The organism is Nocardia gamkensis NBRC 108242, assembly GCF_001612985.1.
GTDB classification, from domain to species: domain Bacteria; phylum Actinomycetota; class Actinomycetes; order Mycobacteriales; family Mycobacteriaceae; genus Nocardia; species Nocardia gamkensis.
In genome coordinates this window covers 1-45,116 of the sequence record NZ_BDBM01000062.1, presented here as the reverse complement: position 1 = coordinate 45,116, position 45,116 = coordinate 1, and the positions used below count along the sequence as shown (strand labels likewise).

At 70.0% G+C, this 45,116-nt stretch carries 35 protein-coding genes; 17 read left to right on the top strand and 18 right to left on the bottom strand.

What is annotated here, in order from left to right; all coding sequences use genetic code 11:
• On the top strand, positions 1–409 hold a 409-nt coding region (locus tag NG1_RS31255), incomplete at its 5' end, for a cyclodeaminase/cyclohydrolase family protein (RefSeq protein ID WP_169812353.1).
• Between the two features lie 28 nt (positions 410–437).
• On the opposite strand, the gene NG1_RS31250 is transcribed toward NG1_RS31255, so the two are convergent.
• Positions 438–1,340, bottom strand: coding sequence for an NADP-dependent oxidoreductase (locus NG1_RS31250; RefSeq protein ID WP_062976864.1), 903 nt, complete (start codon positions 1,338–1,340; stop codon positions 438–440).
• Positions 1,341–1,406: 66 nt separating this feature from the next.
• On the opposite strand from NG1_RS31250, the gene NG1_RS31245 reads away from it, so the two are divergent.
• From NG1_RS31245 to NG1_RS31230, 4 genes are all read left to right on the top strand, one after another.
• Positions 1,407–1,841: a winged helix-turn-helix transcriptional regulator gene (locus NG1_RS31245; protein WP_062976863.1), complete on the top strand. Its 435-nt coding sequence runs from the start codon at positions 1,407–1,409 to the stop codon at positions 1,839–1,841.
• Positions 1,842–2,036: 195 nt separating this feature from the next.
• Positions 2,037–2,786: a L,D-transpeptidase gene (locus NG1_RS31240; RefSeq protein WP_062976861.1), complete on the top strand. Its 750-nt coding sequence runs from the start codon at positions 2,037–2,039 to the stop codon at positions 2,784–2,786.
• A 54-nt stretch (positions 2,787–2,840) separates the two neighbouring features.
• A complete protein-coding gene (locus NG1_RS31235; RefSeq protein ID WP_063910487.1) occupies positions 2,841–3,488 on the top strand; it encodes a nucleotidyltransferase domain-containing protein in 648 nt (215 codons plus the stop codon).
• A gap of 161 nt (positions 3,489–3,649) precedes the next feature.
• On the top strand, positions 3,650–4,393 hold the full coding sequence (locus NG1_RS31230; RefSeq protein ID WP_062976857.1) for a DUF8176 domain-containing protein: 744 nt from the start codon (positions 3,650–3,652) through the stop codon (positions 4,391–4,393).
• 9 nt (positions 4,394–4,402) lie between these two features.
• On the opposite strand, the gene NG1_RS31225 is transcribed toward NG1_RS31230, so the two are convergent.
• On the bottom strand, positions 4,403–5,266 hold the full coding sequence (locus NG1_RS31225) for a bifunctional 5,10-methylenetetrahydrofolate dehydrogenase/5,10-methenyltetrahydrofolate cyclohydrolase (protein ID WP_062976855.1): 864 nt from the start codon (positions 5,264–5,266) through the stop codon (positions 4,403–4,405).
• A 484-nt stretch (positions 5,267–5,750) separates the two neighbouring features.
• On the opposite strand from NG1_RS31225, the gene NG1_RS31220 reads away from it, so the two are divergent.
• Entirely contained in the window at positions 5,751–6,620 is an 870-nt protein-coding gene (locus NG1_RS31220) for a YdcF family protein (RefSeq protein WP_084499334.1), read from the top strand.
• A 95-nt stretch (positions 6,621–6,715) separates the two neighbouring features.
• Entirely contained in the window at positions 6,716–7,519 is an 804-nt protein-coding gene (locus NG1_RS31215; protein WP_062976850.1) for a putative protein N(5)-glutamine methyltransferase, read from the top strand.
• Between the two features lie 80 nt (positions 7,520–7,599).
• Here NG1_RS31215 and NG1_RS31210 read toward each other — a convergent pair whose 3' ends face one another.
• Both NG1_RS31210 and NG1_RS31205 read right to left on the bottom strand, forming a co-directional pair.
• Positions 7,600–8,430, bottom strand: coding sequence for an SDR family NAD(P)-dependent oxidoreductase (locus tag NG1_RS31210; protein ID WP_062976848.1), 831 nt, complete (start codon positions 8,428–8,430; stop codon positions 7,600–7,602).
• A gap of 33 nt (positions 8,431–8,463) precedes the next feature.
• Complete coding sequence (locus NG1_RS31205) at positions 8,464–10,035, bottom strand: succinic semialdehyde dehydrogenase (RefSeq protein WP_062976846.1); 1,572 nt, start codon at positions 10,033–10,035, stop codon at positions 8,464–8,466.
• A 152-nt stretch (positions 10,036–10,187) separates the two neighbouring features.
• Here NG1_RS31205 and NG1_RS31200 point away from each other — a divergent pair, with 152 nt between their 5' ends.
• Positions 10,188–10,871, top strand: a complete 684-nt coding sequence (locus tag NG1_RS31200) for a TetR/AcrR family transcriptional regulator (RefSeq protein WP_062976843.1) — start codon at positions 10,188–10,190, stop codon at positions 10,869–10,871.
• 15 nt (positions 10,872–10,886) lie between these two features.
• Here NG1_RS31200 and NG1_RS31195 read toward each other — a convergent pair whose 3' ends face one another.
• From NG1_RS31195 to NG1_RS31180, 4 genes are read right to left on the bottom strand one after another with little or no spacing between them, the layout of a single operon-like run.
• A complete protein-coding gene (locus NG1_RS31195) occupies positions 10,887–11,810 on the bottom strand; it encodes a short-chain dehydrogenase/reductase (protein ID WP_168434028.1) in 924 nt (307 codons plus the stop codon).
• Positions 11,807–13,273 carry a flavin-containing monooxygenase gene (locus NG1_RS31190; protein WP_062976841.1) on the bottom strand — a complete coding sequence of 489 codons (1,467 nt, stop codon included), beginning with the start codon at positions 13,271–13,273 and terminating at the stop codon, positions 11,807–11,809. Before NG1_RS31190 ends, NG1_RS31195 begins: the two co-directional genes overlap by 4 nt.
• A gap of 38 nt (positions 13,274–13,311) precedes the next feature.
• Complete coding sequence (locus tag NG1_RS31185; RefSeq protein ID WP_062976839.1) at positions 13,312–14,382, bottom strand: PDR/VanB family oxidoreductase; 1,071 nt, start codon at positions 14,380–14,382, stop codon at positions 13,312–13,314.
• Positions 14,379–15,254, bottom strand: coding sequence for a metal-dependent hydrolase (locus NG1_RS31180; RefSeq protein ID WP_062976837.1), 876 nt, complete (start codon positions 15,252–15,254; stop codon positions 14,379–14,381). Before NG1_RS31180 ends, NG1_RS31185 begins: the two co-directional genes overlap by 4 nt.
• A gap of 103 nt (positions 15,255–15,357) precedes the next feature.
• On the opposite strand from NG1_RS31180, the gene NG1_RS31175 reads away from it, so the two are divergent.
• The 8 genes from NG1_RS31175 (at position 15,358) to NG1_RS31140 (ending at position 24,812) form a co-directional block, all read left to right on the top strand.
• Positions 15,358–16,020: a TetR/AcrR family transcriptional regulator gene (locus NG1_RS31175; RefSeq protein WP_062976835.1), complete on the top strand. Its 663-nt coding sequence runs from the start codon at positions 15,358–15,360 to the stop codon at positions 16,018–16,020.
• A 479-nt stretch (positions 16,021–16,499) separates the two neighbouring features.
• A complete protein-coding gene (locus NG1_RS31170) occupies positions 16,500–17,552 on the top strand; it encodes a 3-oxoacyl-ACP synthase III family protein (protein WP_245660136.1) in 1,053 nt (350 codons plus the stop codon).
• An 8-nt stretch (positions 17,553–17,560) separates the two neighbouring features.
• Positions 17,561–18,475: a beta-ketoacyl-[acyl-carrier-protein] synthase family protein gene (locus NG1_RS31165; protein ID WP_062976833.1), complete on the top strand. Its 915-nt coding sequence runs from the start codon at positions 17,561–17,563 to the stop codon at positions 18,473–18,475.
• Positions 18,472–20,151 (top strand): fatty acid CoA ligase family protein, encoded by a 1,680-nt coding sequence (locus tag NG1_RS31160; RefSeq protein ID WP_062976831.1) that lies wholly within the window; start codon positions 18,472–18,474, stop codon positions 20,149–20,151. The genes NG1_RS31165 and NG1_RS31160 overlap by 4 nt, the downstream gene beginning before the upstream one ends.
• Before the next feature lie 5 nt (positions 20,152–20,156).
• Positions 20,157–20,429 (top strand): hypothetical protein, encoded by a 273-nt coding sequence (locus tag NG1_RS31155; RefSeq protein ID WP_245660135.1) that lies wholly within the window; start codon positions 20,157–20,159, stop codon positions 20,427–20,429.
• Positions 20,426–21,472, top strand: a complete 1,047-nt coding sequence (locus tag NG1_RS31150; RefSeq protein WP_062976826.1) for an NAD-dependent epimerase/dehydratase family protein — start codon at positions 20,426–20,428, stop codon at positions 21,470–21,472. The genes NG1_RS31155 and NG1_RS31150 overlap by 4 nt, the downstream gene beginning before the upstream one ends.
• A 26-nt stretch (positions 21,473–21,498) precedes the next feature.
• Complete coding sequence (locus NG1_RS31145) at positions 21,499–22,698, top strand: hypothetical protein (protein WP_062976824.1); 1,200 nt, start codon at positions 21,499–21,501, stop codon at positions 22,696–22,698.
• On the top strand, positions 22,695–24,812 hold the full coding sequence (locus NG1_RS31140) for an MMPL family transporter (protein ID WP_062976822.1): 2,118 nt from the start codon (positions 22,695–22,697) through the stop codon (positions 24,810–24,812). Before NG1_RS31145 ends, NG1_RS31140 begins: the two co-directional genes overlap by 4 nt.
• A gap of 50 nt (positions 24,813–24,862) precedes the next feature.
• Here the strand turns inward: NG1_RS31140 and NG1_RS31135 are convergent, their stop codons facing one another.
• The 3 genes from NG1_RS31135 to NG1_RS31125 are packed head-to-tail and all read right to left on the bottom strand — an operon-like array spanning position 24,863 to position 33,401.
• Positions 24,863–25,546, bottom strand: a complete 684-nt coding sequence (locus NG1_RS31135; protein WP_062976821.1) for a hypothetical protein — start codon at positions 25,544–25,546, stop codon at positions 24,863–24,865.
• Between the two features lie 9 nt (positions 25,547–25,555).
• Positions 25,556–26,953 (bottom strand): condensation domain-containing protein, encoded by a 1,398-nt coding sequence (locus NG1_RS31130; RefSeq protein ID WP_062976819.1) that lies wholly within the window; start codon positions 26,951–26,953, stop codon positions 25,556–25,558.
• Between the two features lie 28 nt (positions 26,954–26,981).
• Complete coding sequence (locus NG1_RS31125; protein WP_062976817.1) at positions 26,982–33,401, bottom strand: type I polyketide synthase; 6,420 nt, start codon at positions 33,399–33,401, stop codon at positions 26,982–26,984.
• A 262-nt stretch (positions 33,402–33,663) separates the two neighbouring features.
• On the opposite strand from NG1_RS31125, the gene NG1_RS31120 reads away from it, so the two are divergent.
• Complete coding sequence (locus tag NG1_RS31120) at positions 33,664–35,859, top strand: MMPL family transporter (RefSeq protein ID WP_084499331.1); 2,196 nt, start codon at positions 33,664–33,666, stop codon at positions 35,857–35,859.
• A 146-nt stretch (positions 35,860–36,005) separates the two neighbouring features.
• Here the strand turns inward: NG1_RS31120 and NG1_RS31115 are convergent, their stop codons facing one another.
• The 7 genes from NG1_RS31115 to NG1_RS31085 form a co-directional block, all read right to left on the bottom strand.
• The gene (locus NG1_RS31115) at positions 36,006–37,451 is read right to left on the bottom strand and encodes an MFS transporter (protein ID WP_245660134.1); all 1,446 of its coding nucleotides are present in this window, start codon (positions 37,449–37,451) and stop codon (positions 36,006–36,008) included.
• The gene (locus NG1_RS31110; RefSeq protein WP_062976813.1) at positions 37,421–38,434 is read right to left on the bottom strand and encodes an alpha/beta hydrolase; all 1,014 of its coding nucleotides are present in this window, start codon (positions 38,432–38,434) and stop codon (positions 37,421–37,423) included. The genes NG1_RS31115 and NG1_RS31110 overlap by 31 nt, the downstream gene beginning before the upstream one ends.
• A gap of 160 nt (positions 38,435–38,594) precedes the next feature.
• The gene (locus NG1_RS31105; RefSeq protein ID WP_062976868.1) at positions 38,595–39,260 is read right to left on the bottom strand and encodes a 2OG-Fe(II) oxygenase; all 666 of its coding nucleotides are present in this window, start codon (positions 39,258–39,260) and stop codon (positions 38,595–38,597) included.
• Between the two features lie 122 nt (positions 39,261–39,382).
• Positions 39,383–39,991, bottom strand: coding sequence for a methylated-DNA--[protein]-cysteine S-methyltransferase (locus NG1_RS31100; protein WP_051175156.1), 609 nt, complete (start codon positions 39,989–39,991; stop codon positions 39,383–39,385).
• Positions 39,991–40,464, bottom strand: a complete 474-nt coding sequence (locus tag NG1_RS31095) for an RNA polymerase sigma factor (protein WP_062976866.1) — start codon at positions 40,462–40,464, stop codon at positions 39,991–39,993. The genes NG1_RS31100 and NG1_RS31095 overlap by 1 nt, the downstream gene beginning before the upstream one ends.
• Positions 40,465–40,510: 46 nt before the next feature.
• On the bottom strand, positions 40,511–42,409 hold the full coding sequence (recD, locus tag NG1_RS31090) for an exodeoxyribonuclease V subunit alpha (RefSeq protein WP_062976811.1): 1,899 nt from the start codon (positions 42,407–42,409) through the stop codon (positions 40,511–40,513).
• A partial coding sequence (locus NG1_RS31085) for a UvrD-helicase domain-containing protein (protein WP_062976809.1) occupies positions 42,406–45,116 on the bottom strand: 2,711 nt, incomplete at its 5' end. The genes recD and NG1_RS31085, both read right to left, overlap by 4 nt.

Here is a 45,116-nt window from a genome sequence, read left to right as displayed (position 1 = left end):
GCTCGCGCTGGCCGCCGCCGACGCCGCCGCGTTCACGGCTGTCGGCGCCGCCTACAAGCTGCCCAAGGACACCCCGGAGGACATCGCCGCCCGCACCGCGGCGATCAATGCCGCGCTGATCGAGGCCGCCCGGGTGCCCGCCGAGGTCGTCGACGAGGCCGACGAGGCGCTGTCGCTGGCCGCGGAGCTGTTCCCGATCGGGAATCCGAACGTCGTCACCGATATCGGCGCGGCCGCCGACGCCTGCCGCGCCGCCGCGACCACCTCGCAGCTCAACATCGAGATCAACGTGGCATCGCTGCCCGCTGCCGAGGGTGACCGGTTCGCCGCGGTCCTGATGCGGATCGAGGAGCTGACCGCGCGGGCGGACGCCCTGCACGCCGACGTCGTGCACGCCGTCCGCCGGTAGCCGCGCGATCGCGCGGGGGCCGCCCGGTTCAGGCGGGCGGATTCCAGGCGACCAGTACGATCTTGCCGCGCACCCGTCCCGATTCGCCGAGTTCGTGCGCCTTCGCGGCGTCCGAGAGCGGCAGCACCTGGTCGATCGTCGCACGGAGGTGACCGCGCTCGACCATCGTGGTGATCTCGCGCAGTGATACCGCAGAGGGTTCGACATAGAACCGCTCGTAACGCGGGTCCGCTTCCGCGTCCGAACCCTGGGTGTCGATCAACCTGCCGCCGGGACGCAGCACCTCGAGGGAGCGGGACCCGTACGCACCGCCGACCAGATCCAGCACGAAGTCGACGTCGCGCACCGCGGCGCCGAAATCGACCGCGCTGTAGTCGATCACCTCGTCGGCGCCGAGACCGCGCAGGTACTCGTGGTTGACCGCACGCGCGGTGCCGATAACGTGCGCTCCGCGATGCCTGGCGATCTGCACCGCCAGATGCCCGACGCCTCCCGCGGCCGCGTGCACCAGCACGCGCTCCCCGGCACCGAGCGCGGCCAGCGCCTGCCAGGCCGTCAGCGCCGCCGTCGGCAGTGCCGCCGCGTGTACCAGATCGATGTTCCTCGGCGCCGCTGCCAGCGTGTGCGCCTGCGCCACAACGTATTCCGCGTTCGCTCCGCCGTACACCATGCCGTACACGGGCGCGCCGATCGCGAACCTGTCCACTCCGGCACCGAGTTCCTCGACGACACCCGCCACATCGAGCCCCAGCGTCAGCGGTGGATCGCCGAGCTTTCCGAGCAGTCCGGCGCGCACCTTCCAATCGGCTGCGTTGACGCTGGTCGCGGCGACCCGTACCAGCACCTCCCCCGGGCCGGGCCGCGGCCGATCCACCTCGACCACCTCGAGGACTTCCGGGCCACCGAACGCGTACTGCGTGATTGCGAGCATGTACCGATTCTGTGGCCACCTGGTACCTTTCGGGAAGAAGGCACCTTCTTGATACCGAGGTTCCCCATGGATACTGCATGTGACCGGCCGGAGACCCACAGCCTGGTCGAGAGCTACCTGCATCACTGCCCCGCGCGGGAAGTGCTGACCGTCCTCGCCGACAAGTGGGTGATGCTGGTGCTGAGCGTCCTGCGCTCCCATGCCGGGCCGATCCGCTTCAACGAACTACGCCGCCGCCTCGACGGCATCACGCAGAAGATGCTCACCCGAACCCTGCGCAACTTGGAGCGGGAGGGCCTCGTGCGCCGGGCGGTCTACCCCACGGTGCCGCCCCGGGTGGAGTATTCGCTCACCGAACTCGGCGCGAGCATCGGTGCGATCAGTCACGCCATGGGCGTGTGGGCCGTCGAACACCAGGACCGAATCCTCGCCGCGCGAGCGGAATTCGACACGCGAGCCGCGGCCGAACCGGAACCGCTGCCAGGCGGACTCGCACGCTGACCGCCTCGTCGGACCCCTGCCCCAGGACTCGAGCGACTCACTGCCGTTTCGACCGCACCCGGCGGGGTATGCGGTCATTGGTGGGCCTATCCCCCAGCGCAACCGGACCATGGACCGGTTCTATCCGTGGCCGAGTTGATCATGGGGGCCTAAAATGTTCCTTGCCTACCACACCAGCTCGAAGGGGTGGACGCCATGAGGAGCGCCATTCGGTACCTGTTCCTCGCGACCGTGATCGTGGCACTGGCCGCGTTCGGGTCGGGTGCGGCGGCCGCGACGATGATCGTGCGGCCGACGCCTCCGGTGGCAGCGATCGGACCCTCGAACGGCCAGGTGGTGGGCGTGGCTCATCCCGTGACCATTCGGTTCGCCGCACCTGTCACGGATCGCGCGAAGACGGAACAATCCATCGACATCAGAACGACCCGGCCGTTGCCGGGCACATTCGCGTGGACCGACGATCGCGAAGCCGTGTGGACGCCGAGCGGGTTCCTGCCCGCCGACGCCACCGTCCTCGTCTCTGTCGGTGGCGCGCGCACGGAATTCCGCACCAACGCGGGTGTTTTCGGCGATGCGAACATGTCGGCGCATACCTTCACGGTCACCGTCGGCGGCACCGTCGTCCGTACGATGCCGGCCTCGATGGGCAAGCCGGGGTACGAAACACCGGCCGGCACCTGGCCGGTGCTGGAGAAGTTCCGTTCCGTCGTGTTCGATTCCCGCACCATCGGCATCCCGCTGAGTTCGCCGGAGGGCTACGTCATCAACGGCGAGTTCGCCGAGAGGCTCACGTGGGGAGGCGTTTTCATCCACTCGGCGCCGTGGTCGGTGGACCAGCAGGGTTATGCGAACGTCAGCCACGGCTGTATCAACCTCTCCCGCGACGACGCCGAATGGGTCTATCACACGATCGGCGTCGGCGATCCGGTCGTCACGCACTGGTGAGCGGTGCCCTCCGCCGGGTAGCGTCTGGCGACATACCCGAGGGAAGGGTCATCCTTGCGCGAGTTTCCGATCCCACCACCGCGTGACGCGAAGGAAGCCGAGTTCCAAGACCTCTGGGGCCCATGGGCTCTCGTTACCCCGCGCGATGTGTGCGAGGTCCTCGGCGACATCGACGCCCCGTGGTGGATCGCGGGCGGGTGGGCGATCGACGCATGGACCGGAACGCGGCGCGAGCACAGTGATGTCGACGCGTCGATGTTCCGTGCCGATCTGCCCGCTCTGCGCTCCGCGGCACGAGGCCGCTTGCACATCTGGTCCGCGGGCCCGGACGGCATTCGCCCCGTCGATGACCGCTTCCCCGCCTTGCCCGACAGCGCCGACCAGGTCTGGCTGCGGGCGAACGCACGGTCTCCGTGGCTGATCGACCTCCTGCTGAATCCCGGACAGCGGGGCGCCTGGGTCAACCGGCGCGATCGGACCATGGTCGCACCCCTCGACGAGGTGACCTGGATCGCGGACGACGGCATCCGCTACCTGAATCCCGAGTTCGTGCTGATCTTCAAAGTGAAACAGGCCCGGCCGAAAGACCGTGCCGACCTCGAACGGACCTGGCCTGAGTTGAGCTCCGCACAGCGCACCGTGGTGCGGACCTACGTGTCCGACCACCATCCCGAACATGAATGGCTGGCTCTGCTGAAGTGACACCCGTCCGCCGGCCACCCCGAGGCCGGGTGGGAGACCCGCCGGTATCCTCCGGTAGGCGGACGGCTCAATTGTGAACGCGGCAGGGCGTTCCCGCGTCGTGGCGATGCGGTTAATCTGACGGGGACCTGATGAAGGGCGGGGCGATGGATCGACCGGAGATGAGCGCGCGACCCGGCTACGACCGGGGAAATCCGTATGGCACCGGGGTGCCCGGGCAGGCGCCGGCCGGCGAGGAGTACCGCGGCGAGTGGGCCACGTGGGTGGATCGGCCGCAGGACCAGGCGCAGCCCACCGAACCCGTGCACACGCAGGCGCCCGGTCCCGACGAGTACGAAGATCAATTCGCGGGACTGATCGACCGCTCTCCCGCGCCGCGTAAGACGCGGCGGTGGGCGGTACCAGTGCTCGGCACGCTCGGCGTCGCCGCGCTCGGCTTCGCGGCCTTCCTACAGTTCTGGACCGGCGGCTCCGACCGGCAGGCCACGGCACCGGTCCCGCCCGCGCAGGCCACCGCTCCGGCGGCGCCGGTCGCACAGTGCCCCGCCGAGCGGGTCGGCAACCGGATCCAGGGCAATGGCGTGGGCGGCTTCGATTCCGGTCCCGCGGTGATCTTCGCCTTCCAGCACGCCTATTACGTGGACCGGTCCGGCGAGCAGGTCCGCGCCACCACCACCGCGGACGCCGCGGTACAGGCCGCCGACGCCATCCAGCGCGGCATCGACAGCATCCCCGCGGGCACCACCCACTGCGTGGCGATCACTCCCGGCGCGTTCGCGGGCCAGTACACCGTGGTGGTCACCGAACATCGCCCCGGGCAGCAGCCGGTCACCTACAACCCGCAGGTCGTCACCACCACCAAGGACGGCGGCCGCACACTCATCAGCGCCATAGCCCGGGGGTGAGGCGGCTTCTCACGCAGAGCCGCTCGGCCGGTCGGATTCGGCGGCGGTGACGACGTGGCGCATCAGCAGGGCCGTGGTGACCGGGCCCACGCCGCCGGGAACGGGGCTGAGCCCGGCCGCCTTGCCGCGCACCGACTCGGCGTCGACATCGCCCACGATCTTGCCGTCGGCAGCCTCGTTGGTGCCGACATCGATGACCACCGCACCCTCCCGGACGTGCTCGCCGGAGATCAGGCCGATGCGGCCCGCCGCGGCGACGACGACGTCGGCGGTGGCGGTGACGGCGGCGAGGTCGGCGGTGCGGGAATGGCACACCGTGACGGTCGCGTCTTTCGCCAGCAGCAGTTGCGCCAGCGGCTTCCCTACGACGTTCGAGCGGCCGACGACCGCGACGTGCCGGCCGGTCAGCGGGATCTCGTGGTGTTGGAGTAGTTCGACAACGGCCTCGGAGGTGGCGGGGACGAAACCGTCCAGCCCGGCCGCGAGCAGGCCGAGCGACAGCGGGCTGACGCCGTCGACGTCCTTGGACGCGACGATCGCGGAACTCACGTCGTCGAGCGTGACGCCCGCCGGGAGGGGCGTCTGCAGCATGATCGCGTCGGTCGCCGAGTCCGCACCGCGCGCGGTGAGTTCGGCGCGGATCTCCGCGGCGCTCGCCTCTGAACCGAGATCGACCGTGTCGCAGGCTATTCCGAGTCGCTCGGCCGCTTTGCGGAGCGAGTTCACATACCAGGTGCTCGCTGGGTCGTCGTTCGCCACCACCAGGGCGAGGCGCGGGGCGGCGCCGCCGTCGGTGAGCGCGGCGGCGCGGGCCTTGGTGTCGGCGTTGATGGCGGCGGCGAGTTCCTTGCCGGACAGCGAAACGGTATCCACGTTGACACAGCCTAACGGGCGCGGCCGGGCGTGTTCCTCCCCCGCCCGCGTGCGGCGGTGCAAATTCGGGGCAATCGCACGGCGAGCCCGACTTGCTCAGGCCATGCGACCGCGGCGAGGCCGAACGACGCACGCAGCCGGACGGTAGCCGCCGACCACGGCACGCCGGCGGCAGGTGCGGCGGCACAGCCGCACCGCCGACGACGCCAGTGAACAGCCACATCGGCACTTACCCAGTGCGCGACTGTGATTCACGTAGTTTCGAACGCCTTCGGACCCGAAAGAAGGCGCCGCGATCCCGCCGCGAAAAACGAACCAACGCCCCGGTTTCGCCCCGGCACACGCACCGGGGGCGACATCGCGGGAGCCCGTTCGCGAATTGCCGGTTGGACGAAGAGTTCGCCCGTATGGTATTTCGTGTTTGCCCAGCTAACTGCTAGCACGTGCCAACCCGTTCCACAGCGGAAAGGTGACGACTGTAGTGATGATCTCGAGGCAGTGGAAACTTCTCGTCGCGGCGTCGTTCGCCGCGTTCTCGCTCACCGGTCTGGCCGGTGTCCCCGCGCACGCCGCGCCGGAGACCGACGCCCTGTACAACTCCGCCCAGCGCCACTTCACCAACGGCGACGACGCCGCGGGCCGGGCCGACCTGCGCAATCTGATCGGCGCCGACCCCGCCGACGCCGAAGCGCTCGCCCTGCAGGCGATCTGGTCCGACTACGCCGGTGACCTGCCCGCGTTCGTGGACGCCATGGCACGGCTGCACGTGGTCGATCCGGGCTTGGCACAGGGCACCGACAACGTGCTCGGCGCCGTGCGCGCCGCGGTGGGCACGCTGCCGAACCCGCTGCCCGCGCTGGCGGGGCCGCAAACCGGCATCGTCGTGCTCGGCTACGGCCTGTTGCCGGATGGTGCGCTGCGCCCCGAACTGGTGAACCGGCTCACCGCCGCGTGGTTGCAGTCCATCGCCGCTCCGCTGTCGCCGATCGTCGTCACCGGCGGGAATCCGCAGAACGGCATCACCGAGGCCGAGGCCATGCGCGACTGGCTGGTCGCCCACGGCGTAGCGCCCGCGCGCATCCACGTGGAGAGCCGCGCGGGCTCGACCGTGCAGAACGCGCTGTTCAGCACGAGGCTGCTGCGAGATATCGGTGCGACGAGCGCGATCGTGGTGACCTCGCCGAACCACATCCGCCGTGCCGTCGCCGATTTCGTCGTCGCGGGCACCCGGGTCGTCGGCGCGACGACCTCACTCGAACAGCTGGTCTCGCAGCTGCCGCCGCCCGGCAAGCCGGGCCAGCGCGGCATCTATCTCGACGCCACGCGTACCTTCCAGCTGAGCACGGCACGCTGATCACCGGCAGATCGGGATTCGCGCCGAGCGCGCCGGTCCCGATCGCCGGGGAAATTCGTTAGCGGCGTCCCGCGTGGGCGCGGCAGGATGGCCCCGTGACGTCAGCCGGAAATTCCGATGTGGTCGCCCGGCTCCGGGCGGCGGGCTGCGTGTTCGCCGAGGACGAGGCGCGATTGCTCACGGCCGCCGCAGCGGAGACCGGCGTCGCGCTGGAATCGCTCGTCGCCCAGCGCGTCGCCGGTAGCCCGCTGGAGCACCTGCTCGGCTGGGCCGAGTTCCACGGGCTGCGGGTGGCGGTGTCTCCCGGCGTCTTCGTGCCCCGGCAGCGCACTGCGTTCCTCGTCGACCGCGCGGTCGAGCTGATCCACGCCCGGACGGGTCATCCGGTGGTGGTCGATCTGTGCTGCGGCTCCGGCGCGCTCGGGCTGGCGGCGGCTCGGACCGCCGCCGAGGAAGGTCGTCCGGTCACGCTGGCGGCCGCCGACATCGATCCGATCGCGGTCGAGTGCGCTCGCCGGAATCTCACCCCGCTCGGCGCACCGGTCTACGAAGGGGATCTCTTCGAGCCCTTGCCCGGGGAATTGCGCGGCTGTATCGACATCCTGCTCTGCAACACCCCGTACGTGCCCTCGGAGATGATCGCGCGGATGCCGCCGGAGGCCCGCGACCACGAACCACGCACCGCCCTCGACGGCGGCCCGGACGGCTTGGACGTCTTGCGCCGGGTCGCGGCCGGGGCCGCCGAGTGGCTGTCTCCGGGCGGGCATCTGCTCGTGGAGTCCAGCGAGGATCAAGCGCCGACCGCGCTCGCCGTGCTGGCGGAGAACGGTCTCGCGGGCCGGGTCGCGGCATCCGAAGAGCACTACGCGACCGTGGTCATCGGCACCCGTCCACGCTGACCAGCGCGACCACCCATCGAGGAAGCGCCGTACACGTCCCGAGCGGTGCGGCCTGGGAGTTTTGGCGAACGCGCCGCGCTCTACTTCTCGCGACCGGTGAACTGGTCCATGGAGTGGTAGACGCCGACCGTGTCGAGGAACAGGTCACGCAGCTTGATCGGCAGCAGACCGGAGATCGCCTTGTTCAGCCGCGAGGTCCACGGCAGCACGACCAGCGGGGTGCCGTTCTTCATCTCCCGCCACGAGGTGTCGACCACCTTGTCCTGGTCCAGGATCGGGGTGAACAGGAAGCCCTTGGCGCCCTCGAACATTCCGGTATTGATGTAGGTCGGGCAGACCGTGGTGATCGTCACGTGCTCGTGGCCGGCCTGTTCCAGTTCGATGCGCACCGAGTCCGACCAGCCCAGCGCCGCCCACTTGGAGGCGGCGTACACGCTCATGCGCGGGTTGGACACCAGGCCCGCCGAGGAGGCGATGGTCAGCACCCGCGCCTCGGTGGTTCCGGCGACCATGGCGGGCAGGAACTCGAGCGTGACGTACATCGGAGCGAGCGAGTTGATGGCCATGGTCTTGTCGATGTCGGCGCGGTTCGGCGTTTCCCAGAAGTAGCTGTTGCCGCGCACGATGCCGGCGTTGTTGACCAGGATGTCGATGCCGCCGACCTGCTCGCGCACGCCGGCCGCGGCCTCGGTGATCGCCTCGGGCGAGGCCACGTCCACCACGAAGTGATGAACGGCGCTGCCACGGCCGGTCAGCTCGGCGGCGGTGTCCTTCAGCGCGGCCTCGTTGATGTCCCACAGCACCACCGCCGCGGCCCCTTCGCGCACCGCCCGCTCGGCGAACAGCTTGCCAAGGCCCATCGCGGCCCCCGTGACCAGGACCCTCTTGCCCGCCACCGTGTCCAGTTTCATCCGTACCGCTTCCTGATCCGTGAGTCGTGCGAGTTACTTCTGCCGAAGCGCTTTCATGACGCCGAAATACAGCGTCATCGTCTTGGCCCAGAGCGCTTCGGACATGCCGGGCAGCGGAGCGATCGGCACTACCCGCTGCACCGCGATGGTCTGGGTGTCGATGTACTTGAGCAGGCCCTCGGGACCGTGCCTGCGCCCGGTGCCGGAGATGCCGAGCCCGCCGGACGGCGCGTCGGCGCTGCCCCAGGCGGCGATGAAGCCCTCGTTGACGTTCACCGAGCCCGCCTCGATCCGGGCCGCCACCGCGCGACCGCGTGCGATGTCCTTGGTCCAGACACTGGCGTTGAGGCCGTAGGCGGTGTCGTTGGCCTGTTCGATGGCTTCCTCGTCACTGCTCACGCGGTAGATCGAGACCACGGGGCCGAAGGTCTCCTCGCGGTGAACCGTCATGCCAGGCCGCACGCCGGCCAGCACGGTGGGCTCGTAGAAATACGGTCCGAGGTCCGGACGCGCGCGACCGCCCGCCAGCACCGTGGCGCCCTTGGCCACCGCGTCGTCGACATGCGCGACGACCGTGTCGAGCTGGCGCCGGAAGGTCAGCGATCCCATGTCGCTGTGGTAGTCCAGACCGCCGCCGAGCCGGATGGCCTCGACGTGCCCGACGAATTCGGTGACGAAGCGGTCGTAGACGCTGTCGTGCACATAGATGCGTTCCATCGACTCGCACAGCTGTCCCGCCGAGGCGAAGCAGGCCCGGATGGCGATCTTGGCGGCGCGTGAGACGTCCGCGTCGGCGAGCACCAGCAACGGGTTCTTGCCGCCGAGTTCGAGCGAGTAGCCGATCAGGCGCTCACCCGCCTGCCGGGCGATGGTCCGTCCGGTCGCACTGGAGCCGGTGTAGTCGACGTAGTCGGCGCGGGCGATCACCTCGCCGCCGATCACCGATCCGCGGCCGAGCACGGCCTGCCAGAGCCCGCGCGGCAATCCGGCGCGCACGGCGGCATCGATGGCCCACAGCGCGGTGAGCGCGGTCTGGTTGTCCGGACGCGCCACCACCGCGTTGCCCGCGACGAGGGCGGGCAGCGCGTCGGAGGCGGCCAGCGCCAGCGGGTAGTTCCACGGCGAGATGACCGCGACCACGCCCTTGGGCCGATGCCGCACGTCGACCTGGGTGAGCACGGGAAGCACCCCGCGCGGTTTGCGCGTGGCCAGCAGCCGGGCGGCCACCGAGGCGTAGTACCTGGCGTTCACGGCCACGTCGCCGACCTCGTCGAAGGCGTGGGCCCGCGCCTTGCCGGTCTCGGTCTGCACGATGTCGAGGATGGCGTCCTGCTCGGCCAGCACGATGTCGTGGAATCGGCGCAGCACCGCGATCCGTTCCCGCACCGGACGTCGCGCCCACTGGCGCTGGGCTTCGCGGGCGGCGGCGAACGCGGTCTCGATGTCGTCGGCGGAGGACTGCGGCAGATCGACGATCTTCGCGCCGGTCGCGGGTGCGAACACTTCGACGGCGGGCGCGCCTCCGGCGACGGCGTGCGCGAGCAACGGCTGCACCAGTGACGGGGACAGCGCGTCGGCGGTGGCCGGTTGGGAGGCGGTCGTCATGGTCGGCCCTCTCGAGGACGGTGGACCGCGCCACGGACGCGCGCCCCATTAAAATGAACAGTGGTGTTAGATTAATATCTATGTCACACCTCGTGTCAAGCTGTTCGTCGTGGCGCACAGGGATCCCGGGGGCCGCGTTGTGAGGCGGCACTATGCAGGCTGAGCCGACGGCCGCGCGGCGCGGCAGGCCGCCGCAGACGCAGGAGCAGGCCGAGGAGGTCCGCGCCCGGATCGTGCTCGCGACGGCGGAGGTGTTCACCCGCACGGGTTCCCGTGGGCTGAGCGTCGCGCAGATCATCGAGCAGGCGGGCCTGGCCAGGCCGACCTTCTACCGCTACTTCGGCAACGCGAACGAACCGCTGCTCGCGGTGCTCGACAGTTCCAACGAGGGGTTGGTCGGCGGCATCCGCGCGGCGCTGGCGGGCACCGACGAGCCGGTCGAGCTGGGTATCCGGCTGATCGACGCCTACCTGGACTGGGCGCGCGGGCACGGCCCCATGCTGCGGCCGCTGTTCGCCGAGCTGCACGACCCGGGCTCGCCGGTGTCGGCGTACCGCGAGCGCGCGCTCGACGACATTCGCGATCTGGTGCGCGAGACGTTCGCCGAGCTGGGCAGGCCGGTGCCGAGCCCGCTCGACCTGGACGCGGCGCTGCACCTGTGCGAGTACGTGGTCTACCGGATCTCCGCGGGCGCCGCGCCCGGCGCCGAACCGGACGCGGACACCGTCGCGGCGGCGCGCCTGACGATGATCCGCGTGCTGCTCACGACGCTCGGCACGCGCGTCGATGTGGAGTACGCGCTGACGCTGCCCGCGATCTTTCCCGCCGCGCCGTAGTCCGGCCCGCGCGCGTCAGCGCGGTATCGGGGTGACAGGGTGATCGACGTCGATGACGCGCTGTTCGACCCGGTGGATCAGGTCGTGCACGCGCGGGTCCCGCGCCAGCCTGCTGTCCAGCACCACGTTGATCACGCCGCGGAACAACGCGTAGGGCTCCCACTGCGGCGGCGCGATGGTGCGCGCCGCGCGCCGGGCGATGCCGTCGGCGATGGATTCCGCCGCGTCGCGCACGGTGATGCGCAGGTTGAGCGGCCACGGCAGCAATGCGCCCAGGTCGGCGCCCAGGTCGTCCTCGTCGAGCGTGCCGTGCGTCATCGCGGTGTCGACGATGCCGAAGTACGCCACGCCGGCCGTCGCGCCCACCGCGGCGAGCTCGACCCGCAGCGCCCGCCCGAACTGCTCTACCGCGGCTTTGCTCACCATGTAGGGCGAACCGGCCATGCCGGGCGCGAACGCCGCGGCGGAGGAGACCACGACGACGTGCCCTTTCGCGGCGACGATGTCCTCCAGCGCGGGATGCACGGTGTTGAACACCCCGGTCACATTGATGCCGATGACCCGATCGAAGTCGCCGGGGTTCATCGTCCGGATCGTGGCGGGCTCCGGCACCACGCCCGCGTTGGCCACCACGACATCGATCCGGCCGAAACGCTCGCGCACCCGGGAGATGGCTTCGCGCATCCCGATTCGATCGGAGACGTCCGCGCGCACGACCAGCGCCCGCTCCCCCATCGAGCGCCCGACGGCAGCGGCGGCGGCCTGGTCGATGTCGATCAGCGCCACCGAAGCGCCCGAGGCATAGAGTTTTTCGGCGAGCGCGCGGCCGATTCCGGTGCCCGCACCGGTGATCACCACCACCCGATCGCGCACATCCAGCCGGTGCTCGGCAGGTGGGGACAGCAGCTGACGCAGCAGGTCGACGACCACGACGCTCACCCGGCCTGCAACTGGTAGGACTCCGGATCGAAACGGCTTGTGCGCCGCCGGTACTCGAAACTCCAGTTCGGGTACAGCCCGGCGTTGCCGCCGTCGGCGGTCTGGTAGTAGCTGCGGCATCCGCCGGTCAGCCAGGCGGTGTCGCGACTGCGCTCGGTCACCTCGTCGAGGAAGGCTCGCTGCACCTCCTCGCGCACATCGATCCGCCGGATGTTCCGCGCACGCATGGTGGTCACGGCATCGACGATATAGCGCACCTGCGCCTCGATCATATAGATCGCGGACTGATTGCCCGCCGCCCCGAACGGCCCCAGCGTGCAGAAGAAGTTCGGGAAGCCCGCCATGGCCGCACCGAGGTAGCTGCTCGGACGCTCCCGGTAGCGGTCCCCGATGGAGCGACCGCCGAGCCCGTGGATCCGGTCGAAAACCGCGGGCGGAACACCGAATCCGGTGCCCCAGATGAGCGTGTCCACCGCGCGCTCCGCGCCGTCGGCGGTGACGATCGACCGGGCGCGGATCTCCCGGATGCCCTCGGTGACCACTTCGACGTTCGGCCGGGTCAGGGCCGGATAGTAGGCGTCGGAGAAGATCGCCCGCTTACAACCGATCACGTAATCGGGGGTGAGCTTGCGACGCAACTGCGGATCGCGCACCTGGCGCAGCAGCTGGAGTCTGCCCAGCGCCTCGTACGGATGCCGGAACCGCTTGTCCACGAAGCCGACCAGACCGAAGCCTTCGATGCCGGTGTAGAGGAGACCGCGGACCGCTTTGCCGAGCGCGGGGATCCGGCGCAGCAGCGCGCGTTCGGCGGGCAGCGTGCGGCGATCCAGTCGCGAGACGATCCACGGCGCCGAACGCTGGAACACGGTCAGCTTGCCCACCACGGGCTGGATCTCCGGGATGAACTGCACGGCCGACGCGCCCGTGCCGATCACCGCGACGCGCTCGCCGGTGAGATCGTGTTCGTGATCCCAGTGCAGCGAATGGAATTGCGTCCCTTCGAAGGTATCCGCGCCCGGCAGCCGAGGGATCCGCGCCTCGCTGAACGGCCCGACGGCGGAAACCAGCACCGCCGCGGTCAGGTCGCCGCGACCGGTACGCAGCCGCCACAGCGTGGCCGCGTCGTCCCAGCGCGCCTCGACCAACTCGACGCCGAACCGCATGTGCCGCACCACGTCGTGGCGCGTCGCGACCGACCGGAGGTAGGCGAGGATCTCCCGCTGCGTGCCATAGGTGCGCGACCAGTTCGGATTGGGCGCGAAGGAGTACGAGTACAGCTGGGAGGGCACGTCGCAGGCGCAACCGGGATAGGTGTTCGCCCGCCAGGTGCCACCCAGGTCATCCGCGCGCTCGAGCAGCACGAAATCTTCGATGCCCGCTTCGCGCAGAGCGACCGCCAGACCGATCCCGGCTATCCCGGCCCCGATCACCGCGATCGGCACGTGTTCCGGATGCGCAGCCATGTCTTTCCTTCCACACGCGGGCGGCCGGCCCGCCGAGCTCACAGATCCAGGTGGAGTTCGCCGCCGCGCGCCCGGGAGACGCAGGTCAGCATCGTCTCCGCGCGCTCGGATTCGAGCAGCGACCGGTCCCGGTGGTCCACCGCGCCCGCGAGCACCCGCGTCTTGCAGGTGCCGCAGAATCCCTGCTGACAGGAGTAGGCCACGCCGGGCAGCACACGGCGGATCGCGCTGAGCGCGGACTCGTCGGCCGCGACCTCCACGTCGAACCCGCTGCGATGCAACCTGATACGGAACGGCTCGCCGTCGCGCACGGGCAGCGGCGAGAAGCGCTCGGTGTGCAGCGAGGCCGTCGGATCGTGCAGTGCGAGCACCGCACGCGCGGCCTCGGCCAGCGGCGGCGGCCCGCACACGTATACCGCGGCGCCGGGCGGCGTCTGCTCGAAGATCATCCGGGCGTCGGGCACGCCGTACTCGTCGTCCGGCCGCACCACCACGTCGCCGCCGGTGTAACGGGCCAGGTCGTACAGGAACGGCATGCGCGAGCGGGACCGGCCCAGGTACATCAACCGCCAGGGCACCGCCGCGCGTTCGGCCGCGGCGACCATGGGCAGGATCGGCGTGATCCCGATGCCGCCCGCGACGAACAGATAACACGGCGCCTCGACGAGCGGGAACGCGTTGCGCGGACCGCGCACGCACAGCCGGTCACCGACCCGCAGATCCCGGTGGATCTCCGCGGAACCGCCCTCGCCGTGCGCGATGAGACGCACCGCGATGCGGTAGAACCCGCGGTCGGCGGGGTCGTTGGTGAGCGAATACTGCCGCTGCCGGCCGGACGGCAAGAAGACGTCCAGATGCGCGCCCGGCGTCCACGCGGGCAGTGGGCCGCCCTCGGGGTGGCGCAGCCACAAGCTGACCACCCCGTCGGCCTCGTGCCCGATCCGGTCGACGACCACCTCGAACTCGTAGCCGGTGCGGCGGACCGGATCGGGACGCGAAAGCAATTGCGCGGCGTCGCTTTCGACGAACAGGCGCTTGTAGGCGTCGGCCGCCGAGCCGATCAGCCGCAGCGCGGCCCCGGGCTGGAACCGCTCCCCCACGGCGGTCACGCGTTCGCCGCCCGTGCCGCGGGCGACTGCGCGAGGTAACGCAGCGCGTTGTCCATCGGGCCGAGCTGCGACGGGTGGAAGCCCGGCCGCAGGTAGCGCGGAATCTCGGTGATGAACGTCGTGAAGCTGGGCACCACGCCGCGCACCGACGCGCCGGCCAGCTGGAGCGGCCAGAATCGGCCTTTGTGCTGCGAGGGGTCCTTGTGGAACAGGTAGCCTCCGGAGACGACGAACAGGACGAGCAATCCCGCGCTCGCGATGAGCGCCTGCCGCGCCTTGCGCGCGTATCCGCCGTCGACGTGCATGTACGCGTCGTAGACGACGCTGCGGTGCTCGACCTCCTCGGCGCCGTGCCAGCGGATCAGATCCAGCATCGCCGGGTGCATGCCCTTGGCCTCGAGGGTGTCGTTGGTTAGCAGCCACTCCCCGATGACCGCGGTGTAGTGCTCCATGCCCGCGAACAGCGCCAGCCGCTCGCACAGCCACTCCCGCTTGGCCCGGCCGGTCAATCCGTGGTCGCCGAGGATGCGGTCGACCAGCCAGCTCACGCGATCGACCATCGGGCCGACGTCCAGGCCGAGCCGCTCCAATTGCTCGCGCGCCTTCTCGTGGGAACTGGCATGCATGGATTCCTGCCCGATGAAGCCGCGGACTTCCTCGCGTAACCGCTCGTCGTCGATCAGGGGTAACGCCTCGGCCAGCGCCTGCGCCATCGCGCGCTCACCCTCGGGGAGCACCAGGTGCATCACGTTGATGATGTGGGTGGCCATCGCCTCGCCGGGGATGTAATGCATCGGCACCGTGGCGAAGTCGAATTCCACCGCGCGCGCGTTGATGGCGTGTGTCTGGTCGGCGTATACGGCAGAACCCATCTCGCACCCCTCGTCATCGATCGGTGTCTTCGCAATGTATTGGTGACATCAGGTGCTGTCAACATCACATGATGTCAATTCGGTGCTATGAGAGGATGACGCTATGGACCAAGCCGACGGGGCGATTCCGGGCATGCGCCGCTGGCGCGGGCAATCGCCCGCCGATCGCGTCGCCGCGCGCCGGGAACAGCTGGTCGAGGCGTGCACGGAGCTGATGGCGACCGTGGGCGCGGCCGAGACGTCGATGCGCGGCGTGTGCAGGCAGGCCGGACTCACCGAGCGCTACTTCTACGAGAGCTTCCCGAACCTCGACGCGTTGCTGACCACCGTGCTGGACACCGTCGTCCTCGGCGCGCGCGACCGGCTGCTCGACGAGCTGCCCAACGCGCCCATCGAACGTGACGCGATGTTCCGCCACATGGTCGGCGTCTTCACCGACTACCTACTGGCCGACCGCCGCCGCGGCCGGATCATGTTCATCGAATCGCAGGCCACCCCCGTGCTCATGCCGCGCGCCAACGAACTCATCGGCTTGTTCACCGCGCCGATCGCGTTGACCATCAGCGCGGGCGACTACAGCCAGCCGGTGCCCGACGAGCACGACTACGCGCTCAACGCCAGCGCCATCTTCGGCGCACTGGCCTACCTCTACCGGCCCTGGCTCGACGGCGAAATCCCCGTCTCCCGTGAACGTTTCGACGCGCACGCCGCCGACGTCATCGAGCGGATCGCCACCGCGCGCTCCGCGTTGAGCACCGAAGCCTGATCCCGGCTCGCGCCGGTCACCGAGCCGCCCGACTTCCCTTCTGCCACAACCCGTTCGGTGCGAAGTCAAATCGAGCGACAAGCATCCGCACCGAAGGCGCGGCGCACAGTGAAGTCACTCACATCCGGCGAGAGAGACCCCGTGCCGACGACTCACGAACCGCCACCATCCGGCAATAGCCGATCGATTGCCATTCCGAAAGCGGCGCCGCCGCGAGCGTCACGCGACGCGCACAGCGTCGAACGCGAAATGCGGTGACAAACCGAATCAGCAGGTCGGATGGCCATACCGGCAAGCCATAGCCAGTCGGTCACCGGTTGGTGATACCTCACGAAACATGTACCGCTGGTCGTGATTTCCGTCTCAGACGGTGGCGCGAAATGGCTGTGGTCATTCGTTGTTACCGTCGGGTAGTGTTCATCCCACCGACGATCAGAGTCGATCCGGAACCGTATATCTCCACGATTTCAGGAGCGCTCGTGTCTCCCCATTCTCGCTTCGAATCCATCGGTGCCTATCTGCCTTCCCGAGTTGTCACCACCGCGGAATTGCTTTCCGGGCTGAAAGAACCGCCTTCGTTCGATCTGGAGAAAATCACCGGCGTCCGCGAACGCCGGGTACGCGATACCAGGCCGGAAAGTCACGAGGACTCGTTCACGCTGGCCGTCAAGGCGGTAGAGGACTGTTTGTCCAGGTCGAAGTACGCTCCGGAGGAGATCGACGTAGTCATCTCCGCTTCGATCACCCGGAGCAAGCACGCGACCAGGGTATACATGGAGCCGTCGTTCGCGGGTTCGATAAGTCGTCTTATCGGAGCCAAGAACGCCATTACGTTCGACATCACGAATGCCTGCGCCGGAATGCTCACCGGCACCTACATCCTGGACCGTATGATTCGGTCCGGCGCCGTTCGAAACGGTCTGGTGGTCAGCGGCGAGGCCATTACTCCGATCGCCGAGACCGCGGTCGCGGAGATTTCCCAGAAATACGATCCGCAATTCGCTTCGCTGTCCGTCGGCGATTCCGGCTGCGCGATCGTGCTGGACCAGGCGGTCGACGAAAACGACATGATCCACTACATCGAGATGATGACCGCGGCGGAATACGCGCAGCTGTGTCTGGGCATGCCGAGCGGCAAGACGCAGGGCATCGCGATGTACACCGACAACCGCCGGATGCACAACGAGGACCGCTTCCTGCTCGGTACCGATACCCAGCGGAAATTCCTCGAGGCGCAGGGCAAGACCTTCGCCGACGAGAAGTTCGACTATGTGATCCACCACCAGTTCGGCGCCGCGGCCATCCCGTGGATGCACGCGATCGCCGAGCGCGAGTTCGGCAGCCCGATGCCGCCGGATCTGCGGGTCATCGAGAAGTACGGGAACACCTCCACCACTTCGCATTTCATCGTGCTGCACGATCAGCTCGGCGAGCAGAACATCCCCGCGGGATCGAAGTTGCTGCTGGTGCCCGCGGCCTCCGGCATCGTCACCGGGTTCCTGTCCACCACCATCTCGTCGCTGAAGGTCTGAGGTAGGTCATGAGCGTACGCATCAAGTCCACCGGCGTCAGCCGGGGCGGCGACACCAACAGCATCGTCGAGCACAGCGCCCGCGCGGCGAAGCGGAGCCTCGAGCGTGCCGGGATCCTTCCCGAACAGGTCGGGCTGCTGATCAACGCGGGCATCTTCCGGGATTCCAACACCGTCGAACCGGCGGTGTCGGCGCTGATCCAGAAGGCGGCGGGCATCGGACTCGAATACGCCAAGGACGACCCGCGCACCTTCTCGTTCGACCTGATGAACGGGGCGGTCAGCGTGCTCAACGCGGTCCAGGTGGCCACCTCAGTCCTGGAGACCGGCAGCGCCGAGCACGTGCTGATCGTCTCGGGCGACACCCACCCGTCGCTGCTTCGTTCGGTCGGCGACGAACGGTTCCCGTACGCCACCTGCGGCGCGGCGCTACTGCTCGAGCGCACCGACGAGCCGACCGGATTCGGCCGGGTGCACACCGTCGCCGGGGAAGGTACGCCCGCCGTGGAGGCCTACGTCGACGTCTCGACCATGGGCAACACCGGTCGCGGCGCCATGACCGTGGAGCGGGAGCCCGGCTTCGAGGACCGCCTGCTCGAGGTGGCCGTCGACGCCGCGCGGCAAGCGCTCGCCGAATCCGGGCACGCCTCGCTCGAGCGGATCGCGTTGATCGCTTCGACGCCGAGCCCGGAGTTCCCGAAGAGGCTGGCCGCCGTCCTCGGCATCGATCAGCGCGCGGTGCGCACTCCGGACCTGCGCGACGGCGACCCGCACACCGCGGCACTCACCGCGGCCTACGACCTGGCGGTCGCGGACGACGCCTTCGCCGAGCACCACCAGGTGCTGTTCGTCGCGGCGGGGGCCGGTCCTTCGGCGGCGGCGGTGCTCTACCGGTTGCCCGTCTTCGCCGGGGCGCCTGCGTGACGACGGGAACCTACTGGCAGGCCTTCGATCGGTTCCGTGCGGTCGTCCGCACCGACCCCACCCGGGTGGCCGTGCGCTACGCGGACGGGGTCGGCCCCGATGGCCTGCCGGCCTACCGGCACCTGACCTATCGCGAACTGGACGCGTGGTCGGACACGATCGCCCAGCGGCTCGCGGCGTCGGGTGTCGGCACCGGGACACGCACCATCGTGCTGGTGCTGCCGAGCCCGGAGCTGTACGCGATCATGTTCGGGCTGCTCAAGATCGGCGCGGTGGCCGTGGTGATCGACCCGGGGATGGGCGTGCGAAAGATGTTGCGCTGCCTGCGCGCCGTGGACGCCGAGGCGTTCATCGGCATCCCGCAGGCGCACGCGCTGCGCGTGCTGTTCCGGCGCGGCTTCCGCGGCGTCCACACCGCCGTCACCGTCGGCAGGCGCTGGTTCTGGCGCGGCGAGTCGCTGCGGGACTGGGGCCGCACGTCCACCGGCTCGGTCACGGCGGGCCGACCGGCCACCGAGGACGACCTGCTGTTCATCGCGTTCACCACCGGCAGTACCGGACCGGCCAAGGCCGTGCAGCTCACGCACGGCAATCTGGCCGCGATGGTGGAGCAGGTGCACGTGGCGCGCGGCGAGGTGGCGCCGGAGGCCTCGCTGATCACTCTCCCGCTGGTCGGTGTGCTGGATCTGCTCCTGGGTTCGCGCTGCGTATTGCCGCCGCTGATTCCGAGCAAGGTCGGCGCGACCGATCCCGCACATGTCGTCGACGCGATCCAGAAGTTCGGCGTGCGGACCATGTTCGCCTCCCCGGCGGTGCTGATCCCGCTACTGGAACACCTGCGCACCCGGCCGGCCGAGCTGCACACGCTCGACAGCATCTATTCCGGCGGCGCGCCGGTGCCGGACTGGTGCATCGCCGGACTGCGCGCGGTGCTCGGCGAGGACGCGAAGGTCGTCGCCGGATACGGGTCCACCGAGGCACTGCCGATGTCCACCATCGAGTCCAGGGAACTGCTGGACGGGTTGGTCGAACGGGCGCACCGCGGGGCGGGAACCTGCCTCGGCAGGCCCTCCCACCAGGTGCAGGCGCGCGTCGTCGCCATCACCGACGACGCGATCCCGACGTGGAGCCGGGCCGAAGAGCTCGCGGGCGGCCTCGAGGACACCGGCGGGATCGGTGAACTCGTGGTCGCCGGGCCGAATGTCAGCGCCCGGTACTACTGGCCGGAACAGGCGAACACGCTGGGCAAGATCGTCGACGGCGACCGGATCTGGCACCGCACCGGCGATCTCGCCTGGATCGATGATCAAGGACGGATCTGGTTCTGCGGACGCAAGAGTCAGCGGGTGGTCACGGCGCACGGTCCGATGTTCACCGTCCAGGTCGAACAAGTCTTCAACACCGTCGCTGGCGTGGCCCGCACGGCGCTGGTCGGGGTCGGGGCCCGCGGAGCGCAGCGACCGGTGCTCTGCGTGGAACCGAAGCCGGGCGCGGACGCGCAGGTCGTCGAGGCCGCGCTACGGGCCCACGGGGCACGGTTCGACCTCAGCAGGACCATCGACGACTTCCTGATTCACCCGTCTTTCCCGGTGGACATCCGGCACAACGCGAAGATCGGGCGCGAACAGCTCACGATCTGGGCGGCCGAGCGGCTCGGAACGGACAACCGACGATGAAAACGATGGCATTGCGGGCGGTTCCCGTCCTGGGGTGGCTGTATCTGGCCTGCGGCGCCCTCGCCGCCGCGACCGGCCGCGTCCCGGACAGCCGGGTCCTGCGCGCCGCCTGGTGGATCGACGCGTTCCTGAGCGTCGTCGTGCACGCGGCGCAGATCCCGGTGGCCCTGCGCGCCGCCGAGGGTTCCGGACGCGGCCGGTTCGAGACGGCGGTCCTGACGCAGATCTTCGGCTTGACCTGGTGGCGAACCCGGCCCGGCAAGGAGGAACGGCAATGAGCAAAGTTCTGGTGACCGGTGCGTCCGGATTCCTGGGCGGCGCGTTGGTACGCAGGCTGGTGCGCGACGGCGAGCATCACGTGTCGATCCTGGTGCGGCGCACCAGCGATCTGACCGACCTCGGCGCCGATGTCGACAAGATCCAGCTGGTCTACGGCGACCTGACCGATCCCGCCTCGCTCGAACGTGCGACCCGTGGGGTCGACATCGTGTTCCACAGCGCGGCCCGGGTGGACGAGCGCGGTACCCGGGAACAATTCTGGAACGAGAACGTCCGGGCCACCGAGCGATTGCTCGAAGCGGCCCGACGCGGCGGGGCGGCGCGGTTCGTGTTCATCTCGAGTCCGAGCGCGCTGATGGACTACCACGGTGGCGACCAGATCGACGTCGACGAATCGGTGCCCTATCCCCGGCGCTACCTGAACCTGTACTCGGAGACCAAAGCCGCGGCCGAGCGGGCGGTACTGGCCGCCGACACCGAAGGGTTCCGCACCTGCGCGCTGCGCCCCCGCGCGATCTGGGGAGCCGGCGACCGGTCCGGTCCCATCGTGCGGTTGCTCGGCCGGGCCGGTGCGGGAACGCTGCCGGACCTGTCCTTCGGCCGCACCGTCTACGCCTCGCTGTGTCACGTCGACAACATCGTCGACGCCTGTGTGAAGGCGGCCGCGTCGGACGCGGTCGGCGGTAAGGCGTATTTCGTCGCCGACGCCGAGCGGACCGACGTGTGGGGATTCCTCGGCGAGGTCGCCGTTCGGCTGGGGTACCAGCCGCCGACCAGGAAACCCCATCCGAGGGTGATCGAAGCGGCGGTGCGCGTCATCGAGACGATCTGGCGCATCCCCGCCGTCGCGACGCGCTGGTCGCCGCCGCTCTCGCGCTACGCCGTCGCCCTGATGACCCGCAGCGCCACCTACGACACCACCGCCGCCGCACGCGATTTCGGCTACCGGGCGGTGGTGGACCGCGACAGCGGACTGGCCGCGTTCCTCGCCTGGCTGCCCGCCCAGGGCGGAGCGGTCGAACTCACCCGCAATCTGCGCTGAGCACCACCTCGGTACCGGAGATCAGCATGAGCAACGCCCCCGTCTTCCGCCGGAAGATCACACCCACCGAACGCCTCTACTTCGCCACGCGGCGGGTGACCCCGCCGTTCGTCATGCATATCGCCGTACACGGTGACGGCAGCCTCGACCCGGCCGCCCTGCAACGGGCCGTCGACGTGGCCTCGGCGGCCGACCCCGGCGCCCGCCTGGTCCGTGACGGCGGCGACTGGGTGGACAGCGGTCTGGCCGCCACGGTGCGCGTCGTGCCGGGATGGTCGCTGAACTACGACGCGCTCGAACACGACGCGGTACTCGACAGCCCGATCGGTCCCACGCCGGAGCGGACCACCGAGGTGCTGCTGCTGACCGGTGACCGGACCACCGTCGTGTTCCGCGCCTTTCACGGCGTGATGGACGGCATGGGTCTGCGGATGTGGGTGGACGACGTCTTCCGCGCACTGCGCGGCCTGCCGCCCGTCGGCGCCGCCGACCCGGTCGCCGACGCCGAACTGGTGGCGCGGGTGGGCGCGCCGGGCAAACCGACCCGGGTGCTGCCCACGTTCCGGGCGCCGACCGGCCGCGGCCGCCAGGATCCGGCGGCCCCGCGCTGGCTGCTGCGCCACCGCACGATCGAGGCGACCGGCAAGGGAATCGTCGCACGGGTGGCGGCGGTCCTGGCCGAGGAGTCGGGGGCCCGGTCGCGCTTCATGATTCCGGTCGACCTGCGCAGGCACGATCCCGAGCTGCGCTCGACCGGGAACCTGGCATTGCCCCTGTTTCTCGACGTGGCTCCCGGCGAGGACTGGGCGACGATCAGCGGCCGGATGCGCACCGGGTTGCGGGAGAGAAGCGAACTGAACCAGTTGGACAACGGCAAGCTGTCGAAGTTCCCGGCCCCCGTCATCCGCGGCGTGCTGCGCGGCAGCAACTGGCTCGGGGCACGGCTGAACCGGAACATGGTGTCGGCCACCATCTCCCACATGGGCAGCGTCGATCTCGACGAGATGGCCGTGCCCGGCTGGACGCCGACGACCATGCGGTTGCTGCCCCAGCACAGCGGCGCGATGCCGCTGCTGTTCGCCATGGTCGAGTCGCGCGGAAAGCTGGAGCTGACCGTGTCCTGCCGCAACGGCGCGGGCATCGAGCCCCGGCTGGATGCGCTGCTGGACAAGATCGCGGCGCGGTTGGAAGCCGAGTCTGCCCCGCACGATGCGGCCGTGAGATGACCTCCCTCGCCCGGCTCGTGCTCGCCCGGCCGCGGTGGGTGCTCGCGGTCGTGACGGGGGTGATGCTGCTGGCCGGTCTGCTCGGCATCGGAGCGTCCGAGAAGGTGACGGCGGCCGGGTTCATCGATCCCGGCAGCGAGTCCGCGCATGTGGACCAGCTCGTGGGCGAGCATTTCGGACCGCAGAATCCGGACGTGGTGGTGCGGTACACCGCGCCGCAGGGCCAGACGCTCGACGACATCGGCCCCCGGGTGCGGGAATCGCTGGCGCGGATCGACCCGGCGCTGCTGCAACGGCCGATCGAAACCTATTGGAACGCCGGAATAGCACGCAAGCAGTTCCTGCGCTCCGCCGACGACCGGCACGCGCTGGCCGTCGTGTATCTCGCCGGTGACGCCAACCAGCGCGTCGGCGTGTATCCGGACATCGAACCGCGGCTGCGCGTCCCGGGTGTCGCGACCGATCTGTCCGGCTACAGCGCGGTCTCCACGGAGATCAACGCGCAGTCCCAGCACGATCTGCTGCGGGCGGAATCGATCTCGCTGCCGCTGACACTGCTCATCCTGGTGCTGGTGTTCGGCGGGCTCGTCGCCGCGTCCTTCCCGGTCGTGGTCGGTGGCCTGACCGTGCTGGGTGCGATGGGCGCCATCCGCGTGCTCGCCGAACTCACCGAGGTGAGCACCTTCGCGATGAACATCGCCTCGCTGCTGGGCCTCGGGATGGCCATCGACTACGGGCTGTTCCTGGTCACCCGGTTCCGCGAGGAGGTCGCGGACGGGCACGACGTGCCCGCCGCGATCACGCGCACCTACGCGACCGCCGGGCGCACGATCGCGTTCTCGGCGCTGCTGCTGGTCTGCGCGTTCGCGGGGATGTTCGTCTTCCCGCAGGCGGTGCTGCGGTCGCTGGGCGTCGGCGCGATCACGGCGGTGGCGCTGGCCGCCGGGCTCTCGCTCACCGTGCTGCCCGCACTGCTGGCCCTGTTCGGCGCGCGTATCGGCGGCGGGCGAGCGATCGATCGCAGCGACCGGTTCTGGGGCGGCCTGGTCGATCGCGTGCTGCGGCGGCCCGCCCTGGTGACCATGGCCGTCGGCGCCGTCCTCCTGATCTTCGCGGCGCCGCTGGCCGGGCTGCGACTGGGCGACATCGACCATCGCGCGCTGCCCGCGGACAACCCCATGCGCGTCACCGTCGAGGAACTCACCGCGCAGTTTCCCGCGGCGGGCAGCGGGGCCACCGCCGTGCTGCGCGGCACGGACGGGCCGCCGCAGTCGGCCGCCGTGGACTCGGTCGCGGCGGCGCTGAGCGGGATCGACGGAGTGCGGCAGGTCGTCCAGGTGGGTCGCGCCGAGGACTTCGTCGTCTTCCACGCCTTCCTGCGCGACACCGACCGCACCGAAGCGGCGAGTGCCTCGGTCCGCGCCCTGCGCGCGGTGACTCCCCCGGACGGCACCGTGCTGTGGATCGGCGGCGACACCGCGGCCACCGTGGACAGCGTGCGCTCCATCGTCGCCGCGATGCCGTGGATGATCCTCGTCATGGTCGGCGCGACGATGGTGCTGCTGTCGGCCGCGTTCCGCTCGATCGTGCTGCCGCTCAAGGCGGTCGCCCTGGCGTTCTCGAGCCTCGCCGCCACCTTCGGCGTGCTCACGTGGATCTTCTGCGGCGGGCATCTGTCCGGCGTGCTCGGCGTGAGCACCGGCCCGATCACCGCGGGCATGCTGGTGCTGATCATCGCGGTCGTCTTCGGGCTCTCCACCGACTACGAGGTGTTCCTGCTGTCGCGCATGGTCGAAGCGCACGACGCGGGCGCCGATACCGCCGCGTCGGTGCGGGCAGGCACGGTCAAGACCGCTCGCGTGATCACCGCCGCCGCGACCCTGCTGGTGATCGTCACCGGAGCGTTCACCCTGTCCCCCTTGACCCCCATGCGCTTCCTGGGTCTCGGCATGATCATCGCCTTGGTCGTGGACGCCACCCTCGTCCGCATGCTCCTGGTACCCGCCTTGGTCCAGCTGATGGGGCCGGCCAATTGGTGGTCGCCCCGCCGCCCCCGCCACGTCGTGACGGCCACCGTCGCCCGCATTCCGGAACGCACGTCGGCCACGAGATGACTCGGTGCTGACCGGCAATGGGCGAGGCGCCCTGTCCCCTCGACAGGTTGCTAGGCAACAAGTTCCAGTAGGCCGCGGGGATCCCATGGCATCGGGCCGGTCGGGAAGCCGAGGCGGACCAGGCGGTGGGGCGGGGCCGCGTCGAAATGCGCCACCGCGGGTGGCAGGAATCCGGCGAGCACCTTCTCCAGCATCATGTTCAGTCCGGACAACCGCGGCCGCAGCCGGACCTGCCAGCAGCCGATGCGCCCGGCCGGTACCTCGACGACGGTGCGCTGCTCCACTTTGGCGCCGAGCGGGATGTGCACCGAGAACGCCAGCCACAGATCCACGCACTCCTCGGCGCCCTCGGCGAAGTCCAGGCCGCGCAGCAGGGTCAGGCCACCGGCGAGCGGCATCAGATCGGCCGGGAACGGCGCGATCCCGCCGCCGAACTGCAGATGGACGGTGTCGAGGAAGTTGGCCTCCTCGCGGCTGACCACCGTTGTGCCCGAGCGTGTTTCGGCGCGGTAGTGCTCGGCCAGGAGCCGATCTCCCGAGCGCGAGAACCGCTGCTCGATGGTCATCGCGAAATTCCCGTTTCCCAGGCCGGCCTCGACGATCGAGCGGTAGCCGTCGCCGTCGTGGGCGACCACGCTGACCAGGTCGAGCTTCGGCGCCCGGTCGGCGATGGTGGCGATGTAGACGGACTTCTCTCCGTCGGGAATTCCGGGGTCACGAAATGCGCTGTGCACCTGTTCTCCTCACAGTGTGTCCTCGGCCGCCGCAGCGAACACGCGCCGAAGGGTGGCGACGTAGCGTTCGATGGAGCCGTGCGCCACCGGGGTGTCCGGGTAGATGACGCTCAGCGTGGTCTCCGACGCGAACCGGTTGATCCAGATCAGCACTTGTTCGGAGGCGGCACGATTGGCGTACAGCCCGCACGAGCCCAGGTCGAACAACTCGTTGCCGAGCAGCTCCCTGGTGTCCACATACGAGATCATCGGCGTGGACCAGCCCGGTTTCAGATCCAGATCGGAGTCGGCGGGAAGCAGTTCCACCACGCGCTGGAACGAGGTGGGGGCCAGGCGCAGGCCGTTCTCGTAGGCGTGCTGCGCGATGGTCGCGGCGCGCGCGAACGTGGTGGTGGCGCCGATCGGAAAGGCCACCGGCAGCAACGTCACGTACCAGCCGACCGACGCGCGTTCGGCGGCGCTGCTGCGGGTACTGACCGGCGTCATGCCGAAGTAATAGTCGCTGTCGATGAGTTCGCGCTCGGCCAGCGCCGCCGCGGCGAAGATGCCACCGACGAATTCCGCGCCGTTGGCGCGGCAGACCCGCTCGAACCGCAGCGCGGTGTGCTCGTCGAACAGGGTGATCGTGCGGTGTGCGCTGCGGTTGTACACATCGGTGCGCTTGCCCAGATCCAAGGGGAAGGATGGCAGTTCGCCGTCGTTGCCGCGGATGAGCTCCAGCCACTTGCGCACGCCGGGTGAGGCGAGCGTCATCCGGCTCGTGTACTCCCGCTCGGCGGTGCAGTAGTCGAGGTAGCTGGCAGTGGGGGCCAGCATGCCCACGTCTTCCCACACTTCGCGCACATACAGCAGCGCGAGGTCGAATCCGGACAGGTACTGGCCGAATCCGTCGGTGTGCAGATGATCGACCGCCAGGTAGACCGTGGTCGATTCCTCGCGTTCGATCGCGCCGAAGGTGAAGCAGTCCCAGTCGAAGGGTCCCGGCGTCGTCTTCTGGACGTGATCGCGGATGGCGCGGGCCTCGTCGACGCGGCCGTAGTCGATCGGGACGAACTCGACGTCCTCCGCGGGCACGAGGTGACGCTCGATCGTGCCCGCGGAGTCGATCCGGAACCAGGTCCGAAAGGTGTCGTGGCGCAACAGGAACGCGTTGACCGCCCGGGTCATCGCGGCCGGGTCGAGGCCGCCTGCCGGGATCTCCGCCGTCACCAGGCACAGGCCGGAGTACCGGAACTCCGCCTGGGCGTGCCGAGCGGCGAGCCGAAGATATTGCTCCTGCTGGTGTGAGGGCGGTGCCGGGTGCACCGGCGCCCGCCGGGCGCGCGCCACCGACTCCGGTGACGCCGCCCAACTGACCAGCCTGCCGGGCGCCGGCTCCCATTCATCGATCAGCCCGAAACCGACCACGATGCCACCTCGTTTCGACGACGGTCGGTCACGGCCTGGCCTCGGCCCCCGCCAACGCAGGCACCGGTTCGCCTGCGGCGCCGTTGGACGGCGCCGGTCCCGCCACCGACGGAACGAGGTCGGCAACCGGCTGCGCCTGACCGGAATCCGCGGCAAGGATCAGCTCCGCCACCTTCGGGCCCGCCTGCTCCAGGCTGAACGATCGGCCCATCTGCAGCGACATCAGGTCGATGCCGAGGGTCTTGGTGACCCGCGCGCCGAGTTCCACCGCCATCAGCGAATCCAGCCCGAGTTCGGGCACCGGAACGGTCATGTCGATCGACTCGACCGGCACACCCATGACGACGGCGAGTTCCCCGGCCATCTTGCGGGCGACGAAGGCCCCGCGTTTGTTCTCCTCGATCGCGGCCACCTCGGCCCGCAACCGGGCCAGTTCGGAGGTGTCCTTGGCGGAGGACTGGGCGAGCGCGATCGTGCGGCCCGTCCGGGTCAGCTGCGGGAAGGTACCGGTCAGCTTGGCCCAGTCGGTCGGGATGATCGCCGCGCGAGCGTCGCCCAGGCGCAGCGTCTGCTCCAGATAGGCGGTCGCGTCGGCCATGTCGATCGGATCGAAGCCCACCAGATCGAGGTACTTGAGAGCCGTCTCGTCGGCGGCCATGCCGCCCGTCGCACCCGACAGGTGACCCCAGCCGACGCACAGCGCCCGCTCACCCTCCATGGACCATTCCTCGGCCAGCGACTCCACCGCCACATTCGCCGCGCAGTAGTTGTACTGGCCGTAGATGCCGTACATCGAACCGCCCGAGGAGCACAGCACGAACATGTCCAACCGGATCCCGGCATCGGCCACGGCTCGATGCAGCACCCGGGCGCCGTGCACCTTCGGGCGGTACACCTTGGCCAGCTCCTCGAATCGCATCGCCGCCAAACGGTTGTCGGCCACGGCTCCCGCGGCGTGGAAGACTCCGCGCAGCGGATGCTCGACGCTGTGGGCCCGCGCGACGATCGTGGCGACAGCCTCCGGGTCGGTCACGTCGGCACGCTCCTCGACCACGTCGACGCCGACGGTGCGCCACGCCTCGAGCTGCCTGCGTGCTTCCTCGGTGCTCGCCCCGCCGCGGCCGAGCAGGACCAGCCGCCGCGCCCCGCGCAGCACCAGCCAGCGCCCGATGGCCATCCCGAATCCACCGAACCCGCCGGTGACGAGATAGGTCGCGGTGCTGTCGATCTCGATTTCGGGCAGGTAGGGCCGCACCGCCGGAGTGGGTGAATCCATGCGCAACGCGATCCGGGCCAGGCCGGTCGAGCGAATGGTCTCCTCGAAGGCCTTGCCCACCTCGTCGGTTTCCAGCAGCTTGTACGGCAGCGGCTGGTAGGTGCCCGCGAGCACCTTCTCGTAGACCCGCTGCAGCAGCCGGGTCAGCCGCTGCGCGTCGACGGCGACCAAGCGGTCCAGATCCATCGAGAAGTACGCCACGTTCTTGTCGAAGTTGGCCATCTCGAGCAGTCCGCCGGTGTAGATGTCGGCCTTGCCGACCTCGACGATGCGCCCGAATTCCGCGACGGCGTTGAAGTTCTGGCGCAGGATTTCCCCCGGCGCGCTGCTGAGCACGACCTCGACGCCCTTGCCGCCGGTCAGCTCCATTACGTCGTCGACGAAGTTCAGCGAGCGCGAGTCGATCGCGTGATCGGCGCCGAGGGCGAGCACGTGGGCGCGGCGCTCGTCGGTGCTCGCGGTGCCGATGATGCGTGCCCCGCGGTCCTTGGCCACTTGGATCGCGGCCGTGCCGACACCGCCCGCGGCGCCGTGGATCAGCACCGTCTCGCCCGGCTCCAGCCGGGCCAGATCCCGCAGCGCGTACTCGGCCGTGCCGAAGGCGATGGTGCTGGTGCAGTATCCGGGATCGGCGTCGGGCGGCAGCGGAATGGTCAGCTGCCGGTCGACGACGACGTAGCGCTGCATCATGCCCTTGGCCGCGATCGCGACCAGCTCGCCCACGGCGAGATCGGTGATCCCGTCGCCGACGCGCACCACCTCGCCGACGCCTTCCATGCCGGGCACGGTGCCGAAATAGGTGGGCGCGAGTTCGCGCTCGCCGAGCAGGCCGATGACCTTGAGCGGATCTTTGTAGTTCAGACCGATGATCTTCATCCGGACCTCGACCTGGCCCGGCCCCGGTTCGCGCCGCGGGCACTGCCGCCAGGCCAACGCCGACAGCATCCGGGTCCGCGGCAGCTCCAGCGCGAAGTTGGCCTCCGGGTCGGTCAGCGGTTCGGCGGTGTCGAGGGTATCGAGGCGCTCCTGCAGCGGCTTGGTCACCAACGGAGCCCAGCGCTCGCCCGCGCGCAGGACGACCTCGTCGAGGTTGTCGTTCCAGAACGCGCCCGGTACGGCCAGTTCCCCGATCAGATCGGTGATCTCGGTGTCGGGTTCCACGTCGATCAGCCGCCAGCGCAGCGCCGACTGCTCGTTGAGCAGCACCCGGCGAGCGCCGGCCAGCGCGGCATGATTCGAATTCGGCGGGATCGGGCTGCCGGGCAGCGCGAACGCCCGTTCGGTCACCAGCGTGGCGTGACACCATCCCTCACCGAAGACGCTCTTGGGCCCCTCGTCGGCGATCTCGGGGTGGACGAACTCGTCGAGGGCCACCGCGATCCGCTCCAGGGTCCACAGATCGGCGACATCGTCCTCGACGGTCCCCGCGACCACGCAGACGTGCAGCCGGTCGGTGCCCTCCGCCTTGGCGGCCGCCAGCGTCGCGGCCAGGTCGGCGGCGAGTTCGCGGCCCGCGACGCCCGCCACGTAGAGCCGGGAGCCGGGGAGGGCGGCGGCCAGTTGCCCCGCACGACGGCAGTTGCCGCCCAGCGCGACGATCACGGTCGTCACCGAGTCCTTCGGCAGCGCATCGGGATCGAGCGGATCGCGTCGTTCCAGCGTCTCGGCGTAGTAGAAGTCGACCATCCGATGCAGCGGATCCTGGCCCGGCGCGAGCGCACCGATCTGCAAACCGCTCAATCGCATCACGAGGTTGTGTTCGTCGTCGAGCAGATCCACGTCGGCGCGCAACCTCGCCCGCGGATCGCGGCGCGCGACCACGGTGATCCGCTCGGGTAGCGGTGCGACCAGCCGCACCGCCGCGACACCGACCGGAACCAGCGTGCCTTCATCGATCCTGGCGTCCGCGAACAGCAGGGCCGCGGACTGCATCGCGGCGTCGACCACCGCGGGGTGGGCGAGGTGTCCGGAGTCCGCGGCGATGGTGCCGTCGACCGTCGCGACCACCGCGTCCGCGCCGACGCGCGCGGAGGTGACGCGCCGGAAGGCCGGACCATACTGCAGCCCCGCCGCGGCCAGGCCGGTGTAGAACATCTGCGGGTCGACGTCGAGACCGACGTCCAGGGTGGGAACCGTGACCTTCGTGGGCTTGTGACTGCCGGTCAGTGTCCGGCCGAAGGCGTGCACCGTCCAGGCCGTCCCCGTCGCCGAACGCGATCGGAGCAGGAAGCGGCCGCTGGCCTCCTCGACGGTCAGCGCCACCAGCGGCACGTCCGGCGCGCCCATGATGAGCGGGGCCACGAACCGGACCTGTTCCAGCGCCACGCGTTCGACACCGAGACGGGAGGCCGTGGCGCTCAGCGCGGCGTCCAGGTACGCCGCGCCCGGCATGATCTTGACGCCGTTGACGACGTGGTCGGCCAGCCATGGCAGCAGCTCGGTGCCGACCTGAAGCAGCCAGTCCGGCCTGCCCTCGACGTCGGGATCGCCGAGCATGGCGTAGGTGCCGGGGCTGCCCAGGCGCGCCTGCTCGAATAGCGGAAGCGCCGAATGCAGCCGGGTCCGCTGCCAGGGATAACGCGGCAGTGGCACGTGCGGTGTGGCGGGGTCCCGCGCGGGGAACAGCTCGTCGAGGTCGAGCACGCCCGCGGCGTAGAGACCGATGAGGGTGCGGCGCAGGCTCTCCGAATCCGGCTGCTTGCGATCCAGTGTCGGCACCGTCGTGCCGTTGACGTCCGCGCCCAGCAGAGTCTCGCGGATGTTGCCCGACAGCACCGGGTGCGGACCGACCTCCAGGAAGACCCGGCTGTCCGCGGCGATCAGCTCGGTGACTGCGTCGGCGAACCGGACGGGCTCGCGCACGTTCGCGCACCAGTACTCGGCGTTCCAGTCGGGGCCGGTCACCCGTTCGCCGGTGACCGAGGAGTACAGCGGCACGGTCGGCGCCTTCGGCTCCAGCCCGGCCAGCGCCGCGCGCAGCTCGTCGAGGATGGGGTCCATCAACCGGCTGTGGTACGGCACCTCGACGCGCAATCGGCGAGCGAAAATACCGTCCTCGGTGAGCTTTTCGGCGATCTCGTCCAAGCGGTCGATTTCGCCGGACAAGGTCAGTGAGCTCGCGCTGTTGATCGCGGCGATGTCCACCCGCGGGTCGTCGCCGACGAGTCCGCGGGCCTGCTCGGGCGACATTCCGACCGCGAGCATCCCACCCGAGCCCGCGGTGGTCGCCTGCAACCGGGCGCGGTGATAGGCCACCAGGACCGCGTCGCGCAGCGACAGCATGCCACTCACGTAGGCCGCCGACACCTCACCGACGCTGTGCCCCACCACGGCCGCGGGACGGATGCCGTACTCCGCCAGCTCCCGCACCAGCGCAACCTGCACGAGGAAGTTGGCCGGTTGCGCCACTTCGGTCCTGGCGACCCGGGACTCCTCCTCGGGTCGCAGCAGTTCCTCGATGATCGACCAGCCGGCGATCTCGCGGAACTCCGTGTCGATCGCCGCGGCGGTATCGGCGAAAACGCTCTCACCGCTCAGTAATTCGCGGGCCATCCCCCACCACTGCGGACCCATGCCGGAGAACACGAACACCGGCTCCGTGGTCCGCGCCGCGATCGTCCGCGCGGCGTCGCGCCCCTCTCCGGCGGCGAACAGGTGGAGATCCCGGACCAGGTCGGCGGTCTCACCGACGAGCATGCCCGTGCGGTACTGATGGTGCGCCATGCGGGTCCAGGCGGCCTCGGCCAGCCGGCCGGGATCGGCGCCCGCGGTGATCAGATCGGCGAACCGGCCTGCCAGCGCACGTGCCGCGCCGGTGCTGCGGGCCGAGATCGGCAGCACACCGAGATGCCGTGCGGGCGCGTTGGTCGCGCTGGGTTCCCGGCGGAACTCCTGCAGGATGGTGTGGGCGTTGGTGCCGCCGTAGCCGAAGCCGTTGACCGCGATCGTCATCGGCCCGGCGTCGTCGGGCAGCGCCTCCGCTTCCAGCTGGACGTGCAGTCCGAGCTCGTCGAACGGGATGTCGGGATTGGGTTTGTCGAGCCAGCCCTGCGGCGGGATGGTGCGATGGTGGATGGCCAGCGCCGCTTTGATCACGCTCGCGACGCCGGCCGCGGCCTCGGTGTGACCGAGTGTCGACTTCACCGAGCCGACGCCCAGCGAGCGCGTGCGCCCGGCGGGCGCGCCGAACACCCGCCCGAGCGCGCGCAACTCGACCGGATCGCCCACCAATGTGCCGGTGCCGTGCGCCTCGACGTAGGTGATCTCGTTCGGCGCCAGTCCCGCGCGCACGCACACCGCACGGGCCAGGTTTTCCTGGGATTCGGCGTTGGGCACGGTGATCGCCGTGGTGCGGCCGTCCTGATTGGAGCCGGTCGCCTTGACCACCGCGTAGATCCGGTCGCCGTCGCGGACCGCGTCGTCGAGTTTCTTCAGCGCCACCATGCCCGCGCCCTCGCCGCGTCCGTAGCCGTCGGCGGAGGCGTCGAAGGATTTGCAGCGGCCGTCCGCGGCCAGGAAGCCGCCCTTGCACATCAGGACGAAGGTCTCCGGCTGCAGCATGACGTTCACGCCACCCGCGAGCGCCACCTCGCAGTCGCCGTTCTCCAGCGCCTGGCAGGCGAGATGAAAGGCGACCAGTGACGACGAGCACGCGGTGTCGACCGTGAGCGCGGGACCGATCAGATTGAGAGCGTAGGCGATCCGGTTGGACAGCATCGTGTAGGACGCACTGGCCGGGGTGTGCATGTCGGTGTGGAACAGGGCGGGGCCGACCACGCCGATCACCGACTGGTCCACCACGAACCCGCCGACGTAGACGCCGATCGATCGGCCCGCCGCGTGCCGCGCGATCCCGGCGTCGTCGAGCGCCTCCCAGGTCACCTCGAGCATCAGCCGCTGCTGCGGATCCAGCACGGTCGCCTCACGGGCGGAGATGCCGAAGAAGTCCGGGTCGAACTCCCACGGGTCGATCGTCATGAATGCCGCGCGCTTGGTGTAACTGCGTCCCGGCGTACGTGGCTCCGGGTCGTAGTAGCGGCGGTAATCCCAGCGATCGGCCGGCATCTCGACCACACCGTCGCGTTTGTCCAGGACGAATTCCCAAAAGGTGTCGGGCGAGTCGATTCCGCCTGCAAACCTGCAGCCGATGCCGACGATTGCGATATCCGACATGCATATCCTCCGGGTCGGATCAGGTTGACCGCCATTTTCTTCGGCGATTCACGAATTAGCGTGTGCGCAGCTGGCGACGGCCTCAGCGTAACGGCCGCCACACCCGCCGTCGCGGACTCAGGGACAGTTCACAATTCATCCGCCGACCCATTTGTGGCATCTCGAAACTATGGCTTCCGCGCTGGCGAAAAACATTGATATTGCTAGGTTTTCACCGTTCGAACCCGCGTCGAAATGCGATGTCATCGAATAGGAGGCGGCATTGTTCGCCGAGTTCACGCGCTGGACCGATACGCTCGTCCGGCGGCGATTCACGGTCATCGGGGTCATGGTCGCCGGACTGCTCGCCCTGGGTGTGTACGGCCTCGGCCTCGGCGATCACCTCAGCGTCAGCGGGTGGGACGATCCGACCTCGGAATCGGCGCGCGCGGCTCGGCTCAAAGACGAGGCATTCGGCCACGACCACATCGCCGACGTGCTCTTGCTGTTCCACGCCCCGGCGGGCAAGACGATCGATGATCCCGCTTTCGCCGCGACGGTCGTCGGCCACTTGAACAGCCTGCCGCAACGCTTTCCGGACCAGATCACGAAGATCAACGCCAGTTACTGGCCCACCGACACCGGACTCGACCTACCGGATGTCTTCGGCTCCCCCGACCGCGACTACGCCTTCGCCTCCGTCGCCATTCGCGGCGGCAACGACACGCTGGTGATGCGCAACTATCGGACGGTCGCCGACGAGTTCCCGATACCGGGCATCGACATGGAGGTCGCCGGCGGCCAGCCGGTCGCTGCCGCCCTCAACGACACCATGGCCCACGATCAGCGGCGGATGGAGCTGTTCGCCGTTCCCGCCGTGGCGGTGCTGTTGTTCTTCCTGTTCGGCGGCGTCGTGGCGGCCGCGCTCCCGCTCGTCGTCGGTGGGCTGACGGTGCTGGGGGCGTGGGGGATAATTCGCGCCCTGACCACGGTGACCGAGGTGAACTCCTTCGTCTCTCCGGTGGTCTCGATGATCGGTCTCGGCCTGGCCATCGACTACGGCCTGTTCATCGTGAGCCGGTTCCGCGAGGAGTTGGCCGACGGTCACGAGGTGCCCGAGGCGGTACGGCGCACGGTCGCGACCGCCGGACGAACCGTCGTGTTCTCCGCGATCATCGTGGTCGTCGCGGCGGGCGCCATTCTGCTGTTCCCGCAGGGCTTCCTGCGTTCGTTCGCCTTCGGCGCGATGGTGACGGTCACCCTGGCGGCGCTGATCTCGATCACGGTGCTGCCCGCCATGCTGGCCGTGCTCGGCAGGCGCGTGGATCGGCTGGGCTTCAACCGCTTCCACGCGCGCCGGGCGAGCGACCGCGAGCGGGACAATCCGTGGGGCCGTGTCGCCGGGTGGGTCATGCGCAGGCCGCTGGCGGTGGCGGTTCCGCTGGTGGCCGTCCTGGTGGTACTCATCGCCCCGGTGCGCGACGTGGCCTTCGGCGGCATCTCCGAGCGCTTCCTGCCGCCGCAGCATCCGGCTCGCACGGCGCAGCAGCACTTCGATCAGGTCTTCCCGCTGCGTCAGATGAACCCGGTCGACCTGGTGCTGATCACCCACGACACCACCGACGTCGACGGGGTGGTGGCCCAGGCGGGCCGGGCCCCTGGCCTCATCGCGCCGTTCCCGCGCGCGGTGCAGGGACCGGGGCATCCGAACGTCTTCACCACCTCGACGGTGCTGCGTGACGCGCACGACGCGAACGCGACCATCGACTATCTGCGCTCCATGCCGTTGCCGAAGGGCACGACGGTGCTGATCGGCGGGCAGCCCGCGAAGCAGCGCGACAGCGTCGACGCGCTGCTGCGCCGGATGCCGCTGATGATCGCGCTCGTCTTCCTGGTCACCACCGTGCTGATGGTGCTGGCCTTCGGCTCGGTGGTGCTGCCGCTCAAAGCCGCGATGCTGAATCTGCTCGGGCTCGGCTCCACGCTCGGCGTACTCACCTGGATCTTCGTCGAGGGCCACGGCGCGGGTCTGCTCGACTTCACCCCGCAGCCGATCATGGCGCTGGTGCTGGTGCTGATCGTCGCCGTGATCTACGGCTTGTCGACCGACTACGAGGTCTTCCTGCTCGCCCGCATCGTGGAAGCGCGGGCGGCGGGCGCGACCACCACGGAGGCGGTACGCGCCGGCATCGCCCGCACGGGCTGGATCATCACCGCCGCCGCCCTGATCCTGCTGGTGGTGACCGGAGCCTTCGCGCTGTCGGATCTGGTCATGATGCAATACATCGCCTTCGGCATGGTCGCGGCGCTGTTCATCGACGCGACGATCCTGCGCATGCTGCTGGTGCCCGCGATCATGCGCCTGCTCGGCGATGCCTGCTGGTGGGCTCCGTCCTGGCTGCGACGGGGCGTGCGGCACAACACTTCCGAGGCCGAGGAAGCCCGCGCCGAAGCCGTCCAGAGCTCCGAACGCCCCTAGTGCCCCGCGCGGGAGGGGTGTCCCTCCGCGAGCGCGGCGCGGAGAACAAATCGTCGCCTGGTGGGCACCCGTGATCACGACGAGTCGCCGTCGCGCCGGATGGTCTCAGCGATCAGTGCCGGAAAGCGTGCTGCTCGGGGAAGCGCTCAGTTCGCGGTCGACCAGCTCCACGGACTCGCGGCCGCCCGCGCGCGGTCCGGCAGCGCCAGCGTGAGCGCGGCGAGGCCGAGGGCCGCGGCGGCGATGGCGGAGAGCATGATCATGCTGCCCGACAGCGTGTGCGCGCGGAAGAACAGCGCGCTGAGCACCGCCAGTCCGACCGAATTACCGATCTGTTCGATGGTGGGAAGCAAACCCGACGCCTCACCCATGGCCCGATCGTCCAGATCCGCCAGCATCAGCGGCTGTAGCGGCACCCCGAACACCCCGACCCCGAGGCCTGCGAGGAATACCGGTCCGATCACCAGCGGCAAGTTCACCACCCCTGATTCCACGTACAGGTATCCCACCCCCACCAGGACGCACCCGCCGAAGACGGCGATTCCGGCGGCGAGCGCCCGGATCCCCCAGCGGCCCACCAATATCGGCGACAGCACCGCGCCCGCGCCCGCGCCGAGGGCGAACGGTGTCATCGCCACACCGGTTCGCAGCGCGGAGAACCGCAGCACGTCCTGCAGCAGGATCGAGACGGTGAACACGAACGCGGTGAACAGGCCGAAGAAGATCATCACCAGCGCCGATCCGACCGCGAAGCCCCGGTCGGAGAAGAGGTCCAGCCGCACCAGCGCGCGGCCGCCGCGGCGGCGCGTCGCGCGCTCGTGGGCCACGAACACCGCGCCGAGCACCACCGCGCCCGCGACGTACATCCCGTGCGACGGACGCCAGCCCGCCTGTTGACTGTCCGACAGCGCGAACAGCAGCAGGAACAGCGCCGCGGTGGCCACCACGGTCCCGCGCAGATCCAGCGGGTCCCGGTCCGTCGCCGGACCCAACCGCAGGTACCCCGCGGCCAGCGCCATCGCCAGCACGCCCAGCGGCAGATTCATCAGGAAGATCGCGTGCCAGCCGAGCCCGAACGGATCCAGGGTGATCAGCGCGCCGCCCAGGATCGGGCCGAGCATGCCGGCGAAACCGGCTGTCGCGCCGTACACCGCGAAGGCGTACTGATGGTGCTCGCGCCGGAAGCTCGCGGTGATGATGGCGATGGTCTGCGCCGCCATTCCCGCCCCCGCCACACCCTGGACGATCCGGGCGATCACCAGTTCCGTCGCGCTGGAGGACATCCCGCACCACACCGAGGCCGCCGTGAAGGCCGCCGCCGACCACAGGAACATCCGGCGGCGCCCGGCGATCGCGCCGACGCGCGCGGCGGTGAGCAGCACGCAGGCGAAGGCCAGCGAGTAACCGGCCACCACCCACAGCTGTTCGGACCGCGTCGCCCGCAGCTCCGCGGTGACGACCGGAAGGGCGGTGTTGACGATCGTCACATCGATCATCTGCATGAAGACCGAGATCAGGCACGCCCCGAACGAGCCGAGCGCCACCGCTGCCTCTTTGCGGGTCATCGGATCGCCGCTTCGATCGTCGGCCACGAATTGTGCAGGTCCTGTTGCCAGTAACCCCAGGAGTGCGTGCCGTTGGGCCGGAAATCGAAGGTCGCCGCGACACCCAGTTGGCGCAGCCGGTCCTGCAACTGATGCGTGCACAGATTCGCCACCGCCTCCAGCGGTGCCCCGAACACCAGCTGATAGAGCAGGTGCGAGATGTCGCCGTGCACACCGTCGAGAGTGTCCATCGACCCGGGTTGCCCGGTTCCCGTGGAGACGTAGATGGCGAGGCCGCGCAGCCGGTCCGCGTGCAGGTACGGATCATTCGCGCGCCACGCGGGATCGCTCGGCGGCCCCCACATGTTGACGACGTTGCCGCGCTGCTGGGTGACCACCGCTTGGACCATCGCCTGGCCCGCGGGATCGCTGGTGCGCACGCAGCCGCTGTAGGAACCGATCGCGCGGTACAGACCCGGTGCGGCCATGGCCAATTGGAACACCGAGGTCCCGCCCATCGAGATGCCTGCGATGGCGTTCGCTCCGGAGCCGTTGAACGTGGCGTCGACGAGCGGCGGCAGCTCCTTGGTCAGGAAGGTGGACCAGCGCTGCCTGCCCAGCACCGGGTCGTCGCTGCGCCAGTCGGTGAAGTAGCTGCCCGCGCCGCCGAAGGGGATGACGACGTTCACCTGCTTGTCGCGAAAGAAATCGACGAGATCGGTGCCCTCGAGCCAATTCTTGTCCGCGCCGCCGTCGGCGCCGTTGAGGAGATAGAACGTCGGCGCGGGCTCATCCGGATCGGCCGCGCGCAGCAGACGAATCCGCGTGGTGCTGTTCATCGCGGCCGAATACACCTCGAGTTCCGATTGCCGGTCGGATTCGAAACGCGTTTCCACTATTCGCGAGGCGTCTGCCGCCACCACGCTCTGCGGCGGGTCGGCGCGGACCGGCCGCGCGCCCGCGATCAACGCACCGGCCAAAGTGAGGACCGCGGCGAGTGCCGCGCCTGTTCGCTGCAAATATTCGGGCATGTCGGACTCCTGGCCCCGAGTAGGAGGGCTCGAATTCGCAGTCAACAACATCGCCCGGCCGGGCCGCCAGATGTTCGAGCGATCCTGTGTCGCCTACCAATTCCGCTCGGCGGCCATTTCCGAATATTCCCAAATTCGGGCGTGCGGCCATCGCCGGCGGCTACTGCGCGTCGTGCAGCACGAGGCCCAATGTGTGCCGCAGGCCGCCGCGCACACGGCTGACGCCGTGGCGCATCGGGGCGCGGGACCACCCTCGGCTGGATCGCGTCGGCCGATCACGAGTGGTGAAGATCAGCGCGTGCCCCTGTTCCAGCACGGAGACGGTCGCTTTCGACTGGGCGCGCGGCCGCTGTTCCACGAGCACGAATTCCCCACCGCTGTAGTCGATCCCGGGCCGGTCCAAGCCGATGACGACCTGCAGCGGGAAGACCAGTTCGCCGTAGAGATCCCGGTGCAGGGCGTTCCAGTCACCGCGGCGGTAGCGCAACAGGATCGGGGTCGGCTTCGTCTGGCCCGCGGCGTGGCAGGTGTCGAGCCAGTCCGCGAAGTCGTCCGGCCACGGAGCCGGGTCGCCGAACCGCTCGGCCCAGGATCGCGCCGACGGCAGCAGTCCTCGGTAGAAGGCCGCTCGCAAAGCCATGATCGGCTCGGGCACCGGATTCGCGAAGTACCGGTAGGTGCCTTCGCCGAATCGGTAGCGTGCCATGTCGACGGTGGAGCGGAAGCGGGCGAGGTCGTCCCACATGGCGGTGAACTCGGCGCACTCGGCCGGGGTGAGGATCGGTCCGGTCGCCGCGCAGCCGTGGGCGTCGATTTCCTCGAGCAGCGCCCGCCACGGCTGGGCCTCGACGCGCTCGGCCGGGGAAGTGCCGGATTCCGTGAGTTCTGCGGGCGGTGTCGGGTCCGCGGGATGATGACCGTCCCGGTTCACGCCGCTGCTGCGCGCGCTCACGCCGCCTCCATGCTCAACAGCGCGTGCTTGGCGGTGATGCCGCCGACGTACTGCCCGATGGACCCGTCGCCGCGCACCACCCGGTGGCACGGGATCACCACCGGCAGCGGATTGCGGGCGCAGGCGGAGCCGACCGCGCGCACCGCACGCGGGTTGCCGACCGCGGCGGCCACCGCGCCGTAGCTCGCGCGCTGTCCGTAGCCGATGGCGGGCAGATGCTCGATCACCTGACGGCGGAATCCCGCGGCCAGCCGCAGATCCAGCGGCAGGTCGAAATGCGTTCGGCTGCCCGCGAAGTACTCCTCGATCTGCCGCGCCGCCGCGTCCAGCCGGGCGGGCGCCGCGAGAATACGGGGGCTGATCCGGGCGGCCAGCGTGGCGAGCACCGTGTCGTGGTCTTCGGTGGGGTAGGCGACGCGAACGAGTCCGGCGGGCGTCGCGGCCAGCAGCAACGTCCCGACGGGGGTGTCCAGCAGGCGGTAGGCGACATCGAGCAGGCCCGCCGCTTCGGCGTCGGCGGTCAGTCGCGCGTGCAGGGTGGCGAGCAGGTCGGCGTCGGGGGTCAGGGCGCGCGACAACCCGTCGCCGCGGTCGAGGGTGGCCATCATGCTTCATCCTTCGGGTAGAGCTTGCGCAGGGTCTTCAGGCCGTCCGCGGCGGCGCGGCGGGCGGCGTCGGGCGAGTTGCCGAGCAGTTCGGCGATCTCCGCGTGCGGAAGCCCGGCCAGGTAGTGGTAGGCGACCGCCTGGCGCTGCTTGGTGGGTAGCGCGCGCAGGGCGGCCCAGAGGTCGGGGTCGTAGTCGGCGGGTCCCGGGGCGGTGGCGGGACGTTCCGGCAACGACTCGGCCGGGACGGGCGCGCGGGTGAGCGCTCGCCCGACGTCGATCGCGCGGCGATGCGCGATGGTCACCAGCCATGCCTCGATGTTCGTCTCCGAGGGGAGACCGGGAAACGCGCGCAGCGCCGAGAGAAACGTTTCCGACCAGGCGTCGGCCGCGTCGGACGGGCCGAGCACCGCCCGGCAGACGCGCAACACCATGGGGCCGTATTCGGCCACTATTTCCTCGAACGGGGGCAGGCTCACACCGGGTAGACGCCGCGGGCGCCGGGAACGTGAGATTCCGTCATCGGGGCCCGGATTCCCCTTCCCGGCGCGACAGCCCGCTGGCGCGCAGCACCCGCCGCGCGATACCCGCGCGGATGGACTCGTCGGTGCCGATGATCCGGACGTGCCGTCGCGCCCTGGTGATCGCGGTGTACAGCAATTCCCGGGTCAGCAGGGTCGATTCGGGCTCCGGCAGGACGACGGACACGGTGTCGTACTGGCTGCCCTGACTGCGGTGGATCGTCATGGCGAACACCGTGACCACCGCGGGGAACTGCGTGGGATGCACCAGATACGGTTCGCTGCCGCGTTGCAGCGCCGCACGCAGCGAACCGTCGGGCATGCGCACGACCACGCCGGTGTCGCCGTTGTAGATCCGCGCCTCGTGGTCGTTCGCGGTGACCAGCAGCGGTTGTCCGGGGTACCACGGCGCCTGGTGGGCATCGGGGCCCACTCCCCCGGCGGCGGCCCACTCCGCGGCCATCCGGTCCCAGCGCTCGACGCCGAACGGCCCCTGCCGGTGCGCGCACAGCACGCGATGCGATTCGAGCGCGCTCAACGCGCCCGCCGCGTCGCCGTCGAGCGCGGCGGCGGTGACCGCGCCCGCGGCGCGCACCACGTCGGCGCGCACCGCGGTCGGTTCGTCGGGCGCGCCGAGCGACAATTCGTCGCCGCCCGCCCGCAACAACTCGAGCGCGGTGTCCGCGTCCCCCGCCCGCACCGCCACCGCCAGGTCGGCGATCCGGCCGCCGAATCTGCGGCCCCTGGTCAGCCGGACGATGCCGCCGCGCAGGCGGGTGCGCTCCAGCGTGGTCAACGCCTCGGCGTGATCGGCGGTCGTCTCCGGTCCGAGGATCTCGTCGAGGACGGGGTTCGGGGTGGCGGCGACCGGTCCGGCGACCAGGTCGGCCAGTACCGCGCCGGCGTCGACCGAGGCGAGCTGGTCCGGATCGCCCACCAGAATGAGGCGGGTGTCCGGGCGCAGCGCGGCGAGCAACCTGCTCATCATGGTCAAGGAGACCATCGAGGTCTCGTCGACCACGATCACGTCGTAGGGCAGCCGGTTGAACTCGTGGTGCTTGAACCGGGTGCTGCGTCCCCGCTGCCAGCCGAGCAGCCGGTGCAGGGTGGCGGCGGTGAGTTCGGGCAGTCCGAGCGAGACGGCTTGCTCGCGCACGGCGTCCTGGAGGCGCGCGGCCGCTTTGCCGGTCGGGGCGGCCAGCGCGATGCGCAGGGCGGGCAGCTTCGGTTCGGCGGCACGGTGCGCGGAGAGCAAGGCGATGATCCGCGCGATGGTGTGGGTCTTGCCGGTGCCCGGCCCGCCGGCCACAACAGTGGTCCAGTGCGTCGCGGCGAGCGCGGCGGCCAGCCGCTGGCGGTCCGGCGCGATACCGGCCTGCGCGTCGAACAACCGGTCCAGCTCGCGTCGCACAATGTGCGGATCGACCACCGGATGGTGCGCGGAGCGCTCGGTGAGCACCCGCCGGATCGTCTGCTCCTGCCGGTAGTACCGGTCCAGGTAGAGCAGCGGGCCGGAATCGCCCGCCCCCTGGGATTCGACCAGCCGCAGCGGACGCAACGGGCCCGCGGGCCCGCCGAGCACCAGCGGGCTCACCCGCAGCGCGTCGACCACCGCCGGGATGTCCGGCCACGGCAGCGTCGCCGGATCGACGCCCGCGTCCCAGGTCTCGTCCGCGTCGACGCCGATCTCCCGCATCCGGTGCAATTCCAGGCACACCGAGCCGGAACGCACCGCGCGCACGGCCAGCGCGGCGGCGAGCAGCACCGGCTCCGACGATTCCCGGCCGAGCCTGCCCAACCGCAGCGCCACGTGCACGTCGGCCGCCGACAGCACGCCCGCCTCGTTGAACGTGCGCAGCAGCCCGGTTCCCCGCTGCGCCACCTGGATCGAGGTCACTGCGCCGCCTCCCCGGCCAGCAGCGCCGACAGCGCGACGACGAGAGCGGCGGGCGGGTGCCAGTCGAAGACACCGCACCCGGCGGGGGTCTCCGGTCCGATCATGCCGCGCACGAACAGGTACCGAACCCCGCCGAGGTGCCGGGCGGGATCATAGCCGGGCAACCGCCAGCGCAGATACCGGTGCAACGCCACCGAATACAGCAGCGCTTGCAGCGGATAGTGGGAACGCAGCATCTCGGCGGCCATGCGGTCGCGGGTGTAGTGCGCGACGGTGAGATCGCCGGTGCCCAGCCGGTTGGTCTTGTAGTCGACGACCACGAATCGCGGCTCCGCGCCGCTCGCCACGCGCAGCACGGCGTCGATGCTGCCGGTCAGGTAGCCGCGCAGCGGGATGTCCTCCAGCGCCGCCGCCAGGTCGGCGTACGGGAGCATGTCGTCGTCCGCCGGGAGATGCTCACGCAGCAAGCCCGCGATATGCCGCAGCGTCGCCGAGCCCGCACCGACGCGATCCCCGCCCGCCAGCGGCAATTCGAACTCGAGTTCGCTGAGGCGGTCGCGGGGGGCGATGTCGGCCAGGCAGCCGCCCTCGAGTGGGGTGCGCAGCACCGCCAGCAGTGCGGTGGCCAGCACATCCGGATCCATTTCGGCCATCAGCTCGCCCACCGCCTCGCGGCACCGGTCGCGCACCTCGGCCGCCAGATCCGGGCAGCCGGTGTCGATCCGCTCCAGAACGCCGTGCACCAACGTGCCGAACTCCGCGCCGTAAGGCAGCGCGTTCATCAGCGACGCCGCACCCGCCGGTTCCGGCTCCGCGCCGAGCGGGGAGGTGCCCGCGGGCTCGTCGCCCGGCCCGCGCGGATCCTCCGGTTCACTGTCGGGTTCCACCGCCGCGGGCCCGTGCGCGGACGCGGTCAACGCCGAGTACGAGGTGCGCCGCCACTGCTGGTCCAGCACCCGGTCGAAGCGCGCGGCGGCCAATGCGCCCTGCCCGGGTGCGGTGCGCGCCCGCCGGATCTCGACGTCGCCGGTCCCGGCGACCGCCGTCACCGAGATCGCCGCACCCGCGGTCTGCGCCCACGCCGAAAGAGACTGCGCGACAACGGCATCCGCGGGCACCGCGGCGCGGTTGGCCACGACGGCGTCCCGATCGGCGCGCCCGAAGACCATCCGGTGCAGCGGCGACGCCGCGGTGGAGATCGCGGGCGCCCACCACGCGACGATCTGGCACATGGCCCGCGTCAGCGCGACGTACAGCAGCCGCAGTTCCTCTCCGGCCTCCTCGCCCTCGCTGCGCGCCTTGCGTTCGGCGTATCCCGGGGCATCCGGACCGCCGACGTCCAGCACGCGGGTGCCGTCGTCGGCGTGGAACAGCAACGTCGCCGGATAGGGATTCTTGGCGCTGTCCCAGGCGAACGGCAGGTAGACGACGGGGAATTCGAGCCCCTTGCTCGCGTGCACGGTGGCGATCTGGACGGCGGCGGCGTCCCGGTCGAGCCTGCGGCTGCGGTCGGCGACGGCGCCGGAGGCGGGATCGCGCACCCGGTCGGCCAGCCACCGCGTCAGCGCGGTCAGCCCGAGGCCATCGGTGAGCGCGACCTGATCGAGCAGTTGCGCGATATGCCGCAGGTCGGTGAGCTGCCGCTCCCCGTTCTCGACGGCCAGCAGCCGCTGCGCGAGGCCCGCTTCGGTGGAGATCTTCTCGAACACGGCCGCGAATCCCGCGCGGGTGAACAATCGCGCCGCCTCGCGCAACTGGGCGCTGACCCGGCCGACCAGATCCGCTCCGCCGCTATCGATCTCGGCCGCTGTCACGCCGAACAGCGGCGTGCACGCGGCCAGCCGCACGCGGTCGCCGCGATGCGGCTGTTCCAGCGCCCGCAGCACCCACAGCCAGTCGGTGGCGCTGCTGGTGGCGAACACGCTGATGCCACCTGCCAGCACGGAGGCGACGCCCGCGCGGTCCAGCGCTGCGCGCACCACGTCGATCTGCGAGCGGGTGCGCACCAGCACCGCGATGTCGCCGGGTCCGATCGGCCTGCGCGCCGTCTCCCCGGCAGCGGCCGACTCTTCGCCGGGAGAGGCGATTTCCGCTTTGGCATCCAGGAATACGCCGGATTCGAGCAGGCGGACGATATCCGCGGCGAGATCGGCGGCGACCTCGGCGCGCATCCGCCCGACGGCCGGGAAGCCGGATTTGTTCAGCGGTCCCGCGCCGGTGCGCGGCAGGCACCGCACGCGCATCGGCGTGGTGAGTTCGCCGGGTCCGGACAGCCGCGACCATCCCCTGGTCGGGGCGACCGGATACACGCGGATCTCCTCGTGCCCCAGCGCCGCACCGCCGTGCAGATGGTCCAGGGCGGCGAGCAGTCCCGCGTCGCTGCGCCAGTTCGTGGTGAGCTCACGACGGGTGCCGGCGTGCGCCACCGCGTCCAGGTAGCTGAGCACCTCCGCGCCGCGGAAGGCGTAGATCGCCTGCTTGGGATCGCCGACCAGCACCAGGGTGGCGTGCCCGTGGAACGACCTGCGCAGAATGTCCCATTGCAGTGGGTCGGTGTCCTGGAACTCGTCGACCAGGGCGACCCGGTAGCGCGCGCGGATACGGCGGCACGCGCGCGGGCCGTGCTCCGGATCGGCGAGCACCTCGTGCAGCAGCACCAGCAGGTCGTCGAAGTCGCGCAGCCCGGCCAGTCGCTTGCGGCGCTCGG

Bases quoted from the DNA above. Each gene is read 5' to 3' on its own strand.
- NG1_RS31250 (WP_062976864.1), bottom strand. From the start codon at position 1,340: ATGCTCGCAATCACGCAGTACGCGTTCGGTGGCCCGGAAGTCCTCGAG.
- NG1_RS31245 (WP_062976863.1), top strand. From the start codon at position 1,407: ATGGATACTGCATGTGACCGGCCGGAGACCCACAGCCTGGTCGAGAGC.
- NG1_RS31240 (WP_062976861.1), top strand. From the start codon at position 2,037: ATGAGGAGCGCCATTCGGTACCTGTTCCTCGCGACCGTGATCGTGGCA.
- NG1_RS31230 (WP_062976857.1), top strand. From the start codon at position 3,650: ATGAGCGCGCGACCCGGCTACGACCGGGGAAATCCGTATGGCACCGGG.
- NG1_RS31220 (WP_084499334.1), top strand. From the start codon at position 5,751: ATGATCTCGAGGCAGTGGAAACTTCTCGTCGCGGCGTCGTTCGCCGCG.
- NG1_RS31210 (WP_062976848.1), bottom strand. From the start codon at position 8,430: ATGAAACTGGACACGGTGGCGGGCAAGAGGGTCCTGGTCACGGGGGCC.
- NG1_RS31205 (WP_062976846.1), bottom strand. From the start codon at position 10,035: ATGACGACCGCCTCCCAACCGGCCACCGCCGACGCGCTGTCCCCGTCA.
- NG1_RS31200 (WP_062976843.1), top strand. From the start codon at position 10,188: ATGCAGGCTGAGCCGACGGCCGCGCGGCGCGGCAGGCCGCCGCAGACG.
- NG1_RS31190 (WP_062976841.1), bottom strand. From the start codon at position 13,273: ATGGCTGCGCATCCGGAACACGTGCCGATCGCGGTGATCGGGGCCGGG.
- NG1_RS31180 (WP_062976837.1), bottom strand. From the start codon at position 15,254: ATGGGTTCTGCCGTATACGCCGACCAGACACACGCCATCAACGCGCGC.
- NG1_RS31175 (WP_062976835.1), top strand. From the start codon at position 15,358: ATGGACCAAGCCGACGGGGCGATTCCGGGCATGCGCCGCTGGCGCGGG.
- NG1_RS31165 (WP_062976833.1), top strand. From the start codon at position 17,561: ATGAGCGTACGCATCAAGTCCACCGGCGTCAGCCGGGGCGGCGACACC.
- NG1_RS31155 (WP_245660135.1), top strand. From the start codon at position 20,157: ATGGCATTGCGGGCGGTTCCCGTCCTGGGGTGGCTGTATCTGGCCTGC.
- NG1_RS31150 (WP_062976826.1), top strand. From the start codon at position 20,426: ATGAGCAAAGTTCTGGTGACCGGTGCGTCCGGATTCCTGGGCGGCGCG.
- NG1_RS31145 (WP_062976824.1), top strand. From the start codon at position 21,499: ATGAGCAACGCCCCCGTCTTCCGCCGGAAGATCACACCCACCGAACGC.
- NG1_RS31140 (WP_062976822.1), top strand. From the start codon at position 22,695: ATGACCTCCCTCGCCCGGCTCGTGCTCGCCCGGCCGCGGTGGGTGCTC.
- NG1_RS31125 (WP_062976817.1), bottom strand. From the start codon at position 33,401: ATGTCGGATATCGCAATCGTCGGCATCGGCTGCAGGTTTGCAGGCGGA.
- NG1_RS31110 (WP_062976813.1), bottom strand. From the start codon at position 38,434: ATGCCCGAATATTTGCAGCGAACAGGCGCGGCACTCGCCGCGGTCCTC.
- NG1_RS31100 (WP_051175156.1), bottom strand. From the start codon at position 39,991: ATGGCCACCCTCGACCGCGGCGACGGGTTGTCGCGCGCCCTGACCCCC.